Raw genomic sequence first — 56,293 nt, forward strand, 5'->3', positions numbered from 1 at the left:
CCTCTTTCTATTGCAAGCCACGCTGGATAAAGGCTGAAGGAACATCGACTGGAAACAGCCTTGCTCCCCCAACTCAAGTCGCATTTATGAATAATTAGTCAAAAATGTGCTTATCTGAACAGCATTGGCATCATCAGCGGGCCCTATTGTTCGACCGCTACCTCACCCGCCACTTCAGTCAGGATCCCTTCATGCAGGCGCTGGAGCAGGGGCTGGGTGCCGGGGTCTGGACCCTGTCGCAGGTGTCGCGGGGGCGGCTCGACCCCGAGTATCGCCACCACTTCTATCAGGCCACCGGCTGGCAGGAGGAGGTGGGGCTGATCCTGCCGGTGCGCGGCGGCCTCACCCTGATGCTGTTTCTCGGCCGCCTCGACAAGCGCAGCTCCCTCAGCCGTGACGAGCTGGCCAGGCTGGAGGCACTGTTCCCGCTGGTGCATTCGCTGTGCCGCCAGCACTGGCGGGAGGAGGCCGCCCTGCTGGCCCAGAGCCCGGCGCTACCGGGTGGCACCGACCTCAAGGCGACCGTGGAGCAGGCCATCGCCAGCGTAGGGGGGGCAAGCCTCACCCGTCGCGAGCGCCAGGTGGCGGGATTGCTGTTGCAGGGGCTCGACACCGAGGCCATTGCCGGTGCGCTCGGCATCGGCAGCGGCACGGTGAAGAATCACCGCAAGCACCTCTACGCCAAGTTGAACCTGCATTCCCGGGCCGAGCTATTCAGCTTCTTCCTCAATCACCTCATCACGGCGCCAGCCGGCGCGCCCCCATAACGACACCACCCCGCCGGGGCGGGGTGGTTCAAACCATGGGCAACGCCGTCAGATGCGGCCCTGATAACGCAGCGGGAAGCGCCCCTGCCCATCGGGCTGGCCGAGGAAGGGGAGCCCCTGTTTCATCTGGTCCGGCAGCTCGGGACCCGGTTTCAGGGTGCCCTGGAACAGGTACTGGCGATTGGCTTGCAACTCCAGCTTGCCCAGCACCTGCACCGCCTCCGAGCCCTGCTTGATCTCGGCCACCAGCCGGGAGTCGAGACAGGTGAGCGTGATCTCGGGATCCCCCAGGGCCAGCTTGCCCGCCGGGGTGTCCGCCTGTGCGTCATACCAGTGAAGATCCCCGTAAAGGTTGTCGCACCAGGGAGTGCCCTGGGCAAACTGATCGATCTTGAGCTGCAACTGACCCGTCGCCGTCAACGGGAAGGGGGGTCTCATCGGCACCCGCTCCAGCACCCAGAGGGCCGGCGCATTGAGGGTGATGTCGCGCCCGAAAGCAGCACCGTTCCAACCCAGGATCCCCTGCCCGTTGAGTCCGCTGCGCTCGCCAAAGCGCACCGACACCTCGGGCGCCAGCCGCAGCAGAGACCAGCCATCGAGATCCCAGCGCAACTGGGTGAGGGACTCGCTGGCATATTGCACCCGGGCGGCCTGACCGCTCCAGAGGGTGCCGCTCACCCCCTCCAACCGTACCAGATTGGGGGGCAGCGGCAGATGGCGCACCACCAGGGATGCAGGCAACTGGGCCAGCAGGAAACCGAGATAGGCCAGCAGGAAGAGACTGGCGATCACTATTTTTCGCTTCATTGGGAACGACTCAACTGCAAACGTCTGACCTTGACCAGCCCGGGGGCCAGCCCCTCGCGGGCCAGCTCGATGATCTGCACCTGGACGCCGTATTGATCCGAGAGGGTCGCAAGCCAGATCAGCAGATCATCGAACGGCACAGTGTCTATCCATACCTGCAGCTCCTGACCCTGGGGCTGCAAGCGGGCAATCTTGATCTTCTGGTTGAAGGCGGTGCGGTTCACCACGCCGTCCAGGGTACCGCCGGTATCGATCTGGCGCCCCTGTCCCCCCTGCATCGCCAGCACCTCCTGTCCCTTCTCCTTGAGCCAGGCCAGGGTCTGCTGCTGGTTCACCACCTGCCGCTCGCGCTCGGCAATGCGATTTGCCACCGGCTGCCAGATCGCCCAGTAGAAGAACCCGATGAGCAGCACGCAGCCCCCCACCGCCACCAGCCGCTGCTCGCGGGCACTGATGCCGCGCCACCAGCTCTGCAGTTTGTCCATCATGACGACCTCCCCTTGAGCACCAGCGCCCCTTCGACCTTTCCTTCGGTGCTTCGCACCTCACCCTGCTGCACCTCGAAGCGCTTGCCCGCCAGCTCGCGGAAACGTTCGATCTCGGTGAAGCCGGGGGCCGTCACCTGCAACCTCAGCTCGCCCCGGGCAGCATCGAAGCGCAGCACTTCGGGCTTGAGGCCGGGCACCTCGGCAAACACCGGAGCCAGCTCGGTCAGGAGCAACAGGACGCCATCCTGGGGAGCCTGCCCCAACTGCTGGAGGTGCTGGGTCATCTGGCTGCGCACGTTGACGATACGCGTCTCCCCCGGGAAGATCCGGGTGTAGACCTGCCGGATCTCCGCCTTGAGGGCCTTGTCCTGTTCCGTCAGCTGGTGCAGATGCACACCGCGCTGCACCAGGGCCACCAGCAACAATACGCCTGCCAGCACCGCCACCTTGCGCCACTGCAACCAGTAGCGGGCGTATTCGGTCTGGGGACGATAGGGCCCCTGCAGCAGGTTGGCCTGGCAGGTCAGCGCCCCTTTCGCCAGCAACAGCATGGGCAGTTCCGGGTCAGCCCCCTGCCAGTTGCCCGCCGCCATGGCGGGGATGGGAGTATGGCAGTGCAGGGTGACGGGTTCGGTCTGCGCTGCCAGCAGCATGGCCAGCAGGGATTCCTCCGCCACTATGCCCTGACGGGGGCCCTGGCGGACCAGCCACTCCTCCCCCAGCTGCAGGGCTGACCAGCCATCGGCGACGAGCGGCAGTGCCAGCACGTCGGGCAGCAGGTGCAGGGTCTTGAGCCCTGCCTGCTCCAGCCAGCCGAGCCAGGAGTGCATCTTCCCCTTGTCCACCGCCATCAGATCCACCTCGCGGCCCTGATGGCCGAGCACCACCAGGTGCAGATCGTCCACGTCTGAGGCGATCTGCTCCTCCAGCAGATAGGGCAGGGCCGCCGCACTCTGGCGGCTGTATTTGCCCGGCAGATTGACCCGCCGGAAGATAAGATCGCTGCCGGGCACCAGGGTCACCACGGGGCGACCACCGGCACGCTCCTGCAGCTCGCCGAGGGCGTGCGCCGAGGCCAGGATGCCGGAGGCGATGATCTCCTGCTCCTGCGCCGACCAGACCAGCCAGTGCACTGGCTGCTGCGCATTGGTCCCCAGACGGATGACCAGACTCTCGCTCACTAATGTCTCTCCTGCCATGCCCGCTCCTCCCTCAGGGGGGCGGGCGCACAGCCATGGGTTGCAGTCCAATCGGGGGATGCGCAGGGCAGCTGAAACCGCCCCACGCCCCCTTGTTATTCGGCGCCGCCGCTCAGGCGACGCAGCATCACCAGCTTGTTGTCCTTGCCACGCTGGAAGACGGTCTCAAGCCTGGCGCGGGTCTCCCCCACCTCCGCCAGCAGGCGGGCCTCGAAGAAGCTGCTCTTGATGTCCAGGGCGCCATCCAGCCCGGTGATGGCACCCGGCTGAACCTGCAACTGCTCCGTCATCTCCTGCTTGTTCTTCCACCCCTTCTTGGGGCGGCTGGTCAGCACCCGCTTGGCATCGTCCAGCCCGATCTTCCCCTGGTAGAGCCCCACCAGCAGGGCCGCCTGCTCCGGCCGGATGGTGTTGATGTTCACCACCAGCTTGTCATTGGGCAGGGAGCACACATAGGGGGCCAACCGGGCGTACAGGCTGGCGCTCACCCCGCGCACCGCCCGCAATTCGTCGGTGCCCAGCATCCGCTGGTTAGCCACCAGGTAGGGGGGATTGAGTCCCTCGTAGTAGGCATCCTCGGCCCCGTTGCTCGAGACCAGCTGGGTATCCTTGTCGGTCCAGTCGCGGATGGCGTCCGTCAGCTGTACCGCTTCGTAATCATCCACCTCGAGCTGGGCGAGCAGAGCCCGGAACACCTTGAACTGGTAAGGCTGGGCATCGAGATCGTCGCCGTTCTCCCCCTCCTTGAGGGGCACGCTCAGGCTGTTGAGGTTGAAGCAGGATTGCAGATCCCGCACCCGGCCCGAGAGGGTGCCATCCTCCACCGGGAAGACCCCGTCCTCCCGCGCCCAGTTCTGTCCCAGACTCACCCGATCCGGGTCGTCCTTGAAGTCCTGGTTCAGCACCTTGATCACCAGGGCCTCCGCCGACATGGCATACCACCAGGCCTGCTTGCCCAGGGTGAGGTTGGCGGTGCGGCGCAGCTCCAGTTGCAGGCGGCCACTCATGTTGCTGGCGACGATCACCATCACCGCGAGGATGAGCAACACCACCAGCAGGGCCATGCCCCCCTGGCGGCCCAGTGTAGTGCGGGATCGGCCCCGGCCGCGCTTAATTACCATTGTCCGCTCGCTGGCCACCAGCACCGATCAGGAACTGGCGACGTCGAATAGTGCCGTCATCCTCCGTGACGGACAGGGGAAAACGACGATCAGTTACCATTCTCTGCCCTCTGGCCACCAGCACCGATCAGGAACTGGCGGCGTCGAATAGTGCCGTCATCCTCCGTGATAGACAGGGGAAAACGACGATCAGTTACCATTCTCTGCCCTCTGACCACCGGCTCCGATCAGGAACTGGCGGCGGATGGTGCCGTAGTCTTCAAGCTCCAGCTCCACCGCCAGCCCGTAGGGCAGCAGGTCGCGCTGGGTCCACTCCTCCTTCCACTGTCCCTTGTCGTAGAAATAGAGGCGCAGCGCCGTCACGCCGGTCAGCACGGGCTGAATGCGCGGCTCGGTGCCAATGGCCGGATCCGGATAGAGGTAGCTCAACCGCTCCAGGGTCTGCCCCTTGAGACGCCAACCCACTCGTTGCAGGCCGGAGCGCGGCAGTATGCCGTCCGGATTGAGCCAGCCGCCGCGAATGAAGGCCATGCCCCAGTCGTCGCTCTGCTGGCCGAAGCGGGACGCCGCCAGCAGCACCTTGTTGTTCTCGCCGTCGATGCGACCGCTGCGCGGCACCATCTGGGTAATGTCCCGCTCCAGCAGGCTGAAGGCGAGCTGCAGTTCCGAGAGGCGGGCCTCCTTGCGCTTGGCCACCTCGTCGCTGGTCAGCACCCCTTGCAGCACCTGATAGGCCCCCAGGCTCAGGGTGGCGAAGATGGCGATGGCCACCAGCATCTCAAGCAGGGTAAAGCCGCGGTGGTGCGATGGGCGGGTGTTGCTCTGGATCATCGGCTGACACCGGCTCCGGATCATGGACGCACGTTGATGAATGTTCATCGGCTGAGATAGGTCCGGATCATGGCCACCGGGCTGTCGGCCTTGGGCGCGGTGCGCACTTCCATGTCCAGCGCCCTGAAGTTGCTGTCCGCCGTGGCGACGCCGCGATAGCGCCAGTACCAGGTCTGCCCGGCCATCTCCTCGTCCCCTTCCACCCAGCTGTCTCCCGGCCACTTGCCTTCGAGCTTCTGCTGCACCAGCTGATTCTCCACCACCCAGGTCGCCAGGGTCTTCTGCTCCAGATAATTGAGGCCGGCCAGGTGTTCGCTCGCGGTCTTCATCACCGCCAGCCCGGCGATGGCAAACACAGCCAGGGCCACCATCACCTCCAGCAGCGTCATGCCGCGCACCCGGGCGTGTCCGCCCGACAGAGCGGTGCGACGCGCTAGAACGCCCCCTGCGGGCCTGGCGCTCCTCACTCTTCTTCCTCTTCATCCTGCAGCAGGGAGAGACGACCGAACTCGTCCCCCCTGACGGTGCGCAGGTAGTGCAGATCCTCGTCCTGCTGGCTCAGGGTCAGCACGAAGGGAGAGAGCTCTCCCCCCGGAAAGACCAGGATCTGGGGTGTCCGCTCGCGCTCGTCCCGACCCCGCTCCTGGCGTTCATCCGACGCAGTACGCCAGTTGAAACCTTCCAGCTCCACCGCCAGGGTCATCCCCTCCGGCAACGTCACCGGCCCCAGCAGCCTGTCACCGGTCAGGGCGCGCCACTTGCGATCCTTGGGATCCCGGGACATAAACTGCCAGCCGTTCTCCTCGACCCGCAGCCCCAGCAGCCTGCCATCCATGACCGAATACTCCTGGGCCTGCTGCAGGGTCGCCATGAAGCGGCGCGCCTGCTTGTCCAGCTCCCGATCCCCCCTGGCGCCCCCCATGCTGAGGGTGACGGCGGTCGCCACCAGTCCCATCAACATGGCGACCAGCAACACTTCCAGCAGGGTAAAACCGGCCTGGTGACGGGCCGAAGAGGCCATCTTCATTCAGGCAGCCCCGGGGTGGCCCGGTGAGCACGACGCGGCGGAATCACTTATTGGAAGTCCTTCAGGTTCCAGTTGCCGATGTCGTCATCGGTCCCGGCTTCGCCGTCCATCCCCATGGAGAAGATGTCGATCTTGCCGAACTGGCCCGGGCTCAGCAGCTGGTACTGGTTGCCCCAGGGATCCTGCGGCAGGCGCTTGATGTAGCCCCCTTCACGGTAGCTGCGCGGCTCAGGGGATGCGGTCGGCTTGTTGACCAGGGCATCCAGCCCCTGCTCGGTGGTGGGGTAGCGGTTGTTGTCCAGCTTGTACATGTCGAGGGCGTTTTCCAGCGCCACTATGTCGGAGACCGCTTTTTGCTGATCCGCCTTCTCCTTGTTGCCCATCAGGTTGGGCACCACCAGGCTGGCCAGGATCCCCAGGATCACGATGACCACCATCACTTCCAGCAGGGTAAAACCCGATTGACGACGCTTTTGCATGACTGACTCCCTAACGAAATGAGATGGCATGAGCCATCAACGATTAACTGTTAAACCACAATCGTTCGATTGAATGTGCAGGTTCGAATGGCGAAGCCTATTCGGGCACCCGACCCTCACAGATTCACCATGTTGTTGAGCTCGAGCGAGTTGACCGCGGGATCGACCGATGTCACACGCACGCCAGCCTCACAGATTCACCATGTTGTTGAGCTCCAGGATCGGCTGCAGGATCGACATCACGATAAACAGCACCACCCCGGCCATGGAGACCACCAGCATGGGCTCGAACACCCCGAGGGCGATGTTCACCTGGGTTTCGAACTCCCTGTCCTGGTTGTCCGCCGCCCGCTCCAGCATGCTGTCGAGCTCGCCGCTCTGCTCGCCCGAGGCGATCATGTGCAGCATCATGGGCGGAAAAATTCTGGTTTCATCCAGCGACTTGCGCAGGCTGGTCCCCTCCCGCACCCGTTCGGTGGCCTCACCGATGCGCATGCGGGCATAGTCGTTGGAGAGCACTTCGCCGGCGATCTTCATTCCCTCCAGCAGGGGCACGGCGCTGGCGTTGAGGATGCTCAGGGTGCGGGCAAAGCGGGCGGTGTTGAGACCGCGGCTGACCCGACCGATCACTGGCAGGCGCAGTATCACCTGGTGCCAGCGACGGCGGCGCTTGTCGTCGGTCAGCCACCAGCGCCAGATCAGGCCGCCAATACCAAGGAGCAGCAGGAACCAGAGGCCGTAGTGCTGCAACAGCTCGCTGGTGCCGATGAGGAAACGGGTGGTGCCCGGCAGTTGCTGGCCCATGTGTTCGAACTGGGCCACCACCTTGGGCACCACGGCGGTGAGCAGTATGGAGATGACCCCCACCGCCACCAGGGTGAGGACGATGGGATAGATCATCGCCTGCAGCAGCTTGGTGCGCATGTGCTGGCGCTGCTCGGTGTAATCGGCGAGACGGTTGAGCACCTTCTCTAGGTGACCGGACTTCTCGCCGGCCGCCACCATGGAGCGGAACAGCTGGTCGAACACATGGGGGAAGGCCCCCAGCGAATCGGCCAGGGAATACCCCTCCACCACCTTGCTGCGCACCGTCGCCACCAGGCTGCGCAGGTGGGCCTTCTCGCACTGCTCGGCGACCGCCTTGAGGGCCTCTTCGATGGTGAGACCGGCCCCCACCAGGGTCGCCAGCTGGCGGGTGATGAGGGCCAGTTCTGCGGTGGAGGCGCCACGGCGAAACAGCACGAAGCGGTTCGCCTCCCGCTTGGCCTTCTCGGTGGTCTCGTTCACCTCGAGGGGGGTCAGCCCCTGCTCGCGCAGCAACTGGCGCACCTGGCGGGCGGAATCCCCTTCCAGCACGCCGCTCTTGTTGCGCCCCTTGCCGTCGAGGGCCTTGTATTCAAATGCCGCCATCTCAGTCTTCCCGGGTCACGCGCAGCACCTCTTCGAGGCTGGTCTGCCCCTTGAGCACCTTGTCGATGCCGTCGCGGCGGATGCTGGGGGTATGACCCCGGATCAGCCGCTCGATGGCGAGCTCGCCGCTGGCGCTGTGGATCGCCTCGCGCACCGCCTCGTCCACCACCACCAGCTCGTGGATGCCGGTCCGGCCGCGATAGCCGGTATGGTTGCACTGCTCGCAGCCCACCGGACGCCAGATCTGCTGATCCGGCGCAAGCTCGATGCCCATGGCAACACGCTCCTGCTCGGTGACAGGGTGCGGTGCGCGGCAATCCGGGCAGAGAGTACGCACCAGCCGCTGGGCCAGTACCGCCAGGAGCGACGAGGAGAGCAGGAAGGGCTCGATCCCCATGTCCCGCATCCGGGTGATGGCGCCGATGGCGGTGTTGGTGTGCAGGGTCGACATCACCAGGTGACCGGTGAGGGATGCCTGCACCGCGATCTGGGCGGTCTCGAGGTCACGGATTTCCCCCACCATCACCACGTCCGGGTCTTGGCGCAGAATGGCGCGCAGGCCCCGGGCGAAGGTCATGTCCACCTTGCTGTTGACCTGGGTCTGGCCCACCCCTTCGAGGTCATATTCGATGGGGTCTTCGACGGTCAGGATGTTGCGATCCCGGGAGTTGATCTCCGAGAGGGCCGCATAGAGGGTGGTGGACTTGCCCGAACCGGTCGGGCCCGTCACCAGGATGATGCCGTGAGGCTTGCGAATGAGTTCGCTGATGATGTTGCGGTTGGCCAGCGTCATGCCGAGCTGCTTGAGCTCGAGGCGCACGTTGTTCTTGTCGAGCAGTCGCAATACCACCCGTTCACCGTAGCTGGAGGGCATGGTGGAGACCCGCACGTCCACCGCCCGGCCGCCGATGCGCAGTGAGATGCGGCCATCCTGGGGCACCCGCTTCTCGGCGATGTCCATGCGCGACATGACTTTGATGCGCGACACCAGCAAGGAGGCGAGTTTGCGATGGGGGCGCAGGATCTCCCGCAGCACCCCATCGATGCGAAAACGGATCACCAGGGCCCGCTCGAAGGTCTCGATGTGGATGTCGGACGCCTCTTCTTTTATCGCCTCGCTCAACATGGCATTGATGAGGCGAATGATGGGGGCGTCGTCGTCAGCATCCAGCAGATCCTCGCTCTGGGGCAGCTCTTCGGCCAGGGCAAAGAAGTCCATCTCGTTGCCGAGATCCTCCATCAGCTGACGCGCCTCGGAGGAGTCACGCTGATAGTGGGCCATCAGGAGCGTCTCGAACTCGTCGTTGCCAAGCTGCTCCACCGCGAAGGCACAGCCCGCCACCCGGCGCACCTCCAGCAGGGTCTGGGGGGAGATCCCCTGACGACAGAGCAGCACCGGGGCACCCTGGCGCTCGGTCAAGATGGCCCCGAAGTTGCGGGCAAACGCGAACGGCAGTTCCGGCAGGGGAGCCGGCAGCTCGCTGCCATCGAGCTGGTAGGCGGCCATCAGGGCTTGCTCTGCACGAAGGGCTGCTCCTGCACCTGGGCGCGCACGCCGGTGGCGGTCGCCTGCTGCTGGGCCTGCATTCTCTGGATCTGCTGCTGCACCTCGGGGGACATCATCACGTCCTGGCCATAGGCGGGCAGCACCTGGCGAGCCGGCGAGGTGGCATAGCCCTCTTCCGCAGCCCGGCTCAGCTGCTCGGCCCTGAACAGGGTGTACTTGTTGCTGGAGACCCCGGAGTAGACATTGGCGTCACGCAATATGGTCGGGCGGATGAAGACCATCAGGTTGCGCTTGGCGGTGGAGGTCTTGGAGGAACGGAACAGGTAACCCAGCACCGGAATGTCCCCGAGCAGGGGCACCTTGGAGATCTGCTCCTGGGTCTGTTCGTCCATCAGGCCACCCAGCACCACTGTCTCGCCGCTCTTGACCAGCACGGCGTTCTTCACGGTGCGGGTATCGAAGGTGGGGCCCAGGTTGGCGGTCCCGGTCGCCTGCTTCTGTGCCACGCTGGAGACCTCCTGCTCAATGTTGAGCAGCACGGAATCTCCTTCGTTGATCTGGGGCGTCACCACCAGCTTGGTCCCCACCGTCTTGCGCTCTATGGTGTTGAACACCTGATCGCTGGTGGTGGAGCTCTGGGAGCCGCTCTGCACCGGCACTTCCTGACCGACGTTGAAGGAGGCTTCCTTGTTGTCCATGGTGACGATGCTCGGGGTGGAGAGGATGTCGTTCTTGCTGTTGGTGGAGAGCGCCGTCACCAGCGCCGCCCAGTCTCCGTGATAGAAGCCTGCCGCCATGCCGCTGAAGCTGCCCGCCAGGGATGACAGGCCGTCGGTGTTGCCGTTGTCTTTGTAATCCTTGGCGGCGATGGCCAGGGAGCCGATGGGCAGACCGGTGTCGGTGAACTGGGTGCCGCCGCCATTGGTGTTGGCCCACTGCACCCCGAGGTTCATGCCGTCACCATCCGATATCTCGACGATGATGGCCTCCACCAGCACCTGGGCACGGCGAATGTCGAGCTTGGCGATGACCTGCTCCAGCTCGGCCATCACGTCCGGCTGGGCGGTGATCACCAGGGCATTGGTGGTCTCGTCGGCGGAGATGGCGAGCTGGCCGCCGCCGATGCTGGCGCCGCCCGTGGCCGTGGCAGCCGCCCCGCCCTTCTTGTCGGCGGCGATGCTGGAGCTGACCCCCTTGAGGACGTCCACCAGATCCTTGGCCTTGCCATATTTCAGGTAGAAGACCCGGGTGTTGCCCTGGCTCTGCAGATCCCGGTCGAGCTGGCGCACCATCTGGATGATGCGGGCACGGGCCTTGGGCTCGCCGCTGATGACCACGGAGTTGGTGCGCTCGTCGGCCACCACCTTGGGGGAGAGCAGCAGCGAGGCGTTGGCCCCCTGATTGCTGCCATCCTTGTTGAGGTTGGTCACCAGCCGCACCATCTCGCCGGCGGAGGCGAACTTGAGCTTGATGACGTCCATGTCCTGATCCCCCGCCTTGTCCACCCGGCGAACTACCTCCACCAGGCGGTTGACCACGGCGGCGCGGCCGGTGATGAGCAGCACGTTGGAGGGCTCGTAGTGGACCACGTTGCCGCCGCCGGCGTTGTCGTTGAGCTGACGCAGCAGGGGGGCCAGTTCACGGACCGAGACATTGCGCACCGGCACGACCCGGGTCACCATCTCGTCACCCACGCCGGGGTTGGTGTCATCCACCACGGGGATGGCCGAGGTCTTGGCATCCTTGGAGCGCACCACCTTGAGCACGCCGTTGTTCATGGGCACCACGGCAAAGCCGTAAACGTCGAGCACGCTCAGGAAGAACTGGTAGTACTGATCCTCGTTGAGCAGGTCATAGCTGCGCACGTTGATCTTGCCGCGTACCGATGGCTCTATGATGATGGTTTTGTTCAGGTTCTTGCCGACCGTGTTGATGAACTCCTCGATGTCGGCGTTCTTGAAACTGGCGGAATACTCGGTGGCCCAGGCAGAACCAGCCATCATCAAGGCTGCCGCCATGGTGGCCAGACGCCAGCCCTTCCCTTTATTTGTCATTCTTGGTGCTACTCCAATTCATTATTCTGACAAGCCGACATAGACGTCGTAGAGCTGTCCTTGCCGCTCGACGGTGACGGTCATTTCCGTGGCGCCCGCCACCTGCTGCATCGCCTGCATGGCCTGGGCGTTGTCACGCAGATCCAGGCCGTTGATGCTGACCGCCAGATCGTTGGCGACCAGTCCGAGTTGATTGAACAGTTCCGGATTGCGACCCGGGTTGAGGCGATAGCCGGTCATGCGACCGTCCACCCGGACCGGAGAAATATTGAGGTAATCGGTGATCTTGCCCGGGTTGCCCAGCAGTTCGCTGCGCACGGAGGAGAGTCCCTCCTGGCGGGCCGGTTTGGGCAGGGGCTTGCCATACTCTTCCCCGTCCAGCATCAGGGTCTCGTCACGGCCGTCCCGGGCGATAATGACCCGATCGGCAAACACCTGGCGGATCCTGGCCTGAGTACCGTCGATGTAGTCTCCGATGCCGTAAGAGTTCTGTGTCCCGTTGTGGGCGATGATGGCGATGGACTTGGCGGGATCCGAGCTTGCCAGCACCCCGTTGAGCTGGGCGTTGAGCTGGGTTTTCGGGGCATCCACCGCCACCGTCTCTGCCGCCTTGTCCGCCTGGGGTTGCAGCGCCTTGCCAAAGAGAGAGAGGCGGCTGAGGTTGCCAAGATCGAGGCGATCGCCACCACTCCCCTGCACCGAGGTGACCGAGGGTTGCCAGGGGGTCAGGGGAGCGGGCTGGGCCAGTTCGTACAGGCGCCAGGTGAGCACGGCACACTGCTGGGCCAGCAACAGCAGCAGAAGCCAGAACAGGGGCTGGCTGAAACGGGAGAGTGGCATGGCCTTGCAGCGAGCCAGAAGGGAAGTCAACAAATCATCCCTGAACGGTAGCGTCATCTTTCTCAAAATTGTCTGGCATCCAAGTCGGTTGGCTATTGTGTACGGCAATGGACCCAGAGACAACCGACCGGATGGGACCAAGGGGTGAAAATTCAGTTTCCGTCACACCCGGATGCCCCCTGTTTCTATCCCGGGGCCCGCCTCTGGTATAATCAGGCACCTTTTCAGCCATCCCGGAGCCGATCCATGTCGAATCCAGCACAAAGCAGCACTCAGGTCCGTCTCGACAAGTGGCTGTGGGCCGCCCGCTTTTACAAGACCCGCAGTCTGGCGCGGGATCAGATCGACGGCGGCAAGGTGCACTACAACGGCCAGCGCACCAAGCCGGGCAAGGCGGTCGAGGTCGGCGCCCTGGTGCGATTCTGGCAAGGCCAGGACGAGCGGGAGGTGCGGGTGCTCGAGGTGAGCGAGCAGCGCAAATCCGCCCCGCTGGCCCAGCAACTCTATGAAGAGACAGAGGCCAGCCTGAAGAAACGGGCCGAAAACAGCGAAGCCCGCCGCTTCAACAGCCAGTTTGCCCCAAGCCCGGAGCGCCGACCCGACAAGCAGGAGCGACGCCAGCTTATCCGGGTCAAGCAATCCTAATCCGCGTCTGTGGCCCCTTTATGACGACAGGTGGAGGAATTAGTTCCTAACCACCTGTTTAACAATGTGTTTATTTTTCCCCAAGAACATCCTAGGAAACCATGATGAGTAACCAAGACCTCCTGTATCGCTATCTGTTCGAAGAGTACGAAGTGCGTGGGGAGCTGGTCCAGCTGGATCGTACCTACCGCCACATCATCGACGCCCAGAACTACCCGGTACAGGTGCAGCACCTGCTGGGCGAGCTGCTGGTTGCCACCAGCCTGCTGACCGCCACCCTCAAGTTCGAAGGCTCCATCACGGTGCAGCTGCAGGGGGACGGTCCGGTGCGTCTGGCCGTCATCAACGGCGACAACAACCAGCAATTGCGCGGCGTGGCACGCTATGAAGGGGAATTGCCGACGGACGGCAAGCTGCAAAGCCTGATCGGCAACGGTCATCTGGTCATCACCATCACTCCGGATCAGGGAGAGCGCTATCAGGGCATCATCGCCCTGGAGGCCGACACCCTGGCGGCCTGTCTGGAGCACTACTTCGCCCAGTCCGAACAACTGGCCACCCGCCTCTGGATCCGCACCGGCCACCACGAGGGCGAGCCCCGTGCGGCGGGCATCCTGCTGCAGGAGCTGCCGGCCCAGAGCGAGGATCACAGCGAAGATTTCGACCACCTGGTCCAGCTCACCACCACCATCAAGGACGAGGAGCTGTTCGGTCTGGACGCGGAAGAGATCCTCTACCGCCTCTACCACCAGGACAAGGTACGGGTGTTCGATCCCCAGGCCATCGAGTTCCGCTGCACCTGCTCCCGCGCCCGTTGCGAAGGGGCCTTGCTGCAGATAGACAAGGAGGAAGCGGTATCCATGGTGCAGGAGCTCGGCAAGATCGACATGCACTGCGATTACTGCGGCGCCCACTACGAATTCGACGGGATAGACATCGAAACCCTGTTCAGCAGGGCTCCCGGTAATGATGCAAACCAGTTACACTAATCAAAGGCGGGCAAAACCCGCCTTTAACTTAAATAACAAAAAAATACCCTATTTTATAAAGTTTGATGGCGATCGCTAAAAACTACCACCTAGGTGGTAGCATGAACGTCAGATAGAACCCTACACACCTCTGAACCCAGGAGAATACAATGACAATCGTGGTAGAACCCACCCTGGCCCAACAACTGAAGCTGGACCAATACGGTATCAAAAACAGCCAGGAAATCGTTCGCAACCCCTCCTATGAGCAGCTTTTCGCTGAAGAGACCCGCTCAGACCTTGAGGGCTTCGAACGTGGCGTCGTCACCGAGCTTGGCGCCGTCAACGTCAACACCGGCATCTTCACCGGCCGCTCCCCTAAAGATAAATATATCGTCAAAGATGCCACTACCCAGGATACTGTGTGGTGGTCTGACCAGGGTAAAAACGATAACAAGGCGATTACCCCGGAAGTGTGGTCACATCTGAAAGGGCTGGTCACCAAACAGCTCTCCGGCAAGCGTCTGTTCGTGGTGGACGGCTTCTGCGGCGCCAACCCGGACACCCGCCTGGCGGTGCGCATCATCACCGAGGTGGCCTGGCAGGCGCACTTCGTGAAGAACATGTTCATCCGCCCGAGCGAAGAGGAGCTGAAGGCCTTCAAACCGGACTTCGTGGTGATGAACGGTGCCAAGTGCACCAACCCGAACTGGAAGGAGCAGGGTCTCAACTCCGAGAACTTCGTCGCCTTCAACATGACCGAGAAGATGCAACTCATCGGCGGCACCTGGTACGGTGGCGAGATGAAGAAGGGCATGTTCTCCATGATGAACTACTTCCTGCCCCTGCGCGGCATCGCCTCCATGCACTGCTCCGCCAACGTGGGCAAGGATGGGGACGTGGCCATCTTCTTCGGCCTCTCCGGCACCGGCAAGACCACCCTCTCCACCGATCCCAAGCGTCAGCTGATCGGCGATGACGAGCACGGCTGGGATGATCACGGCGTGTTCAACTTCGAAGGGGGCTGCTACGCCAAGACCATCAAGCTCTCCGAAGAGGCCGAGCCGGACATCTACCACGCCATCCGCCGCGATGCGCTGCTGGAGAACGTGACCGTGGCCGCCGATGGCACCATCGACTTCGACGACGGTTCCCGCACCGAGAATACCCGGGTCTCCTACCCCATCTATCACATCGACAACATCGTCAAGCCGGTCTCCAAGGCGGGTCACGCCACCAAGGTGATCTTCCTGACCGCAGACGCCTTCGGTGTGCTGCCCCCGGTCGCCAAGCTGACCAAGGAGCAGACCAAGTACCACTTCCTGTCCGGCTTTACCGCCAAGCTGGCCGGTACCGAGCGCGGCATCACAGAGCCGACCCCGACCTTCTCCTCCTGCTTCGGCGCGGCTTTCCTCAGCCTGCACCCGACCAAGTACGGCCAGGAGCTGGTGAAACGGATGGAAGCGGCAGGGGCTGAAGCCTATCTGGTCAACACCGGCTGGAACGGCACAGGCAAGCGGATCTCCATCAAGGATACCCGTGGCATCATCGACGCCATCCTGGATGGTTCCATCGAGAAGGCGCCGACCAAGGTACTGCCGGTGTTCAATCTGGAAGTGCCGACCGAGCTGCCGGGCGTCAACCCCGCCATCCTGGACCCGCGAGACACTTATGCCGACCAGGCCGAGTGGGATGCCAAGGCGGCCGATCTGGCCGGGCGTTTCATCAAGAACTTCGAGCGCTTCACCGACAACGACGAAGGCAAACGCCTGGTCGCGGCGGGCCCGCAGTTGTAAGAAACGCGCCTCGCGTCTCGCAATCCCGTACCGGTCAGCCCTGCTGGCCGGTATTTTTTTGGCCGATGCGCGGCATATGGCTCCCGCCAAGCCTTGCCTTGACGGCCCTTGCGCGTTAGATTCAGCCAAACTTTATACAATATACAATTTTGCAACCTGCCCGTGACCCCAGCATGACCCCACCTTACAAGACCCGAACCCAGATGGTGATGGAGAACCTCCGCGGCCGGATATTGCGTGGCGAGTTTGCAGCGGGCGCCCCCCTGCGCCAGGACGCCATCGCCAAGGAGCTGGCGGTGAGCCGCATCCCGGTGCGGGAAGCCCTGATGCAACTGGAAGCCCAGGGGCTGGTGAAGTTCGAGGCCCATCGCGGCGCCGTGGTGACCATGCTGGATGCCTCGGCCATCGAGGAGCTCTTTTATTTGCGGGCACTGCTCGAAGCCGATACCCTGTTCCACGCCGTCGACCTGATGACGGAGGAGACCTTCGCCCAGGCGCAAGCCATCCTCGCCCAGTTTGATCTGGCGCTGGAGTCTGGCACCCAGATCGAACACTGGGCCGAGTTGAATCACCGCTTTCACGCCACCCTTTACCAGGCAGCCAATCGCCCCCAGGCACTGGAACTGATCGCCCAGATCAATCTGAGCTGCGACCGCTATGTGCGTTTCGAACTGCTGTTCGACCAGGGCGGCGTGGACAAGGCCGAGCGGGAGCACGCCCGACTCCTTGAACTGTGCCGCGCCCGGCGCAAGCACGAAGCAGTGGTACTGCTCAAGCAACACATCGAGGCGGCAGGCCAATCGATCAGACAGATCCTGGCAAGCGGCCACCATCAATGAACACTCACATCACCACAAGCTGGCAATAACGACATGAACCATTTCGAGATTATTGAAACCCGCGTCGCCCAGGTCAGGGCCACACTGGCCACGCTGGAGCTGGACGCCTTCATCGTTCCCCACGACGACGAGCATCTGGGGGAGTACATTCCCGCCTATGCCGAGCGGCTGGACTGGATCACGGGTTTCAACGGCTCCGCCGGGCTCGCCATCATCCTGGCGCATCGGGCGGCCCTGTTCATCGACGGTCGTTATACCGTGCAGGCCCGCATGCAGGCGCCGGCCGAGCTGTTCGAGTTTCTCCACCTCAATGAAGACCCCCACGTGCAGTGGCTGGCGGAGCAGTTGCCCTCAGGCTCCCGGGTCGGCTTCGATGCCCGCCTGCACAGCCTGGCCTGGTATCAGAACGCCAACGCCGTGCTGGCCGATCACGGCATCGAGCTGGTGCGCATCGACGAGAACCCCATCGATCTGCACTGGAGCGATCGTCCCGCTCCGACCAAGAGCCCTGTCATCCTCTACAGCGAGGAGCTGGCGGGCCAGTCCAGCCAGGCCAAGCGCGAAATGCTGGCCAGCGATCTGCGCAAGCGCGGGCTGGATGCGGTGTTGCTGACCCAGGCCGAGCCCATCAACTGGCTGCTCAACCTGCGTGGTCGCGACGTGGAACGCCTGCCGGTGGTGCTGGGCTTTGCGGTGCTCTACGCCAACGCCACCATGGATTTCTTCGTCGACACCGACAAGATCGACTGCTTCGCCTTCAGCCAGCACGTGGGGCAGGATGTCTCCGTCTACCCCATCGACAAGCTGGGTGACGTGTTGCAGCGCATCGGCGAGGATCAGCAGAAGGTGCTGGCCGACCCCAACACCGCCAACGCCTGGACCCAGCTCGTGATGGAAGAGGCGGGCGCCATTCTGGTGGCCGGCCAGGATCCCACCATGCTGCCCAAGGCGTGCAAGAACCCCGTGGAGCTGGCCGGCATGCGTGCCGCCCACCTGCGCGACGGCGTTGCCGTCACCCGCTTCCTGGCCTGGCTGGATCGCCTGATCGCCAGCGGCGAGTTCGACGGTGTGGACGAAGGCACCCTGGCCGACCAGCTGGAAGCCTTCCGCCACGAGCAGGAGCACTATGTGGAGCCGAGCTTCGACACCATCTCGGCACTCGGCCCCAACGCCGCCATGTGCCACTACCGCCACACCAACGGTACCCCGCGCGCCTTCGGCCAGGACAGCATCTATCTGGTGGACTCCGGCGCCCAGTACCTGGACGGCACCACCGACATCACTCGCACCGTCAAAGTGGGTGAGGTGACTGACGAGCACAGGGCCATGTTTACCCGGGTGCTGCAGGGTCATATTGCCCTGGATCAGGCCCGCTTCCCCCGCGGCACTGCCGGCATCCAGCTCGACGTGCTGGCCCGCATGCCCCTGTGGCAAGCCGGTTACAACTACGACCATGGTACCGGACACGGGGTCGGCCACTTCCTCAGCGTGCACGAAGGTCCGCAGCGCATCGCCCCCAAGGGCAGCCTGGTGGCCCTGCAGCCGGGCATGGTGCTCTCCAACGAGCCGGGCTACTACCGGGAAGATGCCTTCGGCATCCGCTGTGAAAACCTGGTGGTGGTGACCGAGCAGGAAGCCCGTGGCGAGCTGACGATGCTGGGCTTCGAGCGACTGACCTATGTGCCGTTCGACATCCGCCTCATCGATCGCAGCCTGCTGAGCCCGGCGGAGTTCCGCTGGATCAACGAATACCATGCGGAGGTCTACCGCCGTCTGAGCCCGCTGCTGGAGGGCGAGGATCTCGCCTGGCTGGAGCAGGCGACCAGCCTCCTCTGATGACACAGGGCCTGCGGGCCCTGTTTCTTTATCTGCGGCATGCCACAAATGCCCCCCTTGCATCGACTCCCCGCCCCTTCTACCCTGTGCCTCCTTTTTGGCTGCCCCGCAGCAGAGACCCGATGAGAGGAGCCCCGATGCACTCGTCCCCCGTATTGCGCCTTGCCACCCACACCGACATGCACGCCATCTGGCAGATAGATGCCGATGTCTTCGGCGAGGATGTCTACCCCGGTTTCTTCTTTCGCCAGGCCATGGATCTGTGGCCCGAACTGCTGGTCGTCGCGGAGCGGGAAGACCGGCTGCTGGGCTATGCCCTGGGGGGGCTTGGTCAGGATCGGTCGCAGGGCTGGCTGCTCTCCCTCGCGGTGCGTCCCGAAGCGCGCGGCTTCGGCCTGGCCGAGCAAATGATGTTGCAGGTGGAGCAGGCTCTGGCGCATTTGCAGGTTGCCCGGGTGAGGCTGACCGTGGATCCCGCCAATCCGGCCCAGCGCCTCTACTTCAGGCTGGGTTATCAGCAGTTGGCAGAAGAGAGAGGCTACTTCGGGCCGGGCGAGGATCGCCTGCTGCTGGAAAAAGCCCTGATCTGACCATCCACCACCGGCACGGGAGTCTTCCGGCCACATAATTGGTTACACTTTGCGGGTTTAATGCGCAATCTGGTTGGCGTAAAGTGCAATTCATCACCAGATTAATCCGATGCCCGCCCAGGAGGCCCATCATGTTCAAACGTATTGCTCTCGTCACCCTGCTGGCGGCCACCACCGCCATCACCGGCTGTGCCAACAGCGACGTCTACTCCGGCGATGTCTACACCAAGGATCGCGCCAAGCAGGTACAGACCGTCAGCTATGGCACCATCCTCTCCACCCGCCCCGTCAAGATCCAGGCCGATGAGAACTCCCTGATCGGCACCATTGGCGGTGCCGTGGTCGGCGGCCTGCTCGGCAGCACCATAGGCGGCGGTCGTGGCAGTGACATCGCGGCGGCCGGTGGCGCCATTGCGGGTGCGGCGGCCGGCAAGGCGGCAGGGGACAAACTCAACCAGGTTGACGGGGTCGAGCTCGAGATCAAGAAAGAGAACGGCGAATCCATCGTGGTGGTACAAAAGGCCAGCCCCACCTTTGTACCTGGTGCCCGGGTCCGCATGACCCAGGGCAACGGCACCATCAACGTGGCCGTGGTGAACTGATAGCGCCGCTCAAGGTGCAACTGCCATAAAAAAGGTGAGCCCGGGCTCACCTTTTTGCGCTCTGCACCACTGAGGATTCACTCCCCCAGATGCAGCCAGGCCGCGATGGACAACTGCAGGCCCACCAGGTCGGCATGGTGGAACAGGGCATGCAATGATGCACGATCCCCGGCCACCTGCATCATCAGACGCTGTTGCGCCTGCAGGTCGGCCAGCCAGGAGGGTGGCACCGTCAGCGTGCCTGCCGCCTCGGCAACCAGGGATACCCCCTCGAGCAGGGCATGCAGCGCCCGTTGTTGTTCGCCAGCATCGTCACTCTCGAGCCAGAGCTGCTCATGATACTGCCAGTGCTGCATACCCAGGGTAATGCTGGCCTTCTGACCTTTACCCTCAATCCTTTGCAGGGGCTGCACGGCCAGTGGCTTGCCAAGCCCAGCCAGCCTGTATCCGCGCTGCGCCTTGGACTGGGCACCCAGCCGCAATCCTCCCAGCGCCGCCAGCTTGCTCGCCAGGGTGAACAGCGCGCGGGCATCGCCGGATTTCAGCTCCAGCTCCAGCTCGTCGATCCCGGTACGCCCCAGGGCACCGGCAATCTCCCCCTGATCCCAGGCCAGCTCGATCTCGGCATCTCCGAATGCGATCAGCCAGTGGCGGCGCAGGAAATCGGTGCTGAACTGGGCCACCAGACGGCTCTGGAGTTCATCGCGCACTGCCAGACTCGGCCAGATATCGACAGGAAAGGCAGACAGGGTCGGAATGGTTCCCTCCACCGGGGCGTTGTACTCGGGTCTGGCGTGCAATCCGCCCACGACCTGCCCCCGGCACTTGATGGTCTGCTCGGAAAAATCATCGCTGCGACGAATGCGCAACCCCATCTCGAGCCCACGCAAACCCAGATCGGGCGTGTCGAAATAGACGTTGCCAAGAGCGGCTTGATTGGAAGAGATAATCTCTAGTGAATTCAGAAGCTTGGAGAGGGATTCTTGAATATTGCTGGTGACGAAAAACTTTATCTCGATCTCAGTTTGCATAGTCATTCCGGGCTGGCGGGCAACTTTGGGGGGCATGTTCAGAGTCGCGAGGATATAATGCCAGCGACAGTTCACGATTAATTCACGGTTTTATTGATGGCACAGTTCGGTTACCATGCGCCCCTCATAAAATCGTATCGAGTGTTTTTTCACCGACACAGGTTTGGCCATGCCAGTAAATACTATTTTGGGTCTTTTTGCCAAGTCCCCCATCAAGCCGCTGCAGAAGCATATCGTCAAGGTTCACGTGTGCTGCGAACAGCTCATTCCCTTCTTTGATGCCGTCGCTGAAGACCGCTGGGAAGATGCCGAGAAGATCCGGCAACAGATCGCCCAGCTGGAAAAAGAAGCGGACATCCTCAAGCGCGAAATCCGCTTGAAACTCCCCCGCGGCCTGTTCCTGCCGGTCGCCCGTACCGATCTGCTGGAGCTCTTGACCCAGCAGGACAAGATTGCCAACCGTGCCAAGGATATTTCCGGTCGCATGCTTGGCCGCAAGATGGAATTCCCCACCGAGATGCGCGCCGATTTCATGGCCTATCTCAAACGCTGTATCGATGCGACCGCCCAAGCCGAAAAAGCCATCGGAGAACTCGATGAGCTGCTCGAAACCGGCTTTAAAGGACGTGAAGTTGAAATGGTTGCCGAGATGATCCACCAGCTGGATCTCATCGAGGACGATACTGACACCATGCAGATCGGACTGCGCCAACAGCTGCAAGCCGTTGAGCACAAATACAATCCGATCGACGTTATGTTCCTCTACAAGATCCTCGAATGGGTAGGTGACCTGGCTGATCAGGCAGAGCGCGTTGGCGCCCGTCTGGAATTGATGCTGGCTCGTTCGTAATCGACTGACTGGGTAAACACTACTAATGGACATTATCGCGAATTACGGCACCACCCTGGTGCTCGTGGCGGCCTTGTTCGGCTTTTTGATGGCCTGGGGCATTGGTGCGAACGACGTCGCCAACGCCATGGGCACATCGGTCGGCACCAAGTCCCTGACCATCCGTCAGGCGATCATCATCGCCATGATCTTTGAATTTGCCGGTGCCTATCTGGCCGGTGGCGAAGTGACGGCCACCATCCGCAGCGGCATCATCGACAGCAACGCCTTTGCCGACACGCCGGATCTGCTGGTGCTCGGCATGATCGCCTCCCTGCTGGCTGCGGGTCTGTGGCTGATCCTGGCCTCCTATTTCGGCTGGCCCGTCTCCACCACTCACTCCATCATCGGCGCCATCGTGGGCTTCGCCGTGGTGAGCATCGGTCCGGAAGCGGTACAGTGGAACAAGTTTGGCGGCATCGTCGGCTCCTGGGTAGTCACGCCGGCCATCTCGGGCATCATCGCCTACTTCATGTTCATCAGCGTGCAGAAGCTCATCTTCAACACGGACAATCCCCTAGACAACGCCAAGCGCTATGTCCCCTTCTACATGTTCCTGACGTCCCTGGTCATCTGCCTGGTCACCATCAAAAAAGGGCTGACACACGTCGGTCTGCACCTGAGCAATGGCGAAGGCGCGCTGCTCTCCGTCGCCATCTCTATCGCGGTGGCGTTTGCCGGCTGGATCTATATCCGCGGCCAGCAGTACAACCCGAAAGATGACAGCAAGATGCACTTCGCCAATGTGGAGAAGGTGTTCGGCATCCTGATGATCATCACCGCCTGCGCCATGGCCTTCGCCCATGGCTCCAACGACGTGGCCAACGCCATCGGTCCACTCTCTGCAGTCGCCTCCATCGTGGCGGCCGGCGGCGAGATCGGCGGCAGCTCCCACATCGCCTGGTGGATCCTGCCCCTTGGCGGCATCGGCATCGTCATCGGCCTGGCCACCATGGGCGAGAAGGTGATGGCGACCGTCGGCACCGGCATCACCCACCTGACCCCGAGCCGTGGCTTCGCAGCCCAGCTGGCCACCGCAGCCACCGTGGTGATCGCCTCCGGCACCGGTCTGCCCATCTCCACCACCCAGACCCTGGTCGGTGCCGTCATGGGCGTCGGTCTGGCACGGGGCATCGCGGCCCTGAACCTGGGCGTGCTGCGCAACATCGTGGTCTCCTGGGTCATCACCCTGCCCGCGGGCGCCATCCTGGCCATCGCCATCTTCTACGTGTTGCAGGCCTGCTTCTCCTGAGCAGCCCACGCCGCACGACAAAAAGCCCGGGTCATTGACCCGGGCTTTTTTATGCTTCGCCCATATCACGCCGTCGATTGAGCGTCGATCGGCTGCAGCGTTTACTCCTCGATAAAGGTCCACTCGTCGCGCACCCGGCTGATGGCATCGAGCCGCCGCTTGGCAAGCTGCTCGCGGATTGCCTCCCCTTTGAAGCCGGCCGCCACTATCTCCTTGACCGGCACAGCCTGCGCCGCCTCCAGGGCCTGAGCGACATAGTCCGGCTGACTGTAGACCTTCTCTTCGAAGCCGGTACGACCGTGGAAGTCGGCGCGACAGGCATCGAGCAGCTGGGCAAAGCGCTCCGGTCTGCGCCAGGCATCGGCCTTGTCGAATACCTTGAGCAGGGTCGCGGGCTTGAGCTCGAAGGCAATGTGGATATGGGTGTGCAGGTCGCTCACCAGCAGTGCCAGATCGCGACACTCGTTCGGCACCCGGAAGCGCTCGCAAAAATCGCGAATGAGCGGCAACCCCTTCTGGCCATGGCCATGATGGCTCGGCCAGAAGGCGGGCGGGGTCAGCCCCTTGCCAAAGTCGTGGCAGAGGGACGCGAAGCGCACGGTCAGTTCGGGGGAGAGACGACATGCCTGCGCCAGCACCATCATGGTGTGGATGCCGGTGTCGATCTCCGGGTGCCATCTGGCAGGGGCCGGCACACCGAACAGGGCATCGAGCTCGGGGAAGAGCGCCTTGAGTGCGCCGCATTCGCGCAGCACCTCGAAGAAGATCTGGGGTGTCGGCCCCAGCAGCACTTTTTCCAGTTCCTTCCAGACCCGCTCCGGGGTCAGGTGGGCCAGCTCTCCAGCCTCCGTCATCTCGCGCATCAGCCCCAGCGTCTCGGGGGCCACCACGAACCCCTGGGCATGGAAACGGGCGGCGAAGCGCGCCACCCGCAGGATGCGCAGGGGATCCTCGGCAAAAGCCGGTGAGACATGGCGCAGCAACCGCGCCTCCAGATCCTGCACGCCGCCGTAGGGATCGTGCAGTTGCCCGTCCTCATCTTCGGCGATGGCGTTGATGGTGAGATCCCGGCGCAGCAGATCCTGCTCCAGTGTCACCTCGGGGGCGGCATGGCAGACGAAGCCGGTGTAACCCTGCCCCTGCTTGCGCTCGGTGCGCGCCAGGGCGTACTCCTGCTGGGTTTTGGGGTGGAGAAAGACCGGAAAGTCTCGGCCCACCTGGGTGAATCCGAGACCCAGCATCTGCTCCACCGTGGCACCGACCACCAGGTGATCCCTGTCACCCTGGGGCAGTCCCAACAGGCGATCCCGTACCGCCCCTCCTACCAGATAAATCTGCACGCGCACTCTCCCTCGATAAACTTGCCCCGATGATACCGCTTTTGGCCAAGAGAGACGATGTGCCCCCGCTGCACCGGGCTCGCCATCACTCGGCCGGGCGGCCACTTCCCGCTATCGTCCTGGGTGAGTCAGCCCGTGGTTCGAGCCAGCTCCCCTTATGGTATCCGGGTCTTTGACATCCCTTTTGGGAGGCTTTAACCTGCCGCCCATAACAATGGAATGGATCCTTATGTACACACAGTTCTTCGGTCTGTCGGAGCCCCCGTTCTCCATCTCGCCCAACCCCAAATACCTCTATATGAGCGAGCGTCACGGGGAGGCCCTCGCCCACCTCAACTACGGGTTGCAGGACGGTGGCGGCTTCGTGCTGCTGACCGGGGAAGTGGGTACGGGAAAGACCACCGTCTCCCGCTGTCTGCTGCAGCAATTGCCCGCCGACACCGAGATCGCTTACATCCTCAATCCCTCTCTGACCGAGCGGGATCTGCTGGCCGCCATCTGCGACGAATTCCAGTTGCCCTACGGCGAAGAGGCCAGCCTCAAGCAATTGTTCGACCTTATCCGGGATCATCTGCTGGCGAATCTGGCGGCAGGCAAGCGCAGCGTGGTGCTGGTGGATGAAGCCCAGCACCTGCTGCCCGGCGTGCTGGAGCAGTTACGACTGCTCACCAATCTGGAGACAGACGAGAAGAAACTGCTGCAGGTGGTGCTCATCGGCCAGCCCGAGCTGCAACAGATGCTGCGCCAGCCCCTGTTGCGCCAGCTGGCGCAGCGGATCACCGCCCGCTATCACCTGCTGCCGCTGTCGCGCCAGGATGTGGATGCCTATGTCCGCTTCCGGTTGCAGGTGGCAGGCTGCGTCCAGCCCATCTTCACCCCCAGGGCCATCCAGACCCTGCATCGCCTCTCCGGGGGCATTCCCCGTCTCATCAACCTCATCTGCGACCGCGCCCTCATCGCCGCCTTCGCCCGTGGCAGCCACAAGATAGTGCACGGGGACATCAGCCAGTCCGCGTATGAGGTGAGCGGCATTCGCGACGAGGGAAGCTGGCAATCCGGCCTCACGGTCGCCCTGGTGGGCGCCCTGCTGGTCGCCACCGGCTGGTGGGGCTGGCAATTCTTTGGATTCTTCCCAGCCCGCCCCCTGGTCAAGGTCGAGGTACCGGTCAAGGTGGATGACACGCCGGAGCAGCAGGCCCAGCTGACCCGCGCCATCAATCAGGCGCTGGAGCCGGACGTCGCCATGCAGAATCTCTACAAGGTATGGGGCTACCAGGCCGAGCTGGAGGAGGCAACCTGCGACAATGCCCCCCGTGCGGGCCTGCGCTGCCAGGAGGGAGAAGCCTCCCTGGCGCAATTGCAGGCGCTGCAATACCCGGCCCTCATCAGTCTCACCGACGAGACCGGCGGCCTCTATTACGCCACCCTGGTCAGCCTGGGGGCGGACAAGGCTTCCCTGCTCATCGGCAACCAGAGCTGGCAGGTGGACAGGCAGTGGCTCTCCGACGCCTGGGGCGGCAGCTACACCCTGCTCTGGCGCATGCCCAGGGGCAACGTGCCCCTGATAGCGAGCAATGCCGGGGCTGCCCAGGTGCAGTGGCTGGACAACGCCCTTAGCCGCGCCATGCAGCAACCCGATCGCAAGGTGAGCCGCTTTGATGCCACCCTCAAGAACAAGCTGCAACAGTTCCAGCGCGAGCAGGGACTGACCCCGGACGGCATCGCCGGCAGCAACACCCTGCTGCGGCTGAATGTGGCCTCCGGCGAACCCATGCCCAGGCTGGAGGATGAATCCCTGCGAGCCAGCACGCCGGTCGATCTCGACAGCGTGGCGGATGATGAGACGGATCCCATGGTCGAGGAGGCCTCCTGATGTCCACCCTGCTCAAGGCCCTGCGCCGGGCCGACCAGCCCCAGTTCACCCCCCATATGCCGCTCATGGGTCTGCCCGTGAGCCAGGAAGAGGAGCCCAACCGCCGCTGGATCTGGTGGGCCCTGGTGCCCCTGGCCCTGGTGATGGGCGCCGCCGCCAACTATGGCTGGCACCTCTATCACCTCAAACCCGTGGAACAGCAGGTCGAAGTGAAGGAAGTGGTGACTCCCCCCTTCGTGCGGGTCGAACCCAGGCCCATGATCACCCGGCCGCTGCCGCCCCCCCTGCCGGAGCCCGTGGTCGCTCCAAGACCTGCCGCAACCCCGGCTGCGACTACCGCAAACCAGGGGGGACAGAGTCTGGCAGAACGGCTGATGGCCGCCCTCAACAACACGCCGCTGGTGGAAGAGAGTGCGCCCCAGGCTCAGGTCCAGACCAGTGCCATCCCCCTCGGCGCCCTGGCCCCGGCCCTGAAACAGCAGGTACCGTCCCTGACCTATGGTGCCCACAACTACTCCTCCGACCCGGCCAAGCGGGCCGTCGTGCTCAATGGACGGGAGTGGCGCGAGGGGAATGAGATCGCCCCCGGTGTCATCCTGGCAGCCATCGCCCAGGACTACATCGTCCTGCAGGTCGACGGCCAGTATGCCAGCCTCAAGGCGCTGCAAGACTGGCGCGGCTGATCTGCCGGCATCCGGTGGCCCTCCCCCGGGAGGGTCAGCGCCCATTCTGAGGGAGCCCGAGAGCTCCCCTTTTTCATCAATAACCTACACTCGACCATTGCCATGCGCCGGGTCGGGGATCGCCCTCCTGATGGCGGGCGGACTTATCATCAGAACATGAGCACACTGTGAGCCACTCAGACAACACCACCTTCGCCACCCGCATTCTGGACTGGTACCAGATCCACGGCCGCAAGACCCTGCCCTGGCAGCAGGACAAGACCCCCTACCGGGTCTGGGTCTCCGAGATCATGCTGCAACAGACCCAGGTTGCCACTGTCATCCCCTATTACGAGCGGTTCATGGCCCGCTTCCCCGACGTGCTGGCCCTGGCCAACGCCCCCATCGACGAGGTGCTGCATCACTGGACCGGGCTTGGCTACTACGCGCGCGCGCGCAACCTGCACAAGGCTGCCCAGCAGATCCGCGATCTGCACGGCGGCCTCTTTCCGGAACAACTGGAAGAGGTGATGGCCCTGCCCGGCATCGGTCGCTCCACCGCCGGGGCCGTGCTCTCCCTCTCTCTGGGCCAGCCCCACGCCATCCTGGATGGCAACGTGAAGCGGGTACTTACCCGCTGGCTGGCGCTGGCGGGCTGGCCGGGCCAGAAGCAGGTCGAGCACGATCTCTGGGAGCTGGCGACCCGCCTCACCCCGCGCGTCGGGGTGGCCCAGTACAACCAGGCCATGATGGACATGGGGGCCACCGTCTGCACCCGCAGCAAGCCCGCCTGCGAGCGCTGCCCGGTGCAGGCCGATTGCCAGGGGCTGTCGCAGGGCAACCCCACCGCCTACCCTCACAGCAAGCCGAAGAAGAGCATTCCGGCACGCAACGGCATTATGCTGATCATCCGCCACGGCGATCAGCTGCTGCTGGAGAAACGTCCGCCGCAAGGGATCTGGGGCGGGCTCTACTGCTTCCCGCAGGTGGAATCCCTCACCGAGGTGACCGGACGACTGCGGGAGTTGGGGCTGGAGGATGCCGCCTATCAGGAGCTCGCTGGATTTCGTCACACTTTCAGTCACTTCCACCTCGATATCCGCCCTTTGCTGATCGAAATGGCTGTTCCGCCCGCCCCCCTGCTCATGGAAGCGGATACCCGACTCTGGTATAACTTACGCCATCCTGCCGAGGTGGGATTGGCGGCGGCCACGGCCCGTCTGCTCGCCTACCCGGACTTACAACCAGACTTGCAACCACAGAGGTCAACATGAGCCGTACCGTATTTTGCCTGCGCCTGAAGAAAGAAGCGCCGGGTCTCGATTTCCAACTCTACCCCGGTGAACTCGGCAAGCGGATCTTCGACAACATCAGCAAGGAAGCCTGGACCGAGTGGCAGAAGAAGCAGGTCATGCTGATCAACGAGAAGAAGCTGAACATGATGAATCTCGAGCACCGCCAGTTACTGGAAAAAGAGATGGTCAGCTATCTGTTCGACGCGGGTGAAGTCCAGATCGACGGCTACACCCCTCCCAGCCAGTGAGCGGAAATCGAGTCAAAGGGCCAGCGTCCCCCTGAGTCGTCAATATGCCGCAGGGTGACACCAATCCTGGCTCAGGCCAGTCAGTGACGGGCGGCCCCACCGCCCGGTTTGAGGATCTTATGGGTCGTTTTTTTGGGCTGCTGTGCGCCCTGCTGTTTCTCTCTGCCTGTTCATCCACACCCCAGACCAGCGGGAGTGGCGATGATGATCTGGTCAACGGCAAGGACGTGCGCGGTTTTGAACACATGATCAGTGCGCTCTCCCATAACGTGAACGAGATATGGGGGCGCGAGGCGCTGTTCGCGGGCAAGTTTGACTACGTCAAATACACGGATCAGTACAAGAGCCGCGCCCACATCGATTTCTCCAGCGGTCACATCATGGTGGAGACCGTCTCGGGTCTGGATCCCCGCGCCCACCTGCGTCGCGCCATCATCGAAACCCTGCTGACCCCGGACGATCCGGCAGAGGTCGACCTCTATTCCGACCGTGAGATCATGCCAGGTGGCGAGCCCTTCCTCTATGGCCAGGTGCTGGACAACCAGGGACAAGCGATCCGCTCCAGCTGGCGTGCAGAGCGTTATGCCGACTATCTGATCGCCAACGCGATGAAGAAGCGCACCCTCGGGATCCGCAACATCTTCTTCATCGACATTCCCATGGTGGCCAACCACGAAGACAGGCGCGGCTACAAATACGCCAGCATCATCCGCGATGCCTCCCGCAAGTACGGGGTCGCCGAGAGTCTCATCTACGCGGTGATCAAGACCGAGAGCAGCTTCAACCCCTATGCGGTCAGCCACGCCAACGCCTATGGCCTGATGCAGGTGATCCCGGCTACCGCTGGGCGGGATGTCTATGTGAGGGTCAAGGGCAAGGATGGCCAGCCGACCAGGGAAGATCTGTTCAATCCGGCCTACAACATCGATGTGGGGACCGCCTACCTGCACCTGCTGCAGACCGTCTATCTGGCGGATATCCAGGATCCCCAGTCCCGCCGCTATGCGGTGATCTCCGCCTACAACGGTGGTGCGGGAGGGGTGCTCAACACCTTCTCCAACGATCGCAAGGCGGCCCCCGGCATGATCAACCGCCTCTCCCCCGAGGCCGTCTATCAGGTACTGACCGAACAGCATCCCAAGGCAGAGGCTCGCCGCTATCTCTACAAGGTCAATCAGGCCGAGAAGGGGTTCAAGCGAACCGTCGCAAGCCGGGCTGGCTGATGGCATGCAAGAAGGGCGCTCCTGGAGCGCCCTTCCCATTTACTGTGGCCTGAAAGCTTACTTGGCGATGAAGCCGCCCTTGCTCAGGGGCGCTGCCCCCACCTTCTCCAGGTGTTCCACCTCGACTTCGGTCTTGTTCCAGCTGTGGTCCACCTCGCCGCGCACGCGGATCAGATCGTCAGGGCCCACCTCGGTACCGCGCCACACGTCACCGTCCACCTCCACTTCCACCTCGCCGCTGTCGTCACGGAACAGGTAGTTTTCGCCACCCAGGTGTTTGACCAGCTTGCCTTCCAGGGTCACCCACTGATCATCGGCCACGTCTTTCAACTGGGCGACCGATACCTTGTTCTGCTCCTTGGGGCCGGTGTAGGCCGCCATGGCGAAGGAAGAGACGGACATCAGGGCCACCAGGGCGATTGCTTTTGCGTTGTTCATTTCATGCTCCTGTCTTTGCGGTATGAGGGCATCTTGCCCGGGGGCGCGTGAAACAAACGTGAAGCCTCCCCATTCAGGGAGGAGTGGTGTGATCGCAAGCGATTAAATGGCCACGGCATGCTGCAAAAATGTATTCGAGTGGATACCTTTTCACCTGGCCATGCGGGTTCCCAGCCCGCCGCCATCGAGGAACAGCCCGCAGGCCCGTCCTGCCCCATCCATGAGAACAGCTACATGAACAAATGGCTTTTGTGTTTATTGGGACTCTTCGCCCTCACGGCCCATGCCGCCGAGACGCGTCCCCCCTTCTCCCGCATCGTGATGTTCGGCGACAGCCTCTCCGATACCGGCAAGATGTACGACAAGATGCGCGGTTACCTCCCCTCCAGCCCGCCCTACCATCAGGGCCGCTTCTCCAACGGCCCGGTCTGGCTGGAGCAGCTCACCCAGCACTTCCCGGGCCTCGCCATCGCCAACGAGGCGGAAGGGGGCGCCACTGCCGTGGCCTACAACAAGATCTCCTGGAATCCCAAGTATCAGGTCATCAACAACCTGGATTACGAGGTGACCCAGTTCCTGCAAAAGGATGGCTTCAAGCCCGACGATCTGGTGATCCTTTGGGTCGGTGCCAACGATTACCTGGCCTATGGCTGGAACACCGAGCAGGATGCCAAGCGGGTGCGCGACGCCATCAGCGATGCGGCCAACCGCATGGTATTGAACGGTGCCAGGCAGATTCTGTTGTTCAACCTGCCTGATCTGGGCCAGAACCCCTCGGCCCGCAGCCAGAAAGTGGTCGAGGCAGCCAGCCATGTCTCCGCCTACCACAACCAGCTGCTGCTGAACCTGGCACGCCAGCTGGCCCCCACCGGCATGGTGAAATTGTTCGAGATCGACAAGCAGTTCGCCGAGATGCTGCGCGAGCCGCAGAACTTCGGCCTGAGCGACACCGAACACGCCTGCTATGGCGGCGGCTATGTGTGGAAGCCGTTTGCCTCCCGCAGCGCCGCCACCGACAGTCGGCTGGCCCCCTTCAATCCCGAGGAGCGCCTTGCCATCGCCGGCAACCCCCTGCTGGCTCAGGCCGTCGCAACGCCCATGGCGCGCCGCAGTGCGGGCGAGCTGAACTGTGAAGGCAAGATGTTCTGGGACCAGGTCCACCCCACCACAGTGGTACACGCCGCCCTGAGCGAGCGGGCTGCCGCCTTCATCGAACAGGAGTACGAATTCCTCCCTCGATAACGGAGGCCATCCTGCCAGGGCCGGCGCCTAGCCGGCCCTCTTGCCGACAAGGGCAAGCAATCCATATGACACCCATCACAGATTCGAGTCACGGTTCCCCGGCGGTCTTCTGTCTCCACTATGATGCAGATGGATATCACAATATGTTTTATATCAGTTGCTTGTAGATTGAAAAAAGCGAGCTACGTTTAAACGTGTTGTGGTCGAACACAGGCCCAACCCACGAGGCGAGGCGACATGAATTCGCGCTCCCCACACACAAGATTGCAGAGGCATCTATGAACAAAACACTGATTACCTTGCTGGTTTCAGGCTTGCTTGCGGCCAACGCCCAGGCAGCCGGACAAGACAACACCTGGTATGGCGGTGCCAAACTGGGTTGGTCCAACTTCTACGGTGTCGATGAGAGCAATTCCATCGCCATCACCGACAAAGACGACGATGAAGTCGGCGCCGGTGCCTTCGCCGGTTACCAGATCAACCAGAATCTGGGTGTCGAACTGGGTTATGACTACCTTGGCAAGCTCAAGTACAGCGGCACCCGCAATGGCGCGGCCTTCAATGACTCCGTGCAAGCCCAGCTGGCCCAGCTCACGCTGAAACTGGGGTTCCCGGTTGCGGACAATCTGGACCTTTACGGCCGTGTCGGGGGCGGCTATGGCTGGACCGACAGCGATCAGCTGGAAAACGACAGCCGCTTCACCTTCGTCGGCGCGCTCGGTGCGGAGTATGCCCTGAGCCTGAATTGGGCAGCCCGCCTCGAATACCAGTACAGCACCCCGTATGGCAGCCGTGACGATACCGGCCTACGCATGGACAACGGCCTGCTCTCCCTGGCCGCCGTCTATCGCTTCGGTCAGGTTGCACCGGCTCTGCCGGTCGCTGCTCCCGCCCCCGCGCCCGAGCCCGTGATGGTCGACAAGCAGTTCACCTTGAGCTCGGACGTGCTGTTTGACTTCAACAAGGCCACCCTCAAGCCCCAGGCCGGGCAGGCGCTGGATACCCTCTACAGCCAGATTGAAGAGGCCAGGCCCAAAGACGGGTCGGCCACCGTCATCGGCTATACCGACCGCATCGGCTCCGAGGCCTACAACCAGAAGTTGTCCGAGCAGCGTGCCCGGACCGTGGCCGATTACCTGATTGGCAAGGGCCTGCCGGCCGGCAAGGTCAATGTGGAAGGGCGTGGCAAGCAGTCTCCCGTCACCGGCGACAGCTGCACCAGCAAATCCAAGCGCGAGCTGATCGTCTGCCTGGCCCCGGATCGCCGGGTAGAGGTCAAGGTACAGGGCGTCTCGGAAGTACAGCAATAACGACGACCCCAAACAAAACGGGAGGCCATGGCCTCCCGTCTTTTTTTATGCTTCCTCAGATGCGCGTGCGTACATCCGCCGCAATCTGATCGAGCAACAGTTGCCAGCCCTGTCCCAGCTCGTTCACCAGGGCGCCATACCCATCGGCAGGCAGCACCCGCTCCTGCTGGAAGGGAACATCTCTCAACACGACCCCCTCCTCCGTCAGCAGGCGCCAGCGACCGCTGAGCAGGGCGCGGCCGTCGTGCCGCCCCTGGAAACGCTCGACCGAGATGCTCAGCACAGGCCCCTTGCGGGCCCCGTCCTGACGCACCACCCAGCCAGGCAAGCGGCTGGAGAGGCCATTGAGGGTCAACTGGTTCAACTGGGCATCGAGGGAACCTGCCCAGCGATGGTACTCGGCAAAGTGCAACTCCTTGCCCTCCAGCTGATAGACCAGGCTCATCCGGTCAAGCTGACCGGACAGGGCGACGGGGCGCAGCACCAACTGGTGCTGCGGCTGCGCCGTGGTGACACTCGACGGCGCCGTGTCAGCATCCAGCGAATAGTAATGCAGCGTCGTCGGCGCACTGCCACATCCCGCCAGCAGGCCCAGCAAGGCCAGCGTCAACATCCGTTTTTTCATCATTTTCCTCGCTTGGGCTCGGGATCCCGCGGACGAGCGCGGTCAAAGATCAGCGAACTCGGCTGCTCGTTCAGTGAATGGACCAGAGGTTGCAACTCACTCATCAGCTGGTTGAGTGATTGCACCGACTGACGCAGCTCCTGATTGGTCTGGGAACCGGCATCATAGGTCTGCAACGTCTCCTGCAACTGCTTGAGGCTCTGGTTGAGGGAGGCCGGCAACTGCTGGGTCGACTGCTGACCGGTAAACTGCTCCAGATTCGCACTCACGGCACTGACATGCTTGAGCGTCTTGTCCAGTGTCATCAGGGTGCTGTTGACCTGAGTGAGGGTGGTGGCCATGTCCATGTCGACGAACTTGTCGAGGATGAGGTTCACCTTGCGTTCGATCTGATCCAGACCGGCCTGGGCAGTCGGGAAGACCTGATAGCCCGCCATCTTGAGCGGCTGATAGACAGGCGCATCCGGATAGAAGTTCAGATCGATCACCTTGCCCCCCGTCAGCAGGCTGGCGGTCTTGAGGCTAGCCCTCAGCCCTTCCTTGAACTGCTTGTTGAACAGGGCCCGCCACTGCTCCTTCTCCGCATTGGCATAACGGTGGGAGAGACGCTGCACCTCGATGCGCGCCAGCACCGGGATCTGCCGGCTCTTGAATAGCTGGACGCCCTTGTCGTCGATGAGATAGGGAGCCGAGATGACGGTACCGACCCGGATGCCGCGATACTGTACCGCCGCGCCGGGATGCAGCCCGCCCACGTCATTGTCGAACAGGAAGACATAGTCGATGAACTGATCCAGGCTACCGGCCAGCACGCTCTCCTCGTCCTTGAACAGCACGAACTCGTCGTTCTGTTTCACCGGCTCCCCCGGCAACCAGCCGGGAGGCAGCCCCATGGTGATGCCGCCGTTGATCAGGCTCTCCAGCGAGTCCATCTTCACCTTCATCCCCTCGCTGCTCATGGAGACCTCGAAGCCGGGCGTCAACCAGAACCGGGAGTTGCTGCTCACCAGGACGTCATAAGGCGCGTTGATGAAGAGCTGGTACTGCATCTCGCTCTTCTCGGGCAGGAATTTGGCCTCTTCGACCTGACCGATGGTGAATCCCTGATAGCTGATGGGGGAACCCGCGCCCAGCGCGTTGGCATCCCGGCTGGACAGGGATAGCCGCAATCCCCTGGCATCCAGGGATGTCAAGGGCGGCCTGTCCAGCATGGCGTATTCGCTTCGCGCCCTGCCCTTCTTGCCGGGAGAAAGCTCGATATAGGCACCGGAGAGCAAGGTGCCAAGACCGGAAACGCCCTCACGCCCGACCCTGGGCTTGACCACCCAGAACTGGCTGTCTTTCTTGAGCATGCCGGCGGCGGCATTGGTCAGGCGAGCCTTGAGCACGGCATGGCTATAGTCCTCGCTGAGCTCCACCGTCTCGATACGGCCCACCTCCACTTCACGAGAACGGATCACCGTCTTGCCCGCCACTATGCCCTCGGCGGTCGCCACCGTCAGGGTGAAGCTCGGCCCTTGTGAATACCAGTGCTGGAACAGCATCCAGGCGCCGATGAAGAGGGCCAGCAAGGGCACCATCCAGATAGCGGCAGCCGAACTCATGAAATCAGAGCCCGGTTTCCACCTTGTCTTACGCTCACTCACGTTCGCGTTCTCCTTGTTGTAAATCCCAGATCAGGCGGGAATCAAAACTCATGGCAGCCACCATGGTGACCAGTACGACCCCGGCAAAGGCGACGGCCGCAGGGCCAGGGTAGATGGTCATCAGATTGTCGAGCCGGATGAGACCGGCCAGGATGGCCACCACGAAGACGTCGATCATCGACCAGCGCCCCACAAATTCGGTCATGCGATAGAGTTTGAGCTTGCCGAGGGGAGATGCCCCCTGGCCGCGCTGCACCACGTAGCAGAGCCACAGCAGCGCCAGGATCTTCACCAGCGGCACCACCACGCTCGCGAAGAAGATGACGGCGGCAATGGGGTAGGAGCCCATGGCCCACAGCAGCACCACCCCGCCCATGATGGTCGAGGGGCTGTCATCCCCCAGGAACACGGTGTCCATGATGGGATACAGGTTGGCTGGAACATAGAGGATCACCGAGGTGATCAGCAGGGCCCAGGTGCGGTTCAGACCACCCGGCTTGCGGCTGTGCAGGTGATCACCGCAGCGAACGCAACTATGGGCATCCTGCTCGTTCAGGGCGCCGCAGATGTGACAGCCCACCAGACCGCACGCCAGGGCGCTCTCTTCGGGATCCAGCTCCCTCGCCGCCGTCGGGCCGAACAGCCGCTGCCACAGCCACATCCGATCCAGGGACGAGATCATCTTGATGAGCAGCAGGGTGTAGCCAACGAAGGCCCAGAACGACAGCCCCATCTTGATGTCGGCCATCCCCATCAGCTTGACCAGCGAGATGAGCACCCCGATGAGGAAGACGTCCACCATCAGCCAGGGCTTGATCCGGCACAGCAGGCGGCCAAGGGAGCGCAGAGCTTTGCTGTGCAGATCCTTGTCCAGGCGCCACAGCACCAGCATGATGGAGCCGATATAGACCAGCGGCAACCCGATCAGGGTAATGCTCAGCACGGCCCCGAGGAACAGGTAACCTTGATCCACCAGGGTGGTGATGCACTGCAGGAAGGTCATCTCCTGCCCCACCCCCTTGGCCGAGAACGACATGAAGGTAAAGGCGTTGGAGAGCACGAACATGATGATGGCCGCAAAGCCATAGGCGATGGGCCTGCGCTCCTGCTCCGGCAGATGACGAGTCAGGGTATGGCCGCAGCGCGGACAACTGCTCGTCTCCCCCACGGCCAGCTTGGTGGCCGGCACCAGCAGGTCACACTCTTCGCAGGCGGTCGCGTCATGGGTATAGGTGGGTGGATGTTGGTGTGAAACCGGATGCAAGATAAGACCCCAGCATGAGGCCCGCCACGGGGCCAGAGCCGCCAATTATTGCAGCTGTTGCCCCTGCCGACCAGCCCTGTCGTTATCCATCCTGCCCGGGAGTGAGAATGACTTTGACAAGGCAGTGACCATTTAGCACAATCAAACGCCACTTTTTTTCCGCGGGACAATAATTTATGACAACTGAATCCCCAAGCTACTCCACTATCGAGCAGGCCTTCTCCCTCGGGAACGGGCAAGATTCTGCCCTCAACTGGTTGCGCAAAAACCGTAGCCAGGTCGCCATCTTCCTGGTGAGCGGCATCAAGCTGGAGGGGACCATCAGCGGTTTTGACCAGTACAGCGTGCTGTTGACCGATGCCCATGGCAATCAGCAACTGGTCTACAAGGCCAAGATTTCCACCATTGCCATGCACTCCGGCCGTCCTGCCGTCAGCATCCAGCGAGCCCGCAAGCCACGGGTTTCCATGGCGCCTCGCCCCCATGGCGCCCCCAGCCGTTATGACGACAACCAGGGTGGTGGCAGCGAGCAGTAATGCTCGCCTTCTTCCTCCGCCGGGCGTGTCGCTGCGTCAGCCAGTGACCTCCCCAAGATCCCCACTCTCATGTTTTGCCTGTCCCGTATGAGAGTGGGTCTTCTCCTCCGCTTCGGCGCTCATGGCCGTCACGCCATGATCAGTAGGTCAGCCCGACCGGCATTCCCTCTCTGACCATGCAGACCTGCATGCCCGCGGCCTCACCGGCCTGCGCACCTATACCCGTATCCTCGAACACCAGACATTGACCCGGCTCCACACCCAGGCGGCGTGCAACCAGCAGGAAGGTATCCGGATGGGGTTTGTGCAGCTCCACGTCGTCGGCGGTGACCACCACGGGGAAATAGCGATCGAGCCCGGTATTGCGCAGTACTGCCTCGGCATTGATGCGGGGGGAGCCGGTCCCGATCCCCATGGGAATGCGACCGTGATAGCGCTCGACCAGATCCAGCATGGCCGGGAAAGGGGTCGCCTTGTGCAGATTGGCCACGTAGTGCTCCGTCTTGCAGCGGGTCACCACCAGCGGATCCAGTGCCACTTGCTGCACCTCGGCCACCAGCAGGGCTATCTTGCGGCTGGGCATGCCCCCCAGTTCATAGAACCAGTCGGCATCGAACTGAAAACCAAACTCGCGGGCGGTGTGCTCCCAGGCGGCCAGGTGCAACGGCATGGAATCCACCAGGGTACCGTCGAGGTCAAAAACCAGGCCTTGAAATCCGGATAGGGTCATGGTGCAGGATCTGTCTGTCGAAAATGGGCCTTCATTCTAGCCAGAGCCGGGGGGCATCGCCATGTGCCAGATGGCGATAAACGCTTGCCACCTCATTTATACAGGGCGGCGTGGATCTGAAAGCCCGCACGTATACAGATCAGCATGGATCTGATGCCGGGCAGGCAGCCCCCACGCAGGTGTCAGCGATAGGCCAGGGTACAGGCCCGCCCTTGTGATTTGGCGTGATAGAGTGCCTGATCCGCCTGCTCGGTCAGGGTTTGCCACTCCTTGTCCGATGACGGGACCAGATAGCTGAACCCGATGCTGACGGTGAGTGTCGCCGCCACCCGGGAGGCCGGATGGGGAATTTGCAAGGCGTCAAGGCCGTGGTGGATCTGCTCCGCCAGCCGCTCCGCTTCTCCCGGCTGCGGTGAACACAGCAGGATGACAAACTCCTCCCCCCCATAGCGGGCCACCAGGTTGGTACGCCGCCGCTCGGTGTCCTGCAGCAGTGCCGCCACCCGCTGCAGGCACTGATCCCCCTTGCCGTGGCCGAAGTGATCGTTGTAGGACTTGAACTCGTCCACATCGATCATCAGCACCGCCAGCACCCCCTGATGGCGGCGAGCCCGCTCCCACTCCCGTTCCATGGTGATGTCCCATTGGCGGCGGTTGGCGATGCCAGTCAGGGGATCTTCCAGAGACAGCAGGGAGAGGCGCCGGTTGGCCTCCTCCAGCGCCCGGTTGGTATCGGCCAGTTGCCGGGTGCGCTCCTGCACCCTCAGCTCCAGCTCCCGATTGAAGCGCTCAAGCTTCTCCTGGGTGCGCTGGCGGATCAGCAACTGGGAGAGCACGGCGGCATACTGCTTGAAGATCTCGCTCTGATACGCCTTGAGGGGGCGCCGCCAGAGCAGGTTGTCGGCGGCGATCCAGCCGATGGGGGTACTCCCGTCCCAGAGCGACACCATGGCGTTCCAGCCGCGACCCACCTCCTGCTTCTCGTAATAGAGAGGCGTGTCCTCCAGCACCAGGACATAGTCCTTGCGACGCAGCGCCTCCTGCACCGTGGGGTGATCCGGAATGGGGCTGATGAAATGGCGCTCGTCGATGAGCTCACCCGCCTCGTTGGTACCCCAGGTACCGTGCATGATCTTGAATTCACTGTCAGTCAGGAAGATGGCGATGCGATCGAACTGCAACTCCTGGCGGGCCAGTGCCACCGCGTCGTGCAGCAAACGATCCTCGCTCTCGCAGCGGGAGAGCTTGACCCCCACCTGATGCAGCGCCTGCAGCATGCTGAGGAAAGAGTCCTGCAGGGCCTGGCTGCGCACGAGGTCTGCCTGGGTGTGGAGCCGCTGATCCCGCTCCAGATCCACCTGTCCCGCGAGTCGCCGACTCTCGAGCTCGGCGGCGAGATAATGCATGAGCAGCTGGATGCTCTGCTGCTGGCGTCTTGGCAGGCGATCGAGACGACGGCGGGTTTCCAGATAGACCACGGCCTCCAGCCCCTTGTGACGCTTGAGGGGGAAGCTGGCGCGCAGGCGCGGGATCTCGGGTTCGACGCTCTCCCTCTCCCAGATGGCACGGGTCGGCGCGATGGGCTCCACCAGCAACTGGCCGAGCGCAAGGGAACGTTCGATGAAGAGGATGGGCAACTCGAGGGAAGAGAGGATGTCAGCGCTCAGGCAGAGCAGACCCTGTTCCGGGCGATAGTGATAGAGCTGGGGCGTCGGAGCACGCAGCCACAGATAGATCTGTTCAGCCTCTGTTTTTTCCCTGACCGCAGACAAGGTCACTTCACAGAGATGTTCAAAACTGGTGAAGTGCTCCGGATCCCATTCTTCCATGCCAAATCATCCTTGGTTGTATCCAAGCGAGTATATCGACAAAGCCCGGCCATTAATTGACCGGGCAATCAAAAGCGAGATCCAGAGCCCAGTTTTTACAACAGATTCAATGCCTGCATGGCACTGCGGATGCGCTCGCGGGTGGCCTCGGAGAGCGGCATCACCGGCAGACGGCACTCTTCGCTGCACAGACCCAGCAGGGAGACCGCATACTTGGCCCCTGCGGGGCTCGGCTCGGCGAACATGGCCTGGTGCAGCGGAATGAGCTTGTCCTGCAATTCGCGGGCAGCTTGCCACTCACCGGCCAGCGCCAGGTTCTGCACCTCGGCCACCAGCTTGGGGGCCACGTTGGCCGTCACCGAGATGCAACCCTGGCCACCACCGATGTTGTAGGCCACGGCGGTGGCATCTTCACCGGAGAGCCAGGCAAACGGCTTCTTGATGAGCTGGCGTTCAACCCAGGGGCGGGCCAGATCACCGGTGGCATCCTTCACGCCGGCAATGCGCGGCAACTCGGCCAGACGGGCCAGGGTCGCCGGCTGCACGTCAACGATGGCGCGGGGCGGAATGTTGTAGACGATGATGGGTTTGGTGGTGGCGTCGTGCACCGCCTTGAAGTGGTGGTAGAGCCCTTCCTGATTGGGGCGGTTGTAGTAACCGGCCACATGCAGGGTGGCATCCGCTCCCATCTGCTCGGCATAGCGGGTGTATTCAATGGCTTCAACCGGGTTGTTGGAGCCTGCACCTGCGATCACGGGAATGCGCCCGGCCACCAGCTTGACCACCAGCTCCACCACGCGGCAATGCTCATCGTGGGTCAGGGTCGGGCTCTCCCCGGTCGTGCCGACCGGCACTATGCCATGGGTTCCCTGCTCTATGTGCCACTCCACCAGGCGAGCCAGTGCGGCCTCGTCCAGCTGGCCCTGTCGAAATGGGGTGATCAGGGCAACTATCGAACCTTGAAACATGGGATTTCCTTCTCCTAAACAGATGGATTGGTCAATAAAAAGCCCCGGTACGGGAGTCGCTACCGGGGCTTGAATCGTCTCAGGGATGAGAGGTTACGCGCGCACGCCAGCAGGCCCGATTGTCAGGCTATGTTTATGCTTTCGTTTCGATACGCATGACCGCATTGCATCATCTCTGGGTAAATAGGCGTCTGGGCATATTTCGGGAACACGGCATAAATGTCAAGGCGAAAGCGGCCATGTATAATGGCCGCCCAAAAATGCGTGGAGAGACCCAATGAGCCGTCCTGTCAGTGCCGTCAGTCAGATGCTGGAACGTAACCAAGCCCTCTTTGTCGGCAAGCGGCTGTTGGTGTGCGGTGCCCTGGAGGATGATTATCCTCGTCAACTGGCCGAGCTGGCACAAAGCCTGACCGTCTTCACCACGGATTACTGCTATTACCGCACCCAGCAGGCCGTTCTGGGAGACGCCATCCTGTTCGATCACCAGCTGGGTGGCGCCCCCCGATTCGATGCCCTGCTGCTGCTGATGCCCAAGGCCAAGGCCGAGGCGCAATACCTGCTGGCCATGATGACGCCGCTGCTCGAAAGCGGGGCCGACCTGTTCCTCGCCGGCGAGAACCGGGGCGGCATCAACGGGGCAGACAAGCTGCTGGCACCTTATGGCGAGAAACCGATCAAGCGCGACTCTGCGCGCCGCTGCTCTCTCTACCACGGCACGCTCGACAAACCGGTCGTCCCCTTCGAGCTGGACGCCTGGTTCAGTCGCTATGAGTGCCAGGCGGGCGACACCACCCTGACCGTCATGGCCCTGCCCGGGGTCTTCAGTGCAGACGGCCTGGATCTCGGCACCCAGATGCTGCTGGCGAGCCTCCCCCCCGTAACGGGCAAGCTGCTCGACTTTGGCTGCGGTGCCGGCGTCATCGGTTCCGTGCTGGCCAAGCGCAACCCGGCCCTGGCTGTCACCATGGTGGATATCAATGCCCTGGCACTGGAGTCCAGCCGCCGAACCCTGGCGGTCAACGGTCTGAGCGGACGTGTTCATGCCTCCGATGTCTATTCCGACATTGCCGAAACATTCCAACAGATTGTCTCGAATCCCCCCTTCCATGCCGGGCTCAAGACCTTCTACGCCGCCACCGAAACCTTCCTGGCAAAGGCACCTGAGTACCTGACCGCAAATGGCGCCCTGACCATAGTCGCCAATGCCTTCCTGCGATACCAGCCTATACTGGATGCGCACTTCAAACAGACCGAGGTGATCGCGGGCGATGCCAAATTCAAGGTGTATCTGAGCAAAGCTTAAAGAAGTGCAACGGTTGTAATAAAACAAGTAGAGAGTGCCAGACGGGATCTGTTAAGGTACCAAGAAAACGTTTACCACCCCTTTAGGGGTGTTTTTTTCGCAGCAACATGAAAACCTTTTCAACATCATGATCTCAGGGAGAGAACGACGATGGCAGGCATACTCACCATGATACTGGCAGGCGGTGAAGGTACCCGACTGCAACCGCTGACCACCACCCGCAGCAAACCCTCCGTACCCTTTGGCGGCAGTTACCGGTTGATCGACTTCGTGCTCAACAACTTCGTCAACGCCGACTTCCTGCGCATCTATGTACTCACCCAGTTCAAGTCCCAGTCCCTTTATCTGCACATGAAGAAGGGCTGGAACATCGTCGGCATCACGGATCGCTTCATCGATCCCATTCCGGCCCAGATGCGAATGGGCAAACGCTGGTATGACGGCACCGCAGACGCCATTTACCAGAACCTGCGCTTCATCGAGATCTCCGACCCCGAGCACGTCTGCATCTTCGGCTCCGATCACATCTACAAGATGGACGTGAGCCAGATGGTGAGCTTCCACAAGCAGAAAGCGGCCGCCCTGACCGTCGCGGCACTGCGCATGCCCATCGAGGAAGCAAGCGCCTTCGGGGTGATCGAGGTTGATCAGGAAGGGCGCATGATTGGCTTTGAAGAAAAGCCCCGTCACCCGAAACACATCCCCGGCGACCCCACCCAGGCCCTGGTCTCCATGGGCAACTACATCTTCGAGACCGAGGCCCTCTATCGGGAGCTCAAGCGGGATGCCGCCGAGGAGAACTCCAGTCACGATTTCGGCAAGGACATCATTCCCAGCCTGTTCCCCCGTGCCCCCGTCTATGTCTACGACTACAGCACCAACGTGATCCCGGGCGAGAAGCCCAATGTCTACTGGCGCGATGTGGGGACGCTCGACTCTTACTGGCAGGCGCACATGGACCTGGTGGCCGACGATGCCCCCTTCTCTCTCTACAATCGCAAGTGGCCGCTGCACACCCATTACCCGCCCCTGCCCCCCGCCACCTTCATCGATACCGACGACTGCAAGGTCAAGATCGCCAACTCCCTGATCTCCGGTGGCTGCTTCATTCAGGGCAGCCAGATCCAGCGATCCATACTGGGATTTCGCTGCAACATAGGCCCCTGCAGCCACATCAGTGAATCCGTGCTGCTGGGGGATGTTAAAATCGGCGAAGGTTGCTCCATTCGCCGCGCCATCATCGACAAAAACGTTGAAATTGCACCCGGCACCGTGATCGGTGAGAATCTGGACCATGACAGAGAGCGGTTTACCGTATCCGAAGGCGGTATCGTCGTGGTACCTAAGGGAGCAAGAGTTGGCTATTAACCCACTGAAAATCCTGTTTGTAGCCTCGGAGGTTGAGGGGCTGGTGAAGACCGGGGGCCTGGCAGATGTGGCCAAGGCCCTGCCGCAGCATCTCGCCCGTCAGGGGCACGATGTGCGCATCATTATACCCTTCTACAAGACCATCAAGCGCCGGGACGAGGCCACCCTCCTCGCCTCGCGCTGGCTCCCTACCCCCCAGGATCGCAGTGATATCAGCTATCGCATCCATCAGCTGGAACTGGACGGGATCTGCGTCTATCTGCTCGATTGCCCGCACTATTTCGACCGCCCCCAGCTCTATGCCGAGAACAACCAGGCCTATCCCGACAACGGTGAACGCTTTGCCTTTCTGGCCGCGGCGGCCCTGCATGCGTGCGAACAGCTGGGTTTCGCTCCCGACATCGCCCACTGCAACGACTGGCACACCGGTCTGCTGCCGCTGCTGCTGAAAACCCGTCATGCCCACAACCCCTTCTTCCAGCGCACCCGGTCGGTCATCAGCATTCACAACGCGGCCTTTCAGGGCGTGTTCGATCGCCAGCAGTTCTGGGCCGTGCCGGAAATCCACGACTACGAACAGCGCATCAACTACGACTATGGTCACATCAATCTGCTCAAGTGCGGTGTGCTCTACGCAGACAAGATCAATGCGGTCAGCCCCAACTACGCCAGCGAGCTGCTGACACACCTGGGCGCTCACGGCATGGCCAGCGTATTCCAGCAGCGGGCAGCTGACCTGCGTGGCATCCTCAACGGCTGTGACTATCAGGACTGGGATCCCGCCTTCGATCCTCTGTTGCCCGCCACCTATGATGCCGACAACCTGGATGGCAAACACACCTGCAAGCGCATCCTGCAGCAGGAGACGGGGCTCCCCGTCGGCAACCTCCCCATCTATGGCATGGTGTGTCGACTGACCGAGCAGAAAGGAGTACACCTGCTCATCCCTGCGCTGGACAAGTTCTTGCAGCATCAGGTCCAGGTGGTAATTGTGGGCTCCGGTGATCCCTCTCTCGCCGCCCAGTTGCAAAGCATTGCCCAGCAGCATCCCGACAAGTTTGCCTTCATCAATGCCTATGACGACCGTCTGGCCCACCTGGTGGAGGCCGGCGCCGACTTCTTCCTGATGCCTTCTCTGTTCGAGCCATGCGGGCTCAACCAGATGTACAGTCTGGCCTATGGCACCCTGCCCCTGGTGCGGGCCGTCGGCGGATTGAAAGATACCGTCGTGGACTGGGATGCCGACCCGACGCACGCGACCGGTTTCTGCTTCAACGATCCCACTGCCAGCACCTTGCTCGATGCCATGCGCCGCAGCCTGCTCCATTATCTGCAGGAACCGGCACGCTTTGCCCGTGTGCAGCACCACGCCATGAACACCCGCTTCGACTGGGCAGACTCCGTCATCCTGTACGAACAGATGTATCAGGATGCGCTGGCCACCGTCTGACGCCGATTGCTGAAGTTTTGTGCCCTTGGCACGCCTTTATCCGTCAACAGCGAAAAAAGTCCCCTTTGGCTGTTGACGCCCCCCCAAAACTCTATAGAATCCCCCACCGCAGTGATGCGAAGGTGGCGGAATTGGTAGACGCGCTAGCTTCAGGTGTTAGTGTCCCACGGATGTGAGGGTTCGAGTCCCTCTCTTCGCACCATACTGCAACATGCTCTTATCAGACGGCATGTAAATTCAGACTGATAACCGATGTGCGAAGGTGGCGGAATTGGTAGACGCGCTAGCTTCAGGTGTTAGTGCCCCCGGGTGTGAGGGTTCGAGTCCCTCTCTTCGCACCATGCTTTTGTCAGACAGCATGTAAATCCAGACTGATAACCCGATGTGCGAAGGTGGCGGAATTGGTAGACGCGCTAGCTTCAGGTGTTAGTGCCCCCCGGGTGTGAGGGTTCGAGTCCCTCTCTTCGCACCATGCTTCTGGCATGTAAAACGCAGAAAATGCGCTCCAACCGCATTTAAAAACCAGCTGGAGAAAATCAGTGTGCGAAGGTGGCGGAATTGGTAGACGCGCTAGCTTCAGGTGTTAGTGTCCCACGGATGTGAGGGTTCGAGTCCCTCTCTTCGCACCATCATTCTGCAAAGGCCCGTTACGAGAGTAACGGGCCTTTTGTGTTTTCATGCCCCATGGCTATGCTGTTGAAGATGCTGCGCCACCACGGGGGTTTTCCCATGATCCTGGATACCGATATTCACAACTTCTATGAGCATCTGGTGCTCAAGGAGATAGAAAAGCAGGGGTTGGCTCGAACATTGACCCCCTATCAGCTGGCAGACCTCTGCTGCCTGACACTCAACCAGCTTCCCTCACACTACATCCGTCACGATGTCGACATGATCTACTTCACGACAGACGCCGAACGCAGCGAGATGGAGAAGAAGGTCATCGCCTCCCTGCGCCAGGCCTACGACAAGATCCAGGCCGTCCCCACTCGCCAGGCTTAATGCCAGCCCTGCTGCCAGAGCAGAGTGACGACCCCTGTCATTCCCGCAACCGGCAGCAGGATCAACACCGGTCTCAGCCTGGGTTCCAGCATGACCCAGGCAGCCAGCAAGAACCCCAGGCTCCAGAACCCGTATTCCTTCTCCTGACCCCAGACCAGCACCACCAGAAGGGCGGCCAAGAGCAGAGCGCGTGCTATCCAGTTCATTGGCATTGGTCCGAAAAAAGATTAATGATAACCATTATCATATTTGGTGTTGCCATCTGCAATCGAACTTGCCTATGGATCTCCGGCTATCAAACGGTGTCGATTGAACAGTGAAAAATGCCGATTAGATCAACTATTTTGTGGGATTTTAAAATTTTAAAGCTGTTTTTCCGAATGAGCAGGGATTTTACACCTCCGCTTTATGGTAGATTGCGCCCTCTTTTGGTAAGCCTCTCGGGATCGACACATCCGCAGGACGAGAGGGGCTGACCTTGGCGAGCAAGAGTTTAGGGAGCGTCTATGCAAAACCAACAACACCACATCCGATTGCCGGGCATGTCGCAAGTATTTGCCTGCCTGGCCATTTTCCTGGCCCTGGCCTTCTCCTTCACCAGCGTGCTGGATCTGCCAATCCAGCTGGCACTGTTCATCGCCTGGTTCGTCATCATGGGGCTCGGCATCAAGCTCGGCCATGATTACAAATCCCTGGAACAGGCGGCAGTCGACGGCGTCGCCAAGGGGATGGGGGCCATCCTGATACTGATCTCCGTCGGTGCCCTGGTGGGCACCTGGATTGCCGGCGGCATCGTCCCCAGCATCATCTACTTCGGCCTCAAGGTGATACACCCCTCCATCTTCCTGCTGGCGACCCTGATCATCTGCTCTCTCACCTCGCTGGCCACCGGCACCTCCTGGGGCTCGGCGGCCACCGCCGGCATCGCCATGATGGGTATAGGCCACAGCCTGGGGGTACCCGCGCCGCTGGTAGCCGGTGCCGTGCTCTCCGGCGTCTACTTCGGTGACAAGCTCTCCCCGCTCTCCGACTCCGTGGTGCTGGCCTCGACCATGTCCAACGTCGACGTGATGGAACACATCAAGGGGATGCTGCCCATCAGCCTGTTCTCCTACGTCATCACCGCCGCCCTGTTCACCGTGGTCGGCATGCAGTACTCCGGCAACGTCAGCCTGGAGCAGGTCAATCTGGTGATGGACGCCCTCGACAAGCAGTTCAACATCACCCCCATGGCCATAGTGCCCGTGGTGCTGGTGCTGGGCCTGTTGGCCAACCGCAAGCCCGCCTTCCCGGTGATCAGCTTCGGCGCCTTGCTGGGTCTTGTCTGGGCCATCGTCTTCCAGGACATGGATCCGGTGAAGGCGATGCACTCCGCCTACAGCCCGTTTGCCATCACCTCAGGCGTCGATTTCATCGACAACATCCTGGGCCGTGGCGGCATGGAGTCCATGCTGGGTTCCGTGGCCGTCATCATCTTCGGCTTGGGCTTCGGCGGTCTGCTGGAGAAGGTCGGCATCCTCTCCGTCATCGCCAGTGCCTTCGAGAAGCGCATCAACAGCGCCGGCAGCCTGACCAGCCACACCATCGGCACCGCCTTCCTGGCCAACGTGTTCGGTTCCGCTATGTATGTATCGCTGATCCTGACCCCCAAGATCATGGCCAAGAACTACGACAGACTGGGGCTTGCGCGCAAGAACCTCTCCCGCAACGCCGAGTTTGGCGGCACCCTCACCTGCGGCATGGTGCCCTGGAGCGACAACGGCATCTTCATGGCAGGGGTCCTCGGGGTAGCGACCCTCGACTACCTGCCCTACATGTGGCTCAGCTTCACCTGCATCATAGTGACCATCACCCTCGCCTATCTGGGCAAGGGAGTGAACCGTGTACCGGTCACAGAGGCGGTGACAACCCGCTAATTTCCGTAAAAACAACGACAAAGGCGCCATCACAGCGCCTTTTGTCTGGGTGCGATTCGAGGTTAAGCTGGCACCCACCTTGATCCCACGTGGCAGGACGCCCAGATGAACTTCACCTTTCGCCAGATCCGCTATTTCGTGGCGGTGGCCGACAGCTTCTCGGTGAGCCGGGCAGCCGCCGAGCTGCACATCTCCCAGTCGGCGGTCACCAGCGCCATCCGCGAGCTGGAGACCGAGCTCGGCGCCGCCCTGTTCGAGCGCAATCCGCGCGGGGTCAGCCTCACCACCCAGGGCCACCAGTTTCTGCTGCACGCCCGTCGCATCCTCGGCGCCATGACCGAGGCCAGCCACTCCCTCAAGGCGGTGGCCCAGCAGGATCAGGGGCGGCTCACCATAGGCGTAACCACGCTGGTGGCCGGCTACTACCTCTCGGAGGCTCTCGGCCGCTTTCGCCGCGCCTTCCCGGCGGTACAGATCGAGGTGAAGGAGGATGAGCAGCCCTATCTCGAGCACCAGATCGTCAACGGTGAGGTGGACGTGGGGATCCTGATGACCAACCGCACCATCCGCCAGGAGGCGTTCGATACCGAGCTGCTGACCCGCTCGCCGCTGCGGGTCTGGCTCGCCGCCAACCACCCCCTCTGCGCCGAGTCGACCCTCTCCCTCAAGGCGCTCGGCGAGGAGCCCATGATCTCGCTGACCGCCGACCAGCTGGACCAGATCATCGGCGGCGGCCTGCGCCGCTACGGTATCGCGCCGCGCATCGTGCTGCGTACCGCCTCGGTGGAAGCGGTGCGCAGCCTGGTGGCGAGCCAGCTCGGGCTCGCCCTGCTGCCGGACTTTGCCTACCGCCCCTGGTCCCTGGAGCAGGAGCGGGTCGAGGCCCGCGCCATCAAGGAGCCCATCCCCGCCATCGACATCGGTCTGGTGTGGCGGCGCGGCTCGCGCCTTGACTGGGCCGCACGCGAGTTCATCGACATCGCCAGAGATCAGAGCCGGCTGCGGGCCCGCCAGCACCTCCCCCGCTAGGACTGAGCCTGAACAGCCGTGACTCCGGCAAAAAAATCAGATTCATCTGCACTCGATATCGATTTTACAGATACCAAAGCCGCTAAAAATTGAAATTCTCATTGCTCACGGCTTCTCCTACGCTCATGACTGGTTAACAGGATGTTAATTGTCAGCGTGGCATCACAACCGTGCCCGCCCATGCAAGGAGAGCAAGATGAAACTGACCCCCCTCACCCTGGCCCTGATCCCCGCCCTGCTGGCAGGCCAGGTCCAGGCTGCCCCCACCACCCTCGGCAAGGGTGAAGGCCAGCTCAACATCGTGGCCTGGGCCGGCTACGTGGAGCGCGGCGAGACCGACAAGAACTACGACTGGGTGACCGGCTTCGAGAAAGAGACCGGCTGCAAGGTCAACGTCAAGACGGCCGCCACCTCGGACGAGATGGTGGCGCTGATGAACGAGGGGGGCTTCGATCTGGTGACTGCCTCCGGTGACGCCAGCCTGCGCCTCATCGCCGGCGGCAAGGTGCAGGCGCTCAACCTGGCGCTCATCCCGAGCTACAGCAAAATTGATCCCCGCCTGCAGAATGCCCCCTGGCACACGGTGGACGGCAAGCACTACGGCGTGCCCTACCAGTGGGGCGGCAACATCTTGATGTACAACACCAAAGTGTTCCCCAAGGCGCCCGACTCCTGGAGCGTGGTGTTCGAGGAGCAGACCCTGCCGGACGGCAAGTCCAACAAGGGGCGGGTACAGGCGTTCGACGGCCCCATCCACATCGCCGATGCCGCCCTCTATCTGATGAGCCACCAGCCGGCGCTCGGCATCAAGGATCCTTACGAGCTCAACGAAGATCAGTACAAGGCCGCCCTCGACCTCCTGCGCCAGCAGCGCAAGCTGGTGGGACGCTACTGGCACGATGCCTTCGTCCAGATCGACGACTTCAAGAACGAGGGGGTGGTGGCCTCCGGCTCCTGGCCGTTCCAGGCCAATACCCTGATCGCCGACAAGCAGCCTATCGCCACGACGGTGCCCAAGGAGGGCGTCACCGGCTGGGCCGATACCAGCATGGTGCACAGCGAGGCGAAGAACCTCACCTGTGCCTATCAGTGGCTGGAGCACTCCCTCAACAACAAGCTGCAGGGGGATCTCGCCTCCTGGTTCGGCTCCGTGCCCGTGGTACCGGCCGCCTGCGAGGGCAATGCCCTGCTCGGGAAAGAGGGGTGCAAGACCAACGGCATCGACAACTTCGATCGGGTTCACTTCTGGCGTACCCCTGTCTCCCAGTGCAAGAGCCAGGGAACCTGCGTGCCCTACTACCGCTGGGTTTCGGACTATATCGCCATCCTGGGTGGCCGCTGAGGTGCCTAAGGAAATGCCGATATGGGGCCGGACAGGAGTCCGGCCCGCTTCCCACACAGACAAGGACGTCCCATGAATGCCGTACAATTTGACCGGGTCAGCCGCCACTATGGCGAGGTGAAGGCGGTCGACGACATCTCCTTCCAGATCCCGGCCGGCGAGTTTTTCACCCTGCTGGGGCCGAGCGGTTCCGGCAAGACCACCTGCCTGCGGATGATCGCGGGCTTCGAATACCCGAGCGAGGGGGAGATCCAGCTGTTTGGCGAGCCCTGCTCCACCGTGCCCCCCTACGATCGCAACCTCAATACCGTGTTTCAGGACTACGCCCTGTTTCCCAACATGGATGTGCGCGACAACATCGGCTACGGCCTGATGCTCAAGGGCGTCGCCAAGGCGGAGCGTTACCGCAAGGTGGACGAGATGCTGGAACTGGTGCGCCTGCCCGGCGTCGGCAACCGCAAGCCGGGCCAGCTCTCCGGCGGCCAGCGCCAGCGCATCGCCATCGCCCGAGCGCTGATCAACCAGCCGCGCATCCTGCTGCTGGACGAACCGCTCGGGGCCCTCGACCTCAAGCTGCGCGAGCAGATGCAGCTCGAACTCAAAGCCTTGCAGCGCCAGCTCGGCATCACCTTCATCTTCGTCACCCACGATCAGCAGGAGGCGCTCTCCATGAGCGACCGCATCTGCATCTTCAATCAGGGCAAGATCGAGCAGATCGCCGCGCCGGATACCATCTACGACGCCCCCGCCACCCCCTTCGTCGCTCGCTTCGTCGGCACCGTCAACCTGTTCGAGGGGGAGCAGGCCCGCCGGCTGTGCGGCGATGCTCAGCAGATGATGGTGCGCCCGGAGCGGATCCGGCTCGCCGAGGCCGGCACACCGGGCTGGTCCGGGGAGGTGCGCGAGGTTGAATATCTCGGCCCCTTCGTGCGCTACCGGGTTGATCTCGGCGAGCAGCTCGAGCTTATCGTCAACCACCCCAACGAGGGCCAGGCCCGCCTGCCCCGTGGCGCCCGGGTCAGCCTCAGCTGGCCGGAGCAGGCGATCCATCACCTGCACACCGCCCCTCAGGGAGCTCAACCATGAGCGCCCCCCACAGTGCGAGCCTTGCCATGAGCCAACCCACTGCCCCCCTCTCCTATCGGCCGCTGCGGCGCCTCTCCACCCTGCTCTACGGGCGGCCAGGCCTGCTGCTGGCCATCCTGCTGGGGCCGCCACTGCTCTGGCTTGGCATCATCTATGTCGGCTCCCTGCTGATGCTGCTCTCCAACGCCTTCTTCGGACTGGACGAGTTCAGCGGCCAGATCCGCCACGAGCTGGGGCTGCAGAACTTCGTTGCCCTGCTGCGGGCTGAGAACTTGGACGTGATCCTGCGCACCGTCGGCATGTCGCTGCTGGTGACCCTGGCCTGCGCCCTGCTCGGTTTTCCGATCGCCTACTACATGGCGCGCTACACCAGCGGCAAGACCCGGGCCCTGTTCTACGTCGGCATCATGCTGCCGCTCTGGTCCAGCTATCTGGTGCGGGTCTACGCCTGGAAGCTGATCCTGGCCAAGGAGGGGGTCATCAGCTGGCTGGCAGACACCCTGGGACTGGACTGGCTGCTGGACGCCATCCTCTCGCTGCCGGTGATCGGGGGGCCGTCGCTGTCATTCTCGCGCATCGGCACCTTCATCGTGTTCGTCTACGTCTGGCTGCCCTTCATGATCCTGCCCATCCAGGCGGCGGTGGAGCGGATCCCGCGCTCCTTGCTGGAGGCGAGCGGCGATCTCGGCGCCACCCCGGCCCAGACCTTTCGCACCCTGATCCTGCCGCTGGCCCTGCCCGGCGTGGTGGCGGGCTCCATCTTCACCTTCTCCCTAACGCTGGGGGACTACATCATCCCCGGCATCATAGGCAACTCCACCATGTACATAGGTCAGGTGGTCTACATGCAGCAGGGCACGGCGGGCAACCTGCCCTTCGCCGCCGCCTTCTCGCTGGTGCCGATCCTCATCATCGCCATCTACCTGACCATCGCGAAACGCTTGGGGGCCTTCGATGCGCTCTAATACTTCCATGAAACGGGACCATGGCAGCCAGCCCTCCGGCCTGCTCAAGTACGCGGCCATCGGCGGCCTCTTGTTCCTGCACTTCCCGATCCTGTTCATCTTCCTCTACGCCTTCACCAGCGAGAGCAAGAGCTATCAGTTCCCACCGCCCGGGCTCACCCTCAAGTGGTTCGAGGTGACCCTCAACCGCCCCGACGTGTGGCGCGCCATCCAGCTATCGCTGGAGGTAGCGGGGCTGGCGACGCTGGCCGCCATGGTGCTCGGCACCCTGGCGGCGGGGGCCATCGCCCGCAGCCGCTTCTTCGGCCAGGAGGTGGTATCGCTGTTGCTGGTGCTGCCCATCGCCCTGCCCGGCATCGTCACCGGCATCGCGCTGCGCTCCGCCTACGGGGTGATGGAGATCCCTTTCAGCTTCTGGACCATCGTCATCGGTCACGCCACCTTCTGCGTGGTGGTGGTCTACAACAATGCCCTGGCGCGCTTTCGCCGCACCAACCAGAGCCTCATCGAGGCGTCGATGGATCTCGGTGCCGACAGCTTCCAGACCCTGCGCTACGTGATCCTGCCCAATCTGGCCACGGCACTGCTGGCGGGGGGCATGCTGGCGTTTGCCCTGAGCTTTGACGAGGTGATCGTCACCACCTTCACCGCGGGCCAGCAGACCACGCTGCCGATCTGGATGTATCAGGAGCTGATCCGGCCACGGGACAGGCCGGTCACCAACGTGGTGGCGCTCATCATAGTGGCCTTCACCACCATTCCCATTCTGCTTGCCTACTACCTCACCCGCGACGGCCAGGACGTTTCCGGCAGCGGCAAATAACGACTCAACGCGTGCGCAAGGATGCAACCATGAAACTCTCTACCCAACTTTTGATCGACGGTCAGTTCGTCACCGGTGACGGCCAGGCCGAGCCCATCCTCAACCCGGCCACCGGGGAGCTCATAGCCTCCGTGCCAGAAGCCTCGTTCGAGCAGGTGAACCGGGCGGTGAACGGCGCCCAGCGCGCCTTCGCCCAGTGGAGCCGCACCACCCCGGCAAGCCGCAGTACCCTGCTGCTGCGCCTGGCCGATGCCATCGAACACCACGCCGAGGAGTTTGCGGCCCTCGAATCCCTCAACTGCGGCAAGCCCTATCTGGCGGTGCTGAACGATGAGCTGCCCGCGGTGGTGGACTGCTTCCGGTTCTTCGCCGGCGCCGCCCGCTGCCTGCAGGGGCCACTCGCCGGGGAATATATCGAGGGACACACCAGCATGATCCGCCGCGACCCCATCGGCGTGGTGGGCAGTATCGCCCCCTGGAACTATCCGCTGATGATGGCGGCCTGGAAGATGGCCCCGGTGCTCGCCGCCGGCAATACGGTGGTGCTCAAACCCTCCGAGCAGACCCCGCTCACCGCCCTGCGCCTGGCGGAGCTCGCCAGCGAGCTCTTCCCCCGCGGCGTCATCAACATCGTCTGCGGCCGGGGCGAGAGCGTGGGGGCGCCGCTGGTGGAGCACCCGCTGGTGCGCATGGTGTCGCTCACCGGTGACATCGCCACCGGTCAGAAGATCCTGCTGAGCGCCGCCCGCACCATGAAGCGCACCCACCTTGAGCTGGGGGGCAAGGCGCCGGTCATCATCTTCGACGACGCGGATCTGGAGGCCGTGGTGGCGGGCATCCGCACCTTCGGCTTCTACAACGCCGGCCAGGATTGCACCGCCGCTTGCCGCATCTATGCCCAGGGCAAGATCTACGACAAGTTCGTCGCCGCCATGACCGAGGCGGTCGCCTCCATCAAGGTGGGCGGTCCGCGCGAGGAGGGAGTGGAGATGGGGCCGCTCATCTCGGACCGCCAGCGCAATCGGGTGGCCAGCTTCGTGGAGCGGGCCCAGAGCAGCGGTCATGTGGAGGTGACGGCGGGAGGCAAGATCCGCCCCGGCAACGGCTTCTTCTTCGAACCGACCCTGATCGCCCATGCCCGTCAGGAGGATGAGATCGTGCGCCGGGAGGTATTCGGCCCGGTTGTGTCGGTGACCCGCTTCAGCGACGCCGAACAGGTGGTGCAGTGGGCCAACGACTCGGACTACGGCCTCGCCAGCTCGGTCTGGACCAAGGATCTGAGCCTTGCCAGCAAGGTGGCCAGCCACCTGCAGTACGGCTGCACCTGGATCAACACCCACTTCATGCTCACCTCCGAGATGCCCCACGGCGGCATGAAGATGTCCGGCTACGGCAAGGATCTCTCCCTCTACGCGCTGGAGGACTACACGGTGCCGCGCCACATCATGGTCAAGCTCTAGGCTCCCGTCCCCCTGAAAACAAGATGGCCCCTTGGGGCCATCTTGTTTTGCATCAGGTCTGTGCATCCCTGCTGTGCACCGTCTGTGCACCGACGCAGCGTCACCATTCACCCGACCGCGACCCGCATCAACGTCATGACAACCGCCACAGCCAGTGGTAATCCAAAATAAGCAGACCAAACAGCAGCATCAGGTGATAGATGGAGAAACGGAAGGTACGCATCGCCTGGCCGGGCCGATCCCCGTACTTCAACAACCAGCCATGCCAGCAGAATCCAAGGTTCAGCCCCAGACTGCCGACCAGGTAGACAAGCCCCGACATGCCGATCAGATAGGGCAGCAGACAGACGAGCGTCAGGATCAGCAGATAGAGCAGGATGGCGGTCTTGGTGAAATCGGTGCCGTGGGTGACCGGCAGCATGGGAATGTCGGCACCGGCATAGTCATCGCGCCGGTGGATGGCCAAAGACCAGAAATGGGGCGGCGCCCAGGTAAAGATGATCATCACCAGCAGCCAGGGCTCGGCCGAAAGCTGCCCCGTGATGCTGGTCCAGCCCAAGAGCGGTGGCATGGCTCCCGCCAATCCGCCGATAACGATATTCTGCGGCGTGGCCCGCTTCAGCAGCAGGGTATAGACGACCGCATAGCCGAACAGGCTGGCCAGGGTTAGCCAGGCAGTCAGGGGATTCACGCCCCAATGGAGCAGAACAAACCCCGACAGTGCCAGACAGATCGCAGAACTCATCGCCTGCCCCGGCGTGATCCGTCCCATGGCGACCGGGCGCCAGCGCGTTCTGCGCATCCGGGCATCGATGCCGCTATCCAGAGAATGGTTCATGGCCGCCGCCCCGGCAGCGAGCAGTCCAATCCCCGCCAGGCCCAGTATCATCTCGTCCAGAGAGGCGCGTGTCGGCTCGGCCAGCAGCATGCCCACCCAGGCGGTCAGGAGCAGCAGGGCGACCACCTTTGGTTTGGTCAACTGACAATAATCGCGCACCCGGCGGAGGGCGAAGCGCTGTGCCCGCACTCTCCCATTCATGTCCGGCTCCTGACCATCCCAGGGGATGGCAAGGGGTTGTGATGAGGCATAGAGAGTCTCCCGCGCGCCAGCACACAGCAGACCAGCAGGTGGGCGGCCACCAGATTATGCGCAAGGGCGTTGGCCAGTGGCAGGGCCAGATGGACGTTCGCCAATCCCAAGGCAATCTGCACGGTCAGCAGACCCAGCAACAGCCAGCCAAACCCTCTCAGGGGGGTCCGCTGGCAGAGCAGCGCGAGGGCGAAAGCTCCCACCAGCAAGGCCGTGGTCAGCGCTCCCAGGCGATGGGCGATGTGAATGGTCTGGCGCGCCTCCTTGCCCAGCACGCCGAACTCATAGCTGGCGTGCCCCAGAGGGAGATGAAAGGCTTGCGCCCAATTCAGCTCTGCCTGCCAGTTGCCCTGGCACAAGGGAAACTCCACACATGCCATGGCCGCATAGTTCGCCGACGTCCAGCCCCCCAGCGCGATCTGCAGCAGCAGCACGCCGCAGGCCATGCTGCCAAGCCAGGAAACGCCCTGGTGTACGGGCGGGGGTGAAGGGAAACCTGCCAATTCGGCCCGATAGAGCCAAAGCAAGGTCAGGATGGCGAAGCCGCCCAGCAGATGAGTGGTCACCACCAGGGGATGCAGGGCCAGGGTCACCGTCCACATACCCAGTGCCGCCTGACCCGCAACCAGCACCAGCAAGATGAGCGAGAGGTGGCGCAGTCGGCCGCCTGTACGCCAGCCCAAGCCGGACAGGAGCACAATCACGCCTCCCAGCACCCCGGCGAAGTAGCGATGCACCATCTCGCTGCGCGCCTTGTGAGGAACAAGCGGGCTGGCCGGATAGCGCTGTGCCGCCAGTTCCGCATGCTCGGCGCGGGGAATGGCCAGGGAACCATAGCAACCTGGCCAATCGGGGCAAGCCAGCCCGGCATCCGTCAACCGGGTATAAGCACCGAGCGCGATGACAAGAACGGCCAGCGCAATGGCCACGGAGGCCAGCCTCTTGTGCATCTTCATATGCCGCCTCGTTGCCCGTGCAGTAACCAGAAGATGCGAGTTCCATGCCGGCTGCATCGTCACTGCACCCCACGCTGATACTTGAGCAGTTGCTGCAGATCCGACAGTACCGCCTTGCCAAGCAACGGCCAGGTCGTCGTGCTGCCGGGTACCTCGTAACGCAAGATGGCCAGCCCGCGGTCGTCCACCAGCAGTATATCCCCCTCCCTCATTTCACTGTTTGCCTCGTGAGGTGGCGTCAACTGGACCAGCTCCAGCTTGTCCAGATTACGGCCAAGTGCGGCCTGGATACG

At 62.6% G+C, this 56,293-nt stretch carries 52 protein-coding genes, 4 tRNA genes and 3 pseudogenes (1 of these 59 cut by a window edge); 33 read left to right on the plus strand and 26 right to left on the minus strand.

Translation table 11 applies throughout. The features are described 5' to 3' along the window. Positions 1-128 precede the first annotated feature (128 nt). Positions 129-767, plus strand: a pseudogene (locus tag HKD46_RS11410) (LuxR C-terminal-related transcriptional regulator); the annotation flags it as partial. Between the two features lie 48 nt (positions 768-815). Here the strand turns inward: HKD46_RS11410 and exeN are convergent. From exeN to exeC, 13 genes and pseudogenes are all read right to left on the minus strand, one after another. Next, complete coding sequence (gene exeN, locus HKD46_RS11415) at positions 816-1,574, minus strand: GspN family type II secretion system protein ExeN (protein WP_103243744.1); 759 nt, start codon at positions 1,572-1,574, stop codon at positions 816-818. After that, positions 1,571-2,062: a GspM family type II secretion system protein ExeM gene (gene exeM, locus HKD46_RS11420; RefSeq protein WP_103243745.1), complete on the minus strand. Its 492-nt coding sequence runs from the start codon at positions 2,060-2,062 to the stop codon at positions 1,571-1,573. Before exeM ends, exeN begins: the two co-directional genes overlap by 4 nt. Further along, the gene (gene exeL, locus HKD46_RS11425) at positions 2,059-3,243 is read right to left on the minus strand and encodes a GspL family type II secretion system protein ExeL (protein WP_103243746.1); all 1,185 of its coding nucleotides are present in this window, start codon (positions 3,241-3,243) and stop codon (positions 2,059-2,061) included. Before exeL ends, exeM begins: the two co-directional genes overlap by 4 nt. A 113-nt stretch (positions 3,244-3,356) precedes the next feature. Continuing rightward, positions 3,357-4,382 (minus strand): GspK family T2SS minor pseudopilin variant ExeK, encoded by a 1,026-nt coding sequence (gene exeK / locus HKD46_RS11430; RefSeq protein WP_103243747.1) that lies wholly within the window; start codon positions 4,380-4,382, stop codon positions 3,357-3,359. Continuing rightward, positions 4,372-4,446, minus strand: a pseudogene (locus tag HKD46_RS11435) (type II secretion system protein GspJ); the annotation flags it as partial. The gene exeK and the pseudogene HKD46_RS11435, both read right to left, overlap by 11 nt. Before the next feature lie 125 nt (positions 4,447-4,571). Then, positions 4,572-5,213, minus strand: coding sequence for a GspJ family T2SS minor pseudopilin variant ExeJ (gene exeJ, locus HKD46_RS11440; RefSeq protein WP_049636114.1), 642 nt, complete (start codon positions 5,211-5,213; stop codon positions 4,572-4,574). Between the two features lie 44 nt (positions 5,214-5,257). Then, positions 5,258-5,611: a GspI family T2SS minor pseudopilin variant ExeI gene (exeI, locus tag HKD46_RS11445; RefSeq protein WP_257713654.1), complete on the minus strand. Its 354-nt coding sequence runs from the start codon at positions 5,609-5,611 to the stop codon at positions 5,258-5,260. A gap of 65 nt (positions 5,612-5,676) precedes the next feature. Then, positions 5,677-6,240 carry a GspH family T2SS minor pseudopilin variant ExeH gene (exeH, locus tag HKD46_RS11450; protein WP_103243748.1) on the minus strand — a complete coding sequence of 188 codons (564 nt, stop codon included), beginning with the start codon at positions 6,238-6,240 and terminating at the stop codon, positions 5,677-5,679. Positions 6,241-6,287: 47 nt separating this feature from the next. After that, the gene (exeG, locus tag HKD46_RS11455) at positions 6,288-6,719 is read right to left on the minus strand and encodes a GspG family T2SS major pseudopilin variant ExeG (RefSeq protein ID WP_010675723.1); all 432 of its coding nucleotides are present in this window, start codon (positions 6,717-6,719) and stop codon (positions 6,288-6,290) included. Positions 6,720-6,908: 189 nt separating this feature from the next. Then, positions 6,909-8,129, minus strand: a complete 1,221-nt coding sequence (gene exeF / locus HKD46_RS11460; RefSeq protein WP_039040588.1) for a GspF family T2SS innner membrane protein variant ExeF — start codon at positions 8,127-8,129, stop codon at positions 6,909-6,911. A 1-nt stretch (position 8,130) separates the two neighbouring features. After that, positions 8,131-9,636, minus strand: coding sequence for a GspE family T2SS ATPase variant ExeE (gene exeE, locus HKD46_RS11465; RefSeq protein WP_042014784.1), 1,506 nt, complete (start codon positions 9,634-9,636; stop codon positions 8,131-8,133). Further along, positions 9,636-11,690, minus strand: coding sequence for a GspD family T2SS secretin variant ExeD (gene exeD / locus HKD46_RS11470; RefSeq protein ID WP_010675726.1), 2,055 nt, complete (start codon positions 11,688-11,690; stop codon positions 9,636-9,638). The genes exeE and exeD overlap by 1 nt, the downstream gene beginning before the upstream one ends. Before the next feature lie 21 nt (positions 11,691-11,711). After that, positions 11,712-12,560 carry a GspC family type II secretion system variant ExeC gene (gene exeC, locus HKD46_RS11475; protein ID WP_270835689.1) on the minus strand — a complete coding sequence of 283 codons (849 nt, stop codon included), beginning with the start codon at positions 12,558-12,560 and terminating at the stop codon, positions 11,712-11,714. A gap of 216 nt (positions 12,561-12,776) precedes the next feature. Here exeC and hslR point away from each other — a divergent pair, with 216 nt between their 5' ends. From hslR to HKD46_RS11510, 7 genes are all read left to right on the plus strand, one after another. Further along, complete coding sequence (hslR, locus tag HKD46_RS11480; RefSeq protein WP_010675728.1) at positions 12,777-13,175, plus strand: ribosome-associated heat shock protein Hsp15; 399 nt, start codon at positions 12,777-12,779, stop codon at positions 13,173-13,175. A 104-nt stretch (positions 13,176-13,279) separates the two neighbouring features. Further along, positions 13,280-14,164: an Hsp33 family molecular chaperone HslO gene (gene hslO / locus HKD46_RS11485; protein ID WP_010675729.1), complete on the plus strand. Its 885-nt coding sequence runs from the start codon at positions 13,280-13,282 to the stop codon at positions 14,162-14,164. A gap of 149 nt (positions 14,165-14,313) precedes the next feature. Further along, entirely contained in the window at positions 14,314-15,939 is a 1,626-nt protein-coding gene (pckA, locus tag HKD46_RS11490) for a phosphoenolpyruvate carboxykinase (ATP) (protein WP_069784268.1), read from the plus strand. A gap of 173 nt (positions 15,940-16,112) precedes the next feature. Continuing rightward, positions 16,113-16,778, plus strand: a complete 666-nt coding sequence (locus tag HKD46_RS11495; RefSeq protein WP_103858235.1) for a GntR family transcriptional regulator — start codon at positions 16,113-16,115, stop codon at positions 16,776-16,778. 33 nt (positions 16,779-16,811) lie between these two features. Next, the gene (locus tag HKD46_RS11500) at positions 16,812-18,614 is read left to right on the plus strand and encodes an aminopeptidase P family protein (protein ID WP_041213951.1); all 1,803 of its coding nucleotides are present in this window, start codon (positions 16,812-16,814) and stop codon (positions 18,612-18,614) included. 137 nt (positions 18,615-18,751) lie between these two features. Continuing rightward, a complete protein-coding gene (locus HKD46_RS11505; RefSeq protein ID WP_103858234.1) occupies positions 18,752-19,204 on the plus strand; it encodes an N-acetyltransferase in 453 nt (150 codons plus the stop codon). Positions 19,205-19,335: 131 nt separating this feature from the next. Continuing rightward, entirely contained in the window at positions 19,336-19,806 is a 471-nt protein-coding gene (locus HKD46_RS11510) for a glycine zipper 2TM domain-containing protein (protein WP_010675734.1), read from the plus strand. A gap of 77 nt (positions 19,807-19,883) precedes the next feature. Here the strand turns inward: HKD46_RS11510 and HKD46_RS11515 are convergent, their stop codons facing one another. Continuing rightward, the gene (locus HKD46_RS11515) at positions 19,884-20,837 is read right to left on the minus strand and encodes an inorganic triphosphatase (RefSeq protein WP_171865438.1); all 954 of its coding nucleotides are present in this window, start codon (positions 20,835-20,837) and stop codon (positions 19,884-19,886) included. 169 nt (positions 20,838-21,006) lie between these two features. Here HKD46_RS11515 and HKD46_RS11520 point away from each other — a divergent pair, with 169 nt between their 5' ends. Both HKD46_RS11520 and HKD46_RS11525 read left to right on the plus strand, forming a co-directional pair. Beyond that, positions 21,007-21,687 (plus strand): TIGR00153 family protein, encoded by a 681-nt coding sequence (locus tag HKD46_RS11520; RefSeq protein ID WP_010675736.1) that lies wholly within the window; start codon positions 21,007-21,009, stop codon positions 21,685-21,687. 25 nt (positions 21,688-21,712) lie between these two features. Continuing rightward, on the plus strand, positions 21,713-22,978 hold the full coding sequence (locus tag HKD46_RS11525) for an inorganic phosphate transporter (protein ID WP_039040595.1): 1,266 nt from the start codon (positions 21,713-21,715) through the stop codon (positions 22,976-22,978). Positions 22,979-23,079: 101 nt separating this feature from the next. On the opposite strand, the gene HKD46_RS11530 is transcribed toward HKD46_RS11525, so the two are convergent. Further along, a complete protein-coding gene (locus HKD46_RS11530) occupies positions 23,080-24,318 on the minus strand; it encodes a multifunctional CCA addition/repair protein (RefSeq protein ID WP_052815540.1) in 1,239 nt (412 codons plus the stop codon). A gap of 229 nt (positions 24,319-24,547) precedes the next feature. Here HKD46_RS11530 and HKD46_RS11535 point away from each other — a divergent pair, with 229 nt between their 5' ends. The 5 genes from HKD46_RS11535 to mltC all read left to right on the plus strand — a co-directional run bounded on the left by HKD46_RS11535 (position 24,548) and on the right by mltC (position 29,619). Beyond that, positions 24,548-26,191, plus strand: a complete 1,644-nt coding sequence (locus HKD46_RS11535; protein WP_010675739.1) for an ExeA family protein — start codon at positions 24,548-24,550, stop codon at positions 26,189-26,191. Continuing rightward, complete coding sequence (gene exeB, locus HKD46_RS11540; RefSeq protein ID WP_042882413.1) at positions 26,191-26,874, plus strand: GspB family T2SS assembly factor variant ExeB; 684 nt, start codon at positions 26,191-26,193, stop codon at positions 26,872-26,874. Before HKD46_RS11535 ends, exeB begins: the two co-directional genes overlap by 1 nt. A 167-nt stretch (positions 26,875-27,041) precedes the next feature. Beyond that, positions 27,042-28,127 carry an A/G-specific adenine glycosylase gene (gene mutY, locus HKD46_RS11545; protein ID WP_042014850.1) on the plus strand — a complete coding sequence of 362 codons (1,086 nt, stop codon included), beginning with the start codon at positions 27,042-27,044 and terminating at the stop codon, positions 28,125-28,127. After that, positions 28,124-28,396, plus strand: coding sequence for an oxidative damage protection protein (locus tag HKD46_RS11550; protein ID WP_010675742.1), 273 nt, complete (start codon positions 28,124-28,126; stop codon positions 28,394-28,396). Before mutY ends, HKD46_RS11550 begins: the two co-directional genes overlap by 4 nt. 119 nt (positions 28,397-28,515) lie before the next feature. Beyond that, positions 28,516-29,619, plus strand: coding sequence for a membrane-bound lytic murein transglycosylase MltC (mltC, locus tag HKD46_RS11555; RefSeq protein ID WP_010675743.1), 1,104 nt, complete (start codon positions 28,516-28,518; stop codon positions 29,617-29,619). Positions 29,620-29,676: 57 nt separating this feature from the next. On the opposite strand, the gene HKD46_RS11560 is transcribed toward mltC, so the two are convergent. Next, positions 29,677-30,057, minus strand: coding sequence for a YgiW/YdeI family stress tolerance OB fold protein (locus tag HKD46_RS11560; protein WP_039040598.1), 381 nt, complete (start codon positions 30,055-30,057; stop codon positions 29,677-29,679). A gap of 234 nt (positions 30,058-30,291) precedes the next feature. On the opposite strand from HKD46_RS11560, the gene HKD46_RS11565 reads away from it, so the two are divergent. Next, positions 30,292-31,299, plus strand: a complete 1,008-nt coding sequence (locus tag HKD46_RS11565; RefSeq protein WP_043152968.1) for an SGNH/GDSL hydrolase family protein — start codon at positions 30,292-30,294, stop codon at positions 31,297-31,299. A 278-nt stretch (positions 31,300-31,577) separates the two neighbouring features. Then, the gene (gene ompA, locus HKD46_RS11570) at positions 31,578-32,609 is read left to right on the plus strand and encodes a porin OmpA (RefSeq protein WP_049636118.1); all 1,032 of its coding nucleotides are present in this window, start codon (positions 31,578-31,580) and stop codon (positions 32,607-32,609) included. A 55-nt stretch (positions 32,610-32,664) separates the two neighbouring features. Here the strand turns inward: ompA and HKD46_RS11575 are convergent, their stop codons facing one another. Genes HKD46_RS11575 through HKD46_RS11585 form a run of 3 tightly spaced genes read right to left on the minus strand, consistent with a single transcriptional unit; the run spans position 32,665 to position 36,144 of the window. Further along, positions 32,665-33,234, minus strand: a complete 570-nt coding sequence (locus tag HKD46_RS11575; protein WP_010675747.1) for a membrane integrity-associated transporter subunit PqiC — start codon at positions 33,232-33,234, stop codon at positions 32,665-32,667. Then, entirely contained in the window at positions 33,234-34,880 is a 1,647-nt protein-coding gene (gene pqiB / locus HKD46_RS11580) for an intermembrane transport protein PqiB (protein ID WP_049636119.1), read from the minus strand. Before pqiB ends, HKD46_RS11575 begins: the two co-directional genes overlap by 1 nt. Next, the gene (locus tag HKD46_RS11585; RefSeq protein WP_161470352.1) at positions 34,873-36,144 is read right to left on the minus strand and encodes a paraquat-inducible protein A; all 1,272 of its coding nucleotides are present in this window, start codon (positions 36,142-36,144) and stop codon (positions 34,873-34,875) included. Before HKD46_RS11585 ends, pqiB begins: the two co-directional genes overlap by 8 nt. A gap of 176 nt (positions 36,145-36,320) precedes the next feature. Here HKD46_RS11585 and hfq point away from each other — a divergent pair, with 176 nt between their 5' ends. After that, positions 36,321-36,680: an RNA chaperone Hfq gene (gene hfq / locus HKD46_RS11590; protein ID WP_039040603.1), complete on the plus strand. Its 360-nt coding sequence runs from the start codon at positions 36,321-36,323 to the stop codon at positions 36,678-36,680. 139 nt (positions 36,681-36,819) lie between these two features. Here hfq and HKD46_RS11595 read toward each other — a convergent pair whose 3' ends face one another. The 3 genes from HKD46_RS11595 to dapA form a co-directional block, all read right to left on the minus strand. Next, positions 36,820-37,410, minus strand: coding sequence for an HAD family phosphatase (locus tag HKD46_RS11595; protein WP_010675751.1), 591 nt, complete (start codon positions 37,408-37,410; stop codon positions 36,820-36,822). Between the two features lie 182 nt (positions 37,411-37,592). Continuing rightward, positions 37,593-39,239 (minus strand): diguanylate cyclase domain-containing protein, encoded by a 1,647-nt coding sequence (locus HKD46_RS11600; RefSeq protein WP_043152843.1) that lies wholly within the window; start codon positions 39,237-39,239, stop codon positions 37,593-37,595. Between the two features lie 95 nt (positions 39,240-39,334). Further along, the gene (dapA, locus tag HKD46_RS11605; protein WP_039040606.1) at positions 39,335-40,207 is read right to left on the minus strand and encodes a 4-hydroxy-tetrahydrodipicolinate synthase; all 873 of its coding nucleotides are present in this window, start codon (positions 40,205-40,207) and stop codon (positions 39,335-39,337) included. A 277-nt stretch (positions 40,208-40,484) separates the two neighbouring features. Here dapA and rsmC point away from each other — a divergent pair, with 277 nt between their 5' ends. The 8 genes and pseudogenes from rsmC (at position 40,485) to HKD46_RS11645 (ending at position 45,333) form a co-directional block, all read left to right on the plus strand. Beyond that, positions 40,485-41,513: a 16S rRNA (guanine(1207)-N(2))-methyltransferase RsmC gene (gene rsmC, locus HKD46_RS11610; RefSeq protein ID WP_010675754.1), complete on the plus strand. Its 1,029-nt coding sequence runs from the start codon at positions 40,485-40,487 to the stop codon at positions 41,511-41,513. A 147-nt stretch (positions 41,514-41,660) separates the two neighbouring features. Continuing rightward, positions 41,661-42,881 (plus strand): annotated as a pseudogene (glgC, locus tag HKD46_RS11615) (glucose-1-phosphate adenylyltransferase); the annotation flags it as partial. After that, on the plus strand, positions 42,871-44,331 hold the full coding sequence (gene glgA, locus HKD46_RS11620; RefSeq protein WP_171865439.1) for a glycogen synthase GlgA: 1,461 nt from the start codon (positions 42,871-42,873) through the stop codon (positions 44,329-44,331). The pseudogene glgC and the gene glgA, both read left to right, overlap by 11 nt. Positions 44,332-44,447: 116 nt before the next feature. Beyond that, a tRNA-Leu gene (locus HKD46_RS11625) sits at positions 44,448-44,533 on the plus strand. A 54-nt stretch (positions 44,534-44,587) separates the two neighbouring features. Further along, positions 44,588-44,672, plus strand: a tRNA-Leu gene (locus tag HKD46_RS11630). 45 nt (positions 44,673-44,717) lie between these two features. Further along, positions 44,718-44,803: transfer RNA gene (locus tag HKD46_RS11635), tRNA-Leu, on the plus strand. A 71-nt stretch (positions 44,804-44,874) separates the two neighbouring features. Continuing rightward, positions 44,875-44,960, plus strand: a tRNA-Leu gene (locus HKD46_RS11640). 100 nt (positions 44,961-45,060) lie between these two features. Continuing rightward, positions 45,061-45,333, plus strand: a complete 273-nt coding sequence (locus HKD46_RS11645) for a late competence development ComFB family protein (protein WP_029314828.1) — start codon at positions 45,061-45,063, stop codon at positions 45,331-45,333. Here HKD46_RS11645 and HKD46_RS11650 read toward each other — a convergent pair. Further along, positions 45,330-45,539, minus strand: a complete 210-nt coding sequence (locus HKD46_RS11650; RefSeq protein WP_171865440.1) for a hypothetical protein — start codon at positions 45,537-45,539, stop codon at positions 45,330-45,332. The two genes, HKD46_RS11645 and HKD46_RS11650, sit on opposite strands and share 4 nt — an antisense overlap. 300 nt (positions 45,540-45,839) lie before the next feature. Between HKD46_RS11650 and nhaC the strand changes: the two genes are divergently transcribed. The 7 genes from nhaC to HKD46_RS11685 all read left to right on the plus strand — a co-directional run bounded on the left by nhaC (position 45,840) and on the right by HKD46_RS11685 (position 53,954). Beyond that, positions 45,840-47,249, plus strand: coding sequence for a Na+/H+ antiporter NhaC (gene nhaC, locus HKD46_RS11655; RefSeq protein ID WP_103243757.1), 1,410 nt, complete (start codon positions 45,840-45,842; stop codon positions 47,247-47,249). 105 nt (positions 47,250-47,354) lie between these two features. Then, entirely contained in the window at positions 47,355-48,278 is a 924-nt protein-coding gene (locus HKD46_RS11660) for a LysR family transcriptional regulator (RefSeq protein ID WP_043152857.1), read from the plus strand. Between the two features lie 196 nt (positions 48,279-48,474). Further along, positions 48,475-49,620: an ABC transporter substrate-binding protein gene (locus tag HKD46_RS11665; RefSeq protein WP_103243758.1), complete on the plus strand. Its 1,146-nt coding sequence runs from the start codon at positions 48,475-48,477 to the stop codon at positions 49,618-49,620. 72 nt (positions 49,621-49,692) lie between these two features. Then, positions 49,693-50,706 (plus strand): ABC transporter ATP-binding protein, encoded by a 1,014-nt coding sequence (locus HKD46_RS11670; RefSeq protein WP_045522100.1) that lies wholly within the window; start codon positions 49,693-49,695, stop codon positions 50,704-50,706. Continuing rightward, positions 50,703-51,671, plus strand: coding sequence for an ABC transporter permease (locus HKD46_RS11675; protein ID WP_045522103.1), 969 nt, complete (start codon positions 50,703-50,705; stop codon positions 51,669-51,671). The genes HKD46_RS11670 and HKD46_RS11675 overlap by 4 nt, the downstream gene beginning before the upstream one ends. Positions 51,672-51,678: 7 nt before the next feature. Beyond that, the gene (locus HKD46_RS11680; RefSeq protein ID WP_171865452.1) at positions 51,679-52,494 is read left to right on the plus strand and encodes an ABC transporter permease; all 816 of its coding nucleotides are present in this window, start codon (positions 51,679-51,681) and stop codon (positions 52,492-52,494) included. Positions 52,495-52,523: 29 nt separating this feature from the next. Beyond that, on the plus strand, positions 52,524-53,954 hold the full coding sequence (locus HKD46_RS11685; protein ID WP_171865441.1) for a gamma-aminobutyraldehyde dehydrogenase: 1,431 nt from the start codon (positions 52,524-52,526) through the stop codon (positions 53,952-53,954). 133 nt (positions 53,955-54,087) lie between these two features. On the opposite strand, the gene cyoE is transcribed toward HKD46_RS11685, so the two are convergent. The 3 genes in view from cyoE to HKD46_RS11700 are tightly spaced (at most 59 nt apart) and all read right to left on the minus strand, a layout consistent with a single transcriptional unit that may run on beyond the window. Beyond that, on the minus strand, positions 54,088-54,993 hold the full coding sequence (gene cyoE, locus HKD46_RS11690; RefSeq protein WP_171865442.1) for a heme o synthase: 906 nt from the start codon (positions 54,991-54,993) through the stop codon (positions 54,088-54,090). Further along, entirely contained in the window at positions 54,990-56,000 is a 1,011-nt protein-coding gene (locus tag HKD46_RS11695) for a heme A synthase (protein ID WP_171865443.1), read from the minus strand. Before HKD46_RS11695 ends, cyoE begins: the two co-directional genes overlap by 4 nt. A gap of 59 nt (positions 56,001-56,059) precedes the next feature. After that, positions 56,060-56,293, minus strand: partial view of a hypothetical protein gene (locus HKD46_RS11700; protein ID WP_103261530.1) — the final stretch only. Its footprint extends 249 nt past the window's final position; the window shows 234 of its 483 coding nt (coding positions 250-483); its start codon lies beyond the right edge, outside the window; the stop codon is at positions 56,060-56,062.

The organism is Aeromonas sp. TW 6, assembly GCF_013168745.1.
Classification (GTDB): domain Bacteria; phylum Pseudomonadota; class Gammaproteobacteria; order Enterobacterales; family Aeromonadaceae; genus Aeromonas; species Aeromonas caviae.

Bases quoted from the DNA above. Each gene is read 5' to 3' on its own strand.
- exeN (WP_103243744.1), bottom strand. From the start codon at position 1,574: ATGAAGCGAAAAATAGTGATCGCCAGTCTCTTCCTGCTGGCCTATCTC.
- exeM (WP_103243745.1), bottom strand. From the start codon at position 2,062: ATGATGGACAAACTGCAGAGCTGGTGGCGCGGCATCAGTGCCCGCGAG.
- exeK (WP_103243747.1), bottom strand. From the start codon at position 4,382: ATGGTAATTAAGCGCGGCCGGGGCCGATCCCGCACTACACTGGGCCGC.
- exeJ (WP_049636114.1), bottom strand. From the start codon at position 5,213: ATGATCCAGAGCAACACCCGCCCATCGCACCACCGCGGCTTTACCCTG.
- exeH (WP_103243748.1), bottom strand. From the start codon at position 6,240: ATGAAGATGGCCTCTTCGGCCCGTCACCAGGCCGGTTTTACCCTGCTG.
- exeG (WP_010675723.1), bottom strand. From the start codon at position 6,719: ATGCAAAAGCGTCGTCAATCGGGTTTTACCCTGCTGGAAGTGATGGTG.
- exeF (WP_039040588.1), bottom strand. From the start codon at position 8,129: ATGGCGGCATTTGAATACAAGGCCCTCGACGGCAAGGGGCGCAACAAG.
- exeE (WP_042014784.1), bottom strand. From the start codon at position 9,636: ATGGCCGCCTACCAGCTCGATGGCAGCGAGCTGCCGGCTCCCCTGCCG.
- exeD (WP_010675726.1), bottom strand. From the start codon at position 11,690: ATGACAAATAAAGGGAAGGGCTGGCGTCTGGCCACCATGGCGGCAGCC.
- hslR (WP_010675728.1), top strand. From the start codon at position 12,777: ATGTCGAATCCAGCACAAAGCAGCACTCAGGTCCGTCTCGACAAGTGG.
- hslO (WP_010675729.1), top strand. From the start codon at position 13,280: ATGAGTAACCAAGACCTCCTGTATCGCTATCTGTTCGAAGAGTACGAA.
- pckA (WP_069784268.1), top strand. From the start codon at position 14,314: ATGACAATCGTGGTAGAACCCACCCTGGCCCAACAACTGAAGCTGGAC.
- HKD46_RS11495 (WP_103858235.1), top strand. From the start codon at position 16,113: ATGACCCCACCTTACAAGACCCGAACCCAGATGGTGATGGAGAACCTC.
- HKD46_RS11500 (WP_041213951.1), top strand. From the start codon at position 16,812: ATGAACCATTTCGAGATTATTGAAACCCGCGTCGCCCAGGTCAGGGCC.
- HKD46_RS11505 (WP_103858234.1), top strand. From the start codon at position 18,752: ATGCACTCGTCCCCCGTATTGCGCCTTGCCACCCACACCGACATGCAC.
- HKD46_RS11510 (WP_010675734.1), top strand. From the start codon at position 19,336: ATGTTCAAACGTATTGCTCTCGTCACCCTGCTGGCGGCCACCACCGCC.
- HKD46_RS11515 (WP_171865438.1), bottom strand. From the start codon at position 20,837: ATGCAAACTGAGATCGAGATAAAGTTTTTCGTCACCAGCAATATTCAA.
- HKD46_RS11520 (WP_010675736.1), top strand. From the start codon at position 21,007: ATGCCAGTAAATACTATTTTGGGTCTTTTTGCCAAGTCCCCCATCAAG.
- HKD46_RS11525 (WP_039040595.1), top strand. From the start codon at position 21,713: ATGGACATTATCGCGAATTACGGCACCACCCTGGTGCTCGTGGCGGCC.
- HKD46_RS11535 (WP_010675739.1), top strand. From the start codon at position 24,548: ATGTACACACAGTTCTTCGGTCTGTCGGAGCCCCCGTTCTCCATCTCG.
- exeB (WP_042882413.1), top strand. From the start codon at position 26,191: ATGTCCACCCTGCTCAAGGCCCTGCGCCGGGCCGACCAGCCCCAGTTC.
- HKD46_RS11550 (WP_010675742.1), top strand. From the start codon at position 28,124: ATGAGCCGTACCGTATTTTGCCTGCGCCTGAAGAAAGAAGCGCCGGGT.
- mltC (WP_010675743.1), top strand. From the start codon at position 28,516: ATGGGTCGTTTTTTTGGGCTGCTGTGCGCCCTGCTGTTTCTCTCTGCC.
- HKD46_RS11560 (WP_039040598.1), bottom strand. From the start codon at position 30,057: ATGAACAACGCAAAAGCAATCGCCCTGGTGGCCCTGATGTCCGTCTCT.
- HKD46_RS11565 (WP_043152968.1), top strand. From the start codon at position 30,292: ATGAACAAATGGCTTTTGTGTTTATTGGGACTCTTCGCCCTCACGGCC.
- ompA (WP_049636118.1), top strand. From the start codon at position 31,578: ATGAACAAAACACTGATTACCTTGCTGGTTTCAGGCTTGCTTGCGGCC.
- HKD46_RS11575 (WP_010675747.1), bottom strand. From the start codon at position 33,234: ATGAAAAAACGGATGTTGACGCTGGCCTTGCTGGGCCTGCTGGCGGGA.
- hfq (WP_039040603.1), top strand. From the start codon at position 36,321: ATGACAACTGAATCCCCAAGCTACTCCACTATCGAGCAGGCCTTCTCC.
- HKD46_RS11595 (WP_010675751.1), bottom strand. From the start codon at position 37,410: ATGACCCTATCCGGATTTCAAGGCCTGGTTTTTGACCTCGACGGTACC.
- HKD46_RS11600 (WP_043152843.1), bottom strand. From the start codon at position 39,239: ATGGAAGAATGGGATCCGGAGCACTTCACCAGTTTTGAACATCTCTGT.
- dapA (WP_039040606.1), bottom strand. From the start codon at position 40,207: ATGTTTCAAGGTTCGATAGTTGCCCTGATCACCCCATTTCGACAGGGC.
- rsmC (WP_010675754.1), top strand. From the start codon at position 40,485: ATGAGCCGTCCTGTCAGTGCCGTCAGTCAGATGCTGGAACGTAACCAA.
- HKD46_RS11645 (WP_029314828.1), top strand. From the start codon at position 45,061: ATGATCCTGGATACCGATATTCACAACTTCTATGAGCATCTGGTGCTC.
- HKD46_RS11650 (WP_171865440.1), bottom strand. From the start codon at position 45,539: ATGAACTGGATAGCACGCGCTCTGCTCTTGGCCGCCCTTCTGGTGGTG.
- nhaC (WP_103243757.1), top strand. From the start codon at position 45,840: ATGCAAAACCAACAACACCACATCCGATTGCCGGGCATGTCGCAAGTA.
- HKD46_RS11660 (WP_043152857.1), top strand. From the start codon at position 47,355: ATGAACTTCACCTTTCGCCAGATCCGCTATTTCGTGGCGGTGGCCGAC.
- HKD46_RS11665 (WP_103243758.1), top strand. From the start codon at position 48,475: ATGAAACTGACCCCCCTCACCCTGGCCCTGATCCCCGCCCTGCTGGCA.
- HKD46_RS11670 (WP_045522100.1), top strand. From the start codon at position 49,693: ATGAATGCCGTACAATTTGACCGGGTCAGCCGCCACTATGGCGAGGTG.
- HKD46_RS11675 (WP_045522103.1), top strand. From the start codon at position 50,703: ATGAGCGCCCCCCACAGTGCGAGCCTTGCCATGAGCCAACCCACTGCC.
- HKD46_RS11680 (WP_171865452.1), top strand. From the start codon at position 51,679: ATGAAACGGGACCATGGCAGCCAGCCCTCCGGCCTGCTCAAGTACGCG.
- HKD46_RS11685 (WP_171865441.1), top strand. From the start codon at position 52,524: ATGAAACTCTCTACCCAACTTTTGATCGACGGTCAGTTCGTCACCGGT.
- cyoE (WP_171865442.1), bottom strand. From the start codon at position 54,993: ATGAATGGGAGAGTGCGGGCACAGCGCTTCGCCCTCCGCCGGGTGCGC.
- HKD46_RS11695 (WP_171865443.1), bottom strand. From the start codon at position 56,000: ATGAAGATGCACAAGAGGCTGGCCTCCGTGGCCATTGCGCTGGCCGTT.